This window comes from Bradyrhizobium sp. SZCCHNRI20481 (assembly GCF_032485055.1).
Classification (GTDB): domain Bacteria; phylum Pseudomonadota; class Alphaproteobacteria; order Rhizobiales; family Xanthobacteraceae; genus Bradyrhizobium.
In genome coordinates, this window is sequence record NZ_JAUEUE010000012.1 from 54,988 (window position 1) to 111,821 (window position 56,834).

General features: G+C 64.3%; 54 protein-coding genes and 1 riboswitch (2 of these 55 only partly in view). Of the genes, 34 read left to right on the forward strand and 20 right to left on the reverse strand.

What is annotated here, in order from left to right; all coding sequences use genetic code 11:
* From QX132_RS20220 to QX132_RS20230, 3 genes are all read left to right on the forward strand, one after another.
* Positions 1–306: the 3' portion of a thiamine pyrophosphate-binding protein gene (locus QX132_RS20220; RefSeq protein WP_316162634.1), read on the forward strand. It extends 246 nt beyond the left edge of the window; the window shows 306 of its 552 coding nt (coding positions 247–552); its start codon lies beyond the left edge, outside the window; it ends in the stop codon at positions 304–306.
* Positions 303–902: a thiamine pyrophosphate-dependent enzyme gene (locus QX132_RS20225; RefSeq protein WP_316162636.1), complete on the forward strand. Its 600-nt coding sequence runs from the start codon at positions 303–305 to the stop codon at positions 900–902. Before QX132_RS20220 ends, QX132_RS20225 begins: the two co-directional genes overlap by 4 nt.
* 130 nt (positions 903–1,032) lie before the next feature.
* Positions 1,033–1,386 carry a VanZ family protein gene (locus tag QX132_RS20230; RefSeq protein WP_316162639.1) on the forward strand — a complete coding sequence of 118 codons (354 nt, stop codon included), beginning with the start codon at positions 1,033–1,035 and terminating at the stop codon, positions 1,384–1,386.
* A 52-nt stretch (positions 1,387–1,438) separates the two neighbouring features.
* On the opposite strand, the gene QX132_RS20235 is transcribed toward QX132_RS20230, so the two are convergent.
* Positions 1,439–1,828, reverse strand: coding sequence for a DUF1236 domain-containing protein (locus QX132_RS20235; RefSeq protein ID WP_315718467.1), 390 nt, complete (start codon positions 1,826–1,828; stop codon positions 1,439–1,441).
* A gap of 919 nt (positions 1,829–2,747) precedes the next feature.
* On the opposite strand from QX132_RS20235, the gene QX132_RS20240 reads away from it, so the two are divergent.
* From QX132_RS20240 to QX132_RS20260, 5 genes are all read left to right on the forward strand, one after another.
* Complete coding sequence (locus QX132_RS20240; protein ID WP_316162641.1) at positions 2,748–3,254, forward strand: hypothetical protein; 507 nt, start codon at positions 2,748–2,750, stop codon at positions 3,252–3,254.
* Between the two features lie 369 nt (positions 3,255–3,623).
* The gene (locus QX132_RS20245) at positions 3,624–4,037 is read left to right on the forward strand and encodes a hypothetical protein (protein WP_316162642.1); all 414 of its coding nucleotides are present in this window, start codon (positions 3,624–3,626) and stop codon (positions 4,035–4,037) included.
* Between the two features lie 188 nt (positions 4,038–4,225).
* The gene (locus QX132_RS20250) at positions 4,226–4,726 is read left to right on the forward strand and encodes a hypothetical protein (RefSeq protein ID WP_315798391.1); all 501 of its coding nucleotides are present in this window, start codon (positions 4,226–4,228) and stop codon (positions 4,724–4,726) included.
* Between the two features lie 91 nt (positions 4,727–4,817).
* Positions 4,818–5,333 (forward strand): hypothetical protein, encoded by a 516-nt coding sequence (locus QX132_RS20255; RefSeq protein ID WP_315798390.1) that lies wholly within the window; start codon positions 4,818–4,820, stop codon positions 5,331–5,333.
* Between the two features lie 211 nt (positions 5,334–5,544).
* Entirely contained in the window at positions 5,545–6,948 is a 1,404-nt protein-coding gene (locus QX132_RS20260) for an ABC transporter substrate-binding protein (protein WP_316162645.1), read from the forward strand.
* A 171-nt stretch (positions 6,949–7,119) separates the two neighbouring features.
* On the opposite strand, the gene arr is transcribed toward QX132_RS20260, so the two are convergent.
* A complete protein-coding gene (gene arr / locus QX132_RS20265) occupies positions 7,120–7,533 on the reverse strand; it encodes an NAD(+)--rifampin ADP-ribosyltransferase (protein WP_316162646.1) in 414 nt (137 codons plus the stop codon).
* Between the two features lie 122 nt (positions 7,534–7,655).
* Positions 7,656–8,288: a glutathione S-transferase family protein gene (locus QX132_RS20270; protein WP_316162648.1), complete on the reverse strand. Its 633-nt coding sequence runs from the start codon at positions 8,286–8,288 to the stop codon at positions 7,656–7,658.
* Positions 8,289–8,585: 297 nt separating this feature from the next.
* Here QX132_RS20270 and QX132_RS20275 point away from each other — a divergent pair, with 297 nt between their 5' ends.
* Entirely contained in the window at positions 8,586–8,903 is a 318-nt protein-coding gene (locus tag QX132_RS20275; RefSeq protein WP_316162650.1) for a hypothetical protein, read from the forward strand.
* 226 nt (positions 8,904–9,129) lie between these two features.
* Here the strand turns inward: QX132_RS20275 and QX132_RS20280 are convergent, their stop codons facing one another.
* The gene (locus QX132_RS20280; RefSeq protein WP_315739799.1) at positions 9,130–9,600 is read right to left on the reverse strand and encodes a GNAT family N-acetyltransferase; all 471 of its coding nucleotides are present in this window, start codon (positions 9,598–9,600) and stop codon (positions 9,130–9,132) included.
* A gap of 45 nt (positions 9,601–9,645) precedes the next feature.
* A riboswitch (SAM-I-IV-variant riboswitch) is annotated at positions 9,646–9,755 on the reverse strand.
* A gap of 189 nt (positions 9,756–9,944) precedes the next feature.
* On the opposite strand from QX132_RS20280, the gene QX132_RS20285 reads away from it, so the two are divergent.
* A complete protein-coding gene (locus QX132_RS20285) occupies positions 9,945–10,424 on the forward strand; it encodes an energy transducer TonB (RefSeq protein ID WP_315739800.1) in 480 nt (159 codons plus the stop codon).
* A 143-nt stretch (positions 10,425–10,567) separates the two neighbouring features.
* Here the strand turns inward: QX132_RS20285 and hyi are convergent, their stop codons facing one another.
* The 5 genes from hyi to QX132_RS20310 all read right to left on the reverse strand — a co-directional run bounded on the left by hyi (position 10,568) and on the right by QX132_RS20310 (position 19,223).
* The gene (gene hyi / locus QX132_RS20290; RefSeq protein WP_316162652.1) at positions 10,568–11,359 is read right to left on the reverse strand and encodes a hydroxypyruvate isomerase; all 792 of its coding nucleotides are present in this window, start codon (positions 11,357–11,359) and stop codon (positions 10,568–10,570) included.
* A gap of 45 nt (positions 11,360–11,404) precedes the next feature.
* Positions 11,405–13,192: a glyoxylate carboligase gene (gcl, locus tag QX132_RS20295; RefSeq protein ID WP_316162654.1), complete on the reverse strand. Its 1,788-nt coding sequence runs from the start codon at positions 13,190–13,192 to the stop codon at positions 11,405–11,407.
* Positions 13,193–13,361: 169 nt separating this feature from the next.
* Entirely contained in the window at positions 13,362–15,164 is a 1,803-nt protein-coding gene (locus tag QX132_RS20300; protein WP_316162656.1) for an adenine deaminase, read from the reverse strand.
* A gap of 958 nt (positions 15,165–16,122) precedes the next feature.
* A complete protein-coding gene (locus QX132_RS20305) occupies positions 16,123–16,956 on the reverse strand; it encodes an IclR family transcriptional regulator (protein WP_315777591.1) in 834 nt (277 codons plus the stop codon).
* 125 nt (positions 16,957–17,081) lie between these two features.
* The gene (locus tag QX132_RS20310; RefSeq protein WP_315777590.1) at positions 17,082–19,223 is read right to left on the reverse strand and encodes an acetate--CoA ligase family protein; all 2,142 of its coding nucleotides are present in this window, start codon (positions 19,221–19,223) and stop codon (positions 17,082–17,084) included.
* A 226-nt stretch (positions 19,224–19,449) separates the two neighbouring features.
* Here QX132_RS20310 and QX132_RS20315 point away from each other — a divergent pair, with 226 nt between their 5' ends.
* From QX132_RS20315 to QX132_RS20335, 5 genes are all read left to right on the forward strand, one after another.
* Positions 19,450–20,145 (forward strand): GntR family transcriptional regulator, encoded by a 696-nt coding sequence (locus QX132_RS20315; RefSeq protein WP_409998125.1) that lies wholly within the window; start codon positions 19,450–19,452, stop codon positions 20,143–20,145.
* Between the two features lie 61 nt (positions 20,146–20,206).
* Entirely contained in the window at positions 20,207–21,940 is a 1,734-nt protein-coding gene (gene oxc / locus QX132_RS20320) for an oxalyl-CoA decarboxylase (RefSeq protein WP_315777589.1), read from the forward strand.
* A 65-nt stretch (positions 21,941–22,005) separates the two neighbouring features.
* A complete protein-coding gene (frc, locus tag QX132_RS20325; RefSeq protein ID WP_315739807.1) occupies positions 22,006–23,283 on the forward strand; it encodes a formyl-CoA transferase in 1,278 nt (425 codons plus the stop codon).
* Positions 23,284–23,489: 206 nt separating this feature from the next.
* Entirely contained in the window at positions 23,490–23,771 is a 282-nt protein-coding gene (locus tag QX132_RS20330) for a hypothetical protein (protein WP_316162659.1), read from the forward strand.
* 193 nt (positions 23,772–23,964) lie between these two features.
* A complete protein-coding gene (locus tag QX132_RS20335; protein WP_316162661.1) occupies positions 23,965–24,453 on the forward strand; it encodes a hypothetical protein in 489 nt (162 codons plus the stop codon).
* Positions 24,454–24,552: 99 nt separating this feature from the next.
* Here QX132_RS20335 and QX132_RS20340 read toward each other — a convergent pair whose 3' ends face one another.
* Positions 24,553–25,707, reverse strand: a complete 1,155-nt coding sequence (locus QX132_RS20340) for a tetratricopeptide repeat protein (protein ID WP_316162663.1) — start codon at positions 25,705–25,707, stop codon at positions 24,553–24,555.
* A gap of 378 nt (positions 25,708–26,085) precedes the next feature.
* Between QX132_RS20340 and QX132_RS20345 the strand changes: the two genes are divergently transcribed.
* On the forward strand, positions 26,086–26,643 hold the full coding sequence (locus QX132_RS20345) for a hypothetical protein (RefSeq protein ID WP_316162664.1): 558 nt from the start codon (positions 26,086–26,088) through the stop codon (positions 26,641–26,643).
* Between the two features lie 271 nt (positions 26,644–26,914).
* Here the strand turns inward: QX132_RS20345 and QX132_RS20350 are convergent, their stop codons facing one another.
* Together QX132_RS20350 and QX132_RS20355 are read right to left on the reverse strand one after the other, a co-directional pair.
* Positions 26,915–27,193 carry a hypothetical protein gene (locus tag QX132_RS20350; RefSeq protein ID WP_315812596.1) on the reverse strand — a complete coding sequence of 93 codons (279 nt, stop codon included), beginning with the start codon at positions 27,191–27,193 and terminating at the stop codon, positions 26,915–26,917.
* 103 nt (positions 27,194–27,296) lie between these two features.
* A complete protein-coding gene (locus tag QX132_RS20355) occupies positions 27,297–27,587 on the reverse strand; it encodes a hypothetical protein (protein WP_315756450.1) in 291 nt (96 codons plus the stop codon).
* An 82-nt stretch (positions 27,588–27,669) separates the two neighbouring features.
* Between QX132_RS20355 and QX132_RS20360 the strand changes: the two genes are divergently transcribed.
* On the forward strand, positions 27,670–28,305 hold the full coding sequence (locus QX132_RS20360) for a hypothetical protein (protein WP_316162666.1): 636 nt from the start codon (positions 27,670–27,672) through the stop codon (positions 28,303–28,305).
* A gap of 137 nt (positions 28,306–28,442) precedes the next feature.
* Here the strand turns inward: QX132_RS20360 and QX132_RS20365 are convergent, their stop codons facing one another.
* Positions 28,443–28,919 (reverse strand): peptidoglycan-binding domain-containing protein, encoded by a 477-nt coding sequence (locus QX132_RS20365; RefSeq protein ID WP_315756575.1) that lies wholly within the window; start codon positions 28,917–28,919, stop codon positions 28,443–28,445.
* Positions 28,920–29,369: 450 nt separating this feature from the next.
* Between QX132_RS20365 and QX132_RS20370 the strand changes: the two genes are divergently transcribed.
* The 8 genes from QX132_RS20370 to QX132_RS20405 all read left to right on the forward strand — a co-directional run bounded on the left by QX132_RS20370 (position 29,370) and on the right by QX132_RS20405 (position 37,738).
* Positions 29,370–29,507 carry a hypothetical protein gene (locus QX132_RS20370; RefSeq protein ID WP_315739810.1) on the forward strand — a complete coding sequence of 46 codons (138 nt, stop codon included), beginning with the start codon at positions 29,370–29,372 and terminating at the stop codon, positions 29,505–29,507.
* A gap of 400 nt (positions 29,508–29,907) precedes the next feature.
* Entirely contained in the window at positions 29,908–30,894 is a 987-nt protein-coding gene (locus QX132_RS20375; protein ID WP_409998124.1) for a Bug family tripartite tricarboxylate transporter substrate binding protein, read from the forward strand.
* Between the two features lie 9 nt (positions 30,895–30,903).
* Positions 30,904–31,398, forward strand: coding sequence for a tripartite tricarboxylate transporter TctB family protein (locus QX132_RS20380; protein ID WP_315739812.1), 495 nt, complete (start codon positions 30,904–30,906; stop codon positions 31,396–31,398).
* Between the two features lie 41 nt (positions 31,399–31,439).
* Positions 31,440–32,939 carry a tripartite tricarboxylate transporter permease gene (locus QX132_RS20385; protein WP_315798384.1) on the forward strand — a complete coding sequence of 500 codons (1,500 nt, stop codon included), beginning with the start codon at positions 31,440–31,442 and terminating at the stop codon, positions 32,937–32,939.
* Positions 32,940–33,148: 209 nt separating this feature from the next.
* Positions 33,149–34,435, forward strand: a complete 1,287-nt coding sequence (gene oxlT, locus QX132_RS20390; protein WP_315739814.1) for an oxalate/formate MFS antiporter — start codon at positions 33,149–33,151, stop codon at positions 34,433–34,435.
* Between the two features lie 242 nt (positions 34,436–34,677).
* Positions 34,678–35,991: an oxalate/formate MFS antiporter gene (gene oxlT / locus QX132_RS20395; RefSeq protein WP_315739815.1), complete on the forward strand. Its 1,314-nt coding sequence runs from the start codon at positions 34,678–34,680 to the stop codon at positions 35,989–35,991.
* Positions 35,992–36,212: 221 nt separating this feature from the next.
* Entirely contained in the window at positions 36,213–36,632 is a 420-nt protein-coding gene (locus QX132_RS20400) for a CBS domain-containing protein (protein WP_172114347.1), read from the forward strand.
* Positions 36,633–36,769: 137 nt separating this feature from the next.
* Positions 36,770–37,738: a zinc-binding dehydrogenase gene (locus QX132_RS20405; protein WP_316162669.1), complete on the forward strand. Its 969-nt coding sequence runs from the start codon at positions 36,770–36,772 to the stop codon at positions 37,736–37,738.
* Positions 37,739–37,812: 74 nt separating this feature from the next.
* On the opposite strand, the gene QX132_RS20410 is transcribed toward QX132_RS20405, so the two are convergent.
* Positions 37,813–37,941, reverse strand: coding sequence for a hypothetical protein (locus QX132_RS20410; RefSeq protein WP_315739817.1), 129 nt, complete (start codon positions 37,939–37,941; stop codon positions 37,813–37,815).
* On the opposite strand from QX132_RS20410, the gene QX132_RS20415 reads away from it, so the two are divergent.
* On the forward strand, positions 37,922–39,235 hold the full coding sequence (locus QX132_RS20415) for a cation diffusion facilitator family transporter (protein ID WP_315785200.1): 1,314 nt from the start codon (positions 37,922–37,924) through the stop codon (positions 39,233–39,235). The two genes, QX132_RS20410 and QX132_RS20415, sit on opposite strands and share 20 nt — an antisense overlap.
* A gap of 207 nt (positions 39,236–39,442) precedes the next feature.
* Positions 39,443–41,767 carry a PAS domain-containing sensor histidine kinase gene (locus tag QX132_RS20420; RefSeq protein ID WP_315777582.1) on the forward strand — a complete coding sequence of 775 codons (2,325 nt, stop codon included), beginning with the start codon at positions 39,443–39,445 and terminating at the stop codon, positions 41,765–41,767.
* Between the two features lie 242 nt (positions 41,768–42,009).
* Here QX132_RS20420 and QX132_RS20425 read toward each other — a convergent pair whose 3' ends face one another.
* A complete protein-coding gene (locus tag QX132_RS20425; RefSeq protein WP_315739820.1) occupies positions 42,010–42,156 on the reverse strand; it encodes a hypothetical protein in 147 nt (48 codons plus the stop codon).
* Here QX132_RS20425 and QX132_RS20430 point away from each other — a divergent pair.
* Together QX132_RS20430 and QX132_RS20435 are read left to right on the forward strand one after the other, a co-directional pair.
* Positions 42,140–42,652, forward strand: coding sequence for an isoprenylcysteine carboxyl methyltransferase family protein (locus QX132_RS20430; RefSeq protein WP_315777581.1), 513 nt, complete (start codon positions 42,140–42,142; stop codon positions 42,650–42,652). The genes QX132_RS20425 and QX132_RS20430 overlap by 17 nt on opposite strands.
* Positions 42,653–42,907: 255 nt before the next feature.
* Positions 42,908–43,249, forward strand: coding sequence for an antibiotic biosynthesis monooxygenase (locus QX132_RS20435; RefSeq protein WP_315777644.1), 342 nt, complete (start codon positions 42,908–42,910; stop codon positions 43,247–43,249).
* A 200-nt stretch (positions 43,250–43,449) separates the two neighbouring features.
* Here QX132_RS20435 and QX132_RS20440 read toward each other — a convergent pair whose 3' ends face one another.
* The gene (locus tag QX132_RS20440; protein WP_315739822.1) at positions 43,450–44,343 is read right to left on the reverse strand and encodes a LysR family transcriptional regulator; all 894 of its coding nucleotides are present in this window, start codon (positions 44,341–44,343) and stop codon (positions 43,450–43,452) included.
* A gap of 261 nt (positions 44,344–44,604) precedes the next feature.
* On the opposite strand from QX132_RS20440, the gene QX132_RS20445 reads away from it, so the two are divergent.
* Genes QX132_RS20445 through QX132_RS20465 form a run of 5 tightly spaced genes read left to right on the forward strand, consistent with a single transcriptional unit; the run spans position 44,605 to position 50,619 of the window.
* Positions 44,605–45,081 (forward strand): formate dehydrogenase subunit gamma, encoded by a 477-nt coding sequence (locus QX132_RS20445; protein ID WP_315739931.1) that lies wholly within the window; start codon positions 44,605–44,607, stop codon positions 45,079–45,081.
* Complete coding sequence (locus QX132_RS20450) at positions 45,078–46,634, forward strand: NADH-quinone oxidoreductase subunit NuoF (protein WP_315739823.1); 1,557 nt, start codon at positions 45,078–45,080, stop codon at positions 46,632–46,634. Before QX132_RS20445 ends, QX132_RS20450 begins: the two co-directional genes overlap by 4 nt.
* A 23-nt stretch (positions 46,635–46,657) precedes the next feature.
* Entirely contained in the window at positions 46,658–49,537 is a 2,880-nt protein-coding gene (gene fdhF / locus QX132_RS20455) for a formate dehydrogenase subunit alpha (protein WP_315798381.1), read from the forward strand.
* 1 nt (position 49,538) lies between these two features.
* Positions 49,539–50,387 carry a formate dehydrogenase accessory sulfurtransferase FdhD gene (gene fdhD, locus QX132_RS20460; protein WP_316162672.1) on the forward strand — a complete coding sequence of 283 codons (849 nt, stop codon included), beginning with the start codon at positions 49,539–49,541 and terminating at the stop codon, positions 50,385–50,387.
* Entirely contained in the window at positions 50,377–50,619 is a 243-nt protein-coding gene (locus tag QX132_RS20465; RefSeq protein ID WP_315777578.1) for a formate dehydrogenase subunit delta, read from the forward strand. Before fdhD ends, QX132_RS20465 begins: the two co-directional genes overlap by 11 nt.
* Positions 50,620–50,652: 33 nt before the next feature.
* On the opposite strand, the gene QX132_RS20470 is transcribed toward QX132_RS20465, so the two are convergent.
* The 4 genes from QX132_RS20470 to QX132_RS20485 all read right to left on the reverse strand — a co-directional run.
* Entirely contained in the window at positions 50,653–53,610 is a 2,958-nt protein-coding gene (locus QX132_RS20470; RefSeq protein ID WP_316162674.1) for a bifunctional [glutamine synthetase] adenylyltransferase/[glutamine synthetase]-adenylyl-L-tyrosine phosphorylase, read from the reverse strand.
* Positions 53,607–55,067 carry a sensor histidine kinase gene (locus QX132_RS20475; protein WP_316162676.1) on the reverse strand — a complete coding sequence of 487 codons (1,461 nt, stop codon included), beginning with the start codon at positions 55,065–55,067 and terminating at the stop codon, positions 53,607–53,609. The genes QX132_RS20470 and QX132_RS20475 overlap by 4 nt, the downstream gene beginning before the upstream one ends.
* Positions 55,051–55,731: a response regulator transcription factor gene (locus QX132_RS20480; RefSeq protein WP_315739932.1), complete on the reverse strand. Its 681-nt coding sequence runs from the start codon at positions 55,729–55,731 to the stop codon at positions 55,051–55,053. The genes QX132_RS20475 and QX132_RS20480 overlap by 17 nt, the downstream gene beginning before the upstream one ends.
* Before the next feature lie 259 nt (positions 55,732–55,990).
* Positions 55,991–56,834, reverse strand: partial view of a Do family serine endopeptidase gene (locus QX132_RS20485; RefSeq protein ID WP_315777576.1) — the 3' portion only. 740 nt of this gene lie beyond the right edge of the window; 844 of the gene's 1,584 nt are visible here — the last part of the coding sequence; its start codon lies off the right edge, out of view — the gene reads right to left on this strand; its stop codon occupies positions 55,991–55,993.

Here is a 56,834-nt window from a genome sequence, read left to right on the forward strand (position 1 = left end):
ATGCAGACCTCGGGCTTCGCCACGCTCGCCAACGTGCTGGCCTCGCTGATCGTGCCCTGCCAGATCCCGCTGATCATGATCGTGTCCGAGCGCGGCACGCTGGGCGAGTTCAATGTCGGCCAGTCGCTGGTGTGCCGAACCATGCGGCCGGTGCTCGATGCGCTGGCCATGGAGCACCACACCATGACGCGGCTCGACGAGCTCGAATTCGTCGTCGACCGCTCGATCAAGCAGGCGGTGGCGACCCAGGCGCCGGTGGCGCTCATCCTCTCGCCTTTGCTCACCGGCGGAAAGGTGTTCGCATGAGCGCCCCTCACAGCAACACCAAGATCATGAACCGCTACGACCTCACCTGCCGTCTGGTCGCGAAGCTCAAGCACGAGGAAGCCGTCATCGGCGGCATCGGCAACACCAATTTCGACCTGTGGGCCGCCGGCCAGCGGCCGCAGAATTTCTATATGCTCGGCAGCATGGGGCTGGCCTGCCCGATCGCGCTCGGCGTCGCGCTGGCGCAGCCGCAACGCCCTGTGTTCGCGCTCGAAGGCGACGGCTCGCTGCTGATGCAACTGGGCTGCCTGACCACGATTGCCACGCTGGCGCCGAAGAATTTGGCCATCATCGTCATGGACAACGGCATCTACCAGATCACCGGCAGCCAGCCGACCTCGGCCCGGCAGGCCGACATTGTCGCCATTGCCGCCGGCTGCGGCATCGGCGCCAGCCATTGGGCCGCAGACGAGGAAGATTTCGAACGCTTGATCGCTCTTGCGCTCGAGTCGCCCGGCCCGGTGCTGATTGCGGCGACGATCGACGACAAGCCCGGTGTGGGCGCCACCAGGCGCGATCCGGCACAGATCCGCGAGCGCTTCATGCAGGGTTTGGGAGTCCGGCAGCCGATCTGAGGCGCCGGACGAAAGCTGTTCGCGGTACGATGAGAAGGCCATGTTCCGGCTTCCGAGCCACGTTAACTAAACCGGTGCCTCAAGCGACCGTGACCCCGGTTCGTGGCCCGGAACGTGCTAAGCAGCGTCCATGATGATCGTCATTCGCCTCTCGGCCTGGCTGCTCGCCGCAGCCGTTGCCTTCGCAACGCTTGGCCCGCCCAACTATAGGCCACATTCGCACCTGGGACAGGACGGCGAACACGCCCTCGCCTTCATCCTGATCGGCCTTGCCTTCGGCCTCGCCTACCGCAGTCATCGGCTGCTGACCACCGGGATTGCGGTGATCCTGATCGGTGCACTCGAACTCTCGCAGTTCCTGGCGCCGGGACGCCACGCGCGGCTGGAAGACTTCATCGTCGACGCCGCCGCCGCCTGCATCGGATTTGGCCTGTCCGCGGCCATCGACTGGCTCATCCGACAGATCCGCACGCAGACCGCATGACGAGAGGCCCCGCCGCTGATGCGACGAGGCCCCTGTCCGTCAGAACGTCAGATCACTCGATGATCTTGATGACGCGGCGCGTGCGCGGATCGACGATCACGCGGCGATCGTTCACGACGGCGTAGCGATACTCGGTGTAGCGCGGCACCGGGCGCAGCTCGACGGTGGCGGGCAGCGGCTCGCCGACCACGACGCGCTCATGGACGACCACCGACGGCGCGCGCTCGGCCTCGATCGAGTTGATCACCGCGTTCGGAATTTCCAGGCCAGCACCGACGGCGGCGCCGACCGTGCCACCCACCATGGCGCCGACCGGACCGGCAACGGCGCCGCCGGCCGCAGCGCCATTGGCGGCACCTTCGACGGTCGTGGACTGTGCGAACGCAGCGGTCGACGCCAGCAGCGAGGTGGCGATCAGCGAAACGGCAAGACGGGTTCTCATCATTGTCTCTCCTCCAGTGCTTTCGAGATGCCGATCAACACCAAGGGATCGCCTGCAGTTCCGGTTCCAAATGGCCGAAACTTCATCATGCCACCGGGAACAAAACCTCGAACTCGTCGAGGACGACAGAAATTGCTCAGTTGCTATCCACGTTTCAAACAACCACGCGCAGGTTCGCACTCTCGCGGCGGATCACGCCCGAGTCCCACGATCGACGGCCCTTCGATGAATCGAGAGGGCGCAGGGAATGCCGGGTGAAGGCCTCACCCATGGCCCGCCTGCTGAAAAAAATGCAGGCGGCAGGTACCACAGGCAAAGCCGATCAACCGGCATTCCCTGCGCGGCGGTCTTAACGCTTCTTTCGCGCTCTCCTCGGGGACCGGCTGATTGACCCCGTCGCTCGCGCGAGGGCATGAGCCCTCGCCGCGCGCTTGACCTCGGCACCGGGAGGCCAGGACCACACGACTTCGCGTCCGTGATGTGTCGTTCGTCTGCATGCGCAAGCACATGCTGCGACATCTCACGGCCACCGCATCCCTGCCCCACGTGTCGTGACGATCGCGCGCAACGCCCCTCTCGTCGAGGCAGGATGCGCACATCATGCATGATTTCTGAAAAATGGAAAGCGATTTCTTGGCCTCGCAGCGATGTGCGCGAGATCAGCTTGATTTCATGGACGAATTCGATTCGTCCGATGCGGCGTGCCGTAGCCCTGGCGGCGCGCGTTTCAACCACGTGCGTACAAAGTGCCCAGACTGATTTGCCCGACGAGCGCGCAACCCTTGTTCTTCGGATCGCTTCTGGCCCGTCACGACCTTCCCGGTCGATGGCGGCGATGTCTGCGCCGGAGGCCACATCGAAGCTAATCGTGGAATGGTCGGCAGACAGCTCTTGACCAAAGCGGAACCGGCAGCCGTTATTGCGCAAGGCGATGGAGTTCGATCGATCGGATGATGGACAGATGAGGCTGGTGAGGGTGACCCTGGTCGCGGCGTTCATGCTTGGGAGCATGCAATCGGGTCATGCCGCCGTGCGCATCGTTTTTGATCAGGGCGGACGGATTGGAAACTATGTCGACAGGTTCAAACTTTTGCGCGACTTCGGCGCGTCCGTCATCATCGACGGAATCTGCGCCGGCGCCTGCACGCTCGTGCTGGCGTACATTCCCCACGACAGCATCTGCGTGACCCCGAGAGCCGTATTCGGCTTCAGGGTCGCGGACAATCCTGGGCCCGATGGGAAGGCTATTCCCAACCCTGAAGCCACGCAGATGCTCTATGATCGTTACCCCGCCGCGGTCAGGCAATGGATTACGCGGCACGGCGGCATGACCGCACGCACGATCTACCTTCGCGGCCGGCAACTCCAAGTGCTGTATCGGCCCTGCACCACCGATGTCGAAGGTGGACGCAGCCAGCCACGGTAGCCGGTGCCCACGGATGATGCTGCGCCGGGTCACCATGCGAGGAGACCACTCAAGTGTTGTTTGGTTCAAATACAGTCTCTGACGCCGAGCCGCTCCTGAGTTGCTAGAGCGCTGTAAACGCGCCGGTGATCTTGACGGCTTTACGCCTCAACGTCAGCTTGCGCTTTATCGGCGATATTTCGGGCTCACCTCGTGAAGCTGCCATATCTGCTTCGGACCATATCGGACCTTCCCGTCTGCGGGGCAGGTCCGTTCTTACGGTCGAATCGGAAGCAGGCGGTCGGGCGCGTGGACGGCGCGTTTTGACCCATTGCTGACCTTGAGAAGTCTTGGCATCGTGTCGCGATTACTAGCGATCAGGGTGCGAATATGCGTACATTGAAGATGACAGGGCTCGGCGCGCTTTACTTGATTGCTGCTTGTCTTTTATTCGACCGAGCAGAGGCATGCGCGGTGGCGAGCGCACAGACTGGCGTGCTCTTTGACCATATCCCTGCGGAGGTCGATGCGCCTGTCATCGTAGAGGTGACGATCGTCGGCAGAGAGGCCGATATCAGTTCTCAGAAATACGGCCGGTTGGCTGTGATGGATGCTCGGGTCGAAAGGGTTGTCAAGGGAACACCCGATCTTGACGCGTTGAAGATTGTTACGTCCATCAGCACCTGTACCCGAATTGGCGTCGGACATGGTTTTGTTGCCGGTGCGATTGATCACGATGCCCGGATCGGCCTCGAGCTGATTGCGATACAGCGACCCTATCAAACCCTAACGCAAAGACGATGAACTCGACCCGGCTTATCGAAATGTGCTTCGAGAGGCTTCCTTTCCCATTCACCGCGCCGACGTGAGCTTCGTTCAGCGACGTTGGCATTCATGCAATCTTTACTTGTATTCCGGACAACTCCGCTGAAATGCCCTCAGAGTCCTTGCGCCGAAGGCGCCGGAGTTTTGACTTACCCTATGAGCCTCGTATGACATCTATTGGCCCGAGAGCCCTTTTTGGGATTCTGCTGTCTTCGTTGATAGCTGGATGCGATCTCAATCCTCAACTCCGTCCAGTGCCCGTGCCAGCCGACCAGGCGGCGTTTCAGAGTGCGTGGAACGCTGGCCGCAGCTACAGTACTCTCACCAACTCGTCCAGCTACGATGGTCGTGTGGAAGAGCAAATGCCAAGAGATCTGCGTAATTGGACCGGGAAGGTGCTCATCAAGAAGACGGTGCGCGGCAAGGTCGAGTTATTTGTAGTACAGGTCGCCGATCAAGTTGCCGTCGTCGCCTACAACGTCGATCCGGCGCTTCGCGCTGATCTGGCAGATCGAGACAACTACGTTCAATTCAGCGGAGTTCGACCGGAACACCCGTCGCCAACATTTCATTCGGACGAGCTACAGATCTCCGGAATATGGGTACTTTTCGAAATGAGACTGGACAAGGTCTCAGTCCCTAATCACCGGCAGGGACAAGGCATATGAAAAATCCTTCAGAGCACGTTTCCAATGTTGGCGAAGGCGGATTTCACGCGTAGCTTTTGGCCCATGCCGGACCTTATACTCGTTGCCCGCGATGTCGGATCCCGAGGGGGAAACCGGACGTATTCCTTCGGATGAGCGAAAGGCCGCTGTTGACTCAGAGGGACATCGCGGCAAATTTCATCTGGGCCGTGGGCGGATGATGCGAATTTCTTATCGTGATATAGAAAGCAGGATAGCGGAGCCGCCGGCGTGGTTTCATGACGGGGTACCTCGCTATCTGCCGTTTGGGCCTCGTGAACTTTCGGTCTATAATTGTGTGTCTGTGCTGGCTCGCGTCGCCTGCCAAGTGTGCAACAGACCATTTCTTGTCGGCATCGTTCCCAAGTCTCAAGACGTCCAAGAACTGGCGAATGACCCGGGCGTGCTGAACAACCTCTCCGATGATCCGCCATTTCACGATCACGAAGCCGGGCAGTGCGACGGTTTGGCTATGACGTGGATCCTTCGAGAGTTGGTGGAAGTGTGGGCGCGCGGTCCTCAAGGAGGCGATTTCGTGCGTCGACACGAGTTCGAACGCACCCTGCCTCCAGACTTTTTCGATCATTGATTCTACCCTCACGCTTCGCTCCCCCGTTCTGCGAATTATGGGGACAGTGCACTTTCCTGAGGGACGGCGATCGTCCAGGGCCGAGGTCGAACCGGCCGACCCCAAGTTCCCTGAACTTGACCAGAAGCGGCGGAACATTCCGGGTTGACACCGGTTCGCCCAAGTTCCAGTGCGCTTGGAGCCGCCACGCGTTTTCTCAAGGGGTCCGCTGATGTCATCGTCCGATGTGGTCAGGAGTGCTCACGATCGCCGTCAACGACGGTTGCTGATCGTGCTAGCCCTGGGATTTGTCGCCTTTGGCGCCGCTGCGGCCGGCCTGGTCTACGTGTTGCAGCCCGAGACGCTCCGGATCGCCGTCGGACCGGCGGGGAGCGACGACCACAAGGTGGTCCAGGCGATGGCCGACGCCTTCGGTGAGGAAAGCAGGACCGTCCGGCTCTCCCCGATCACGACCGGCGGAGCGGCTGAATCCCTGGCCCTGCTGGCCGCCGACAAAACCGATCTGGCGGTCGGCCGCGGCGACCTCGGCATGCCGCCCGATGCGCAAACACTGGCGGTCCTGCGCAAGAACTATGTCGTGCTGTGGTCGCCCTCCGGGCGACGCGGCAACGAGCCCAAGCAGAAGGCCAGCGGCAAGATCGCAGATATCGCCCATCTGGCAGGTCACAAGGTCGGCATCATCGGGCGGACCGGAGCAAACGTCGCAGTGCTCCAGACCATTCTGGAGGGCTCCGGCGTGCAGCCCGATAAGGTTGCCACGGCTCAATTCGGGACAGACGAGATCGAGAAGCTTGCGCAAGACCCCACCCTCGATGCGTATCTCGCCGTCGGTCCGCTCGACAGCAAGATCACGGTGGACGCGATCACCGCGACCTCCCGGGCACGCGGAGCACCCACGTTTCTTCCGATCGAAGCATCGGAGGCCATTGCCCTGAAGCATCCGCGCTACGAGGCCGAGGAAATTCCAGCCAGCGTCTTCAACGCGAAACCGGCCTGGCCGGAGGACAAGGTCGACACGATCAGCGTCAATCACCTGATCCTCGCCAGGAAGGGGCTTTCCGAAGCCAAGGCGGCGGCCTTCTACCGGCAGCTTTTCGCGGTCCGCGACACGATCACGCAAGGCCTCGCCGGCGCTTCGCACATCATGAAGCCCGATACCGAGAAGGAAACCGAGCCTTCCGTACATCGAGGCGCCGCGGCGGTGATCAACGGCACGGAGCGAACCTTTCTGGACAAGTACAGCGACTATTTCTGGTTCGCCTTGCTCGTACTTTCCGGCATCGGTTCGGCCGCCGAATGGCTGCGCCGCTATCTGAACCGGGATGAACTGGAGGACGACACCAGCGGCCGCAACCGCATTCTTGCGGTGGTTTCGGAGGTGCGCAATGCCGGCTCGGAACACGATCTGCTGAGCTGGCAACGAGAGGTCGACGGGATCATCGCCGAGACACTCAAGGGCTATGACGATGGAGCCATCGAACCAGAGGACTTGGCGGCATTCGGCTTGGTCCTCGAACTCTTCAACCATGCCGTCGCCGAAAGGCGAGCGACGCTGCCGAGCGGCGCCCCCGATCAATCATGGACGCCAAGTCCAACCCTCGCCTCTCGGCGATAGGCTCGGCTCATGAGGAGGAGATTTCGTGCGTCGACACCAGTTCGAACGCACCTTGCCACCGGACTTTTTCGATGTTCTGGACGGAGGGCGCCGCGTGGCGAGCGCGTCGCAGCATCCGCAAACAGCCATCGGGCGCGACGGATCGACGGCAGTGCGATGCCGCCGCGCCGTTCAGTCGATGATGCCCGGCCCTTCGGTCATTGCGCGCGCAACGCCCTCCTTCATCTGCCTCACCACATCCGGCGCGTGCCCCTGCCAATGAACGACCTCGGCAATGACGCGCAGCGGCGCGCGGGATCGATGAGACCGCGTCGGATTCCCCGGGAACTTCTTGTCCGTCAGGTTCGGGTCGTCAACGAACGGACCTGTGGGCTCGACGACGTAGATCCGTCCCCGTCCGTCACCGGCAGCCAACTCGGCGCCCCAGATCGCCGCATCCAGCGTCGCCGTGAAGTAGACCCAGGACATCGGCTCCGCCTCGGTGAAGTTGGACGGATACCCGACAGCGATCAGGTCGCCCGGCCGCAGATCGGCGCGCGTGCCGTGGAAGAAGGATTGCGCAAACACGGTCGCAACAGATGGCATCGGTGACCTCGGATGGGTTTCCAGCACTCGTCATCTGCCGCGGAGCGACGGTCGAATGCAAATGATCGTTTCGTCTGTTGAAGACATTGTCGGCGACCTACTCGCCTCTCTCGTTCCGCAACCTAGCTGGTCCACCAGCGCCGCGTGGCCTGGCACGTCTCCAGCGCCCGCTGGTAGCCGGCGCGGACTCGCAGCCGGGTCATGTATGCTTGCTCCGCATCACCGAACACCACACCGACGTTCTTCCGCGCCATCTCGAGCGCGTAGCCCACCGAAATGTCCGCCGCGGTGAACGCATCGCCGGCCATGTATGGCCCGCGCTCCAGCCGTCGCGTCACCAGGCTCAATCGGGTCGTGAACACGTCCATCGCCTGCCGCGCGCTCCAGTTGTTGCGCTCGCTTTCAGGCGCAAGGTGCCGGGCTCCCGAAACGAAATAAAGCGAGGCTGCGAGGCCCGCCTCACCGAGGTGGAGAAACTGCTGATAGGCAGGAAAAGCAACATCATGTGCCGCGGGCGCCAGCGCTGTCGGCCCATACCGCCCCAAGATGTATTCCATGATCGCAACGGACTCGACCATCGTGACGTCGCCATCGCGGATCGCCGGAATGAATCCGGCGGGATTGATCGTCAGGAACTCGGCGTCGTTCTCGACCCCGGCCAGGAGATCCACGTCCCGAAGCCGGTACGGCAGCCCCATCTCTTCGAGCAACCAGACGACACGGAAGCCTCTGCCCTCTCCGAACACAGTGATCATCGCTCGCAACCTCCTCCGTTGTCCGCTCCCAGGACGGCCCTCCGTTCGTCAGCCCGACATGCGGCCGGAGATTTTCTCAGCGGCTCCTCGAACTCCGGCTTGGCGCAGCACATCATGATCAGACTCGAAGATGAAAAGACGCACTAAAGATGTCGGCGGCTAGCCCATCCCAAACCGTCCAAACAGGTGGGAGCACAGCCCGCTTTCAGGTCTGAAGCAGAAGCAGGCGACCAAGGCCCTCAATGGCTGCATTTGACCCATTGCGATCATCGCGGACTGCGGGCAAGGAAGGTTGCAGTGAACGAGGCGATGCTCGGACGCCTATCCGCGCGCGGTAGGGGAAATGAGATGGCGCAAGAAATTATTGCGGCAGCGGGCAATACGGAAGTCCCAGCGTATCTCACGCTTGTTGAACTCGGATATTCGGTCGACCGCCTCGATAAGGGCGGTGAAGAGCACTGGATCGCGAAGAAAGGGACGCTTGAGCTTGTTGCCGATGGCCCGCTAGAACTTCTCGGCCTCTGTCTCTTGAGAAGCGAACGTGGAGCACGCTGGCAGGCAGCCGATAGCGAGATCGACGGGTTCTTGAAACGATTTTACCCGTTGGATAGATGACCGGGATCGCCATCATGTCGTTTAGCGATGTCCGGTTATGTGAAGGGTTTCGGATGCCGGCCGCATGATTGACGGCGCGGCATATTCGGGCGGCCGGCGTCCGAAACCCTCCAAGGGAGGAAACCGCGCATGTTGAGCGGGGTGGCGCGGCAAGCGCTATGGGGATTTGAGCAATCTAAAAGCAGACTTGATCATCTATTCCTTGTCGGCACATCGCCCTCGACCATCATTTCGTCAGCCATCTCTCGAAGTACAAATTGATCGGGTTGGAAACGTAAGCGCCATACGCTGGGCACGGAACGAACCCCTTCGCCCGATAGAGCCTCTGGGCATCGGGAAGAAATTCCGTGGTTTCCAGCCGCAGAACCGGCAGCTTGGCGGTCAGGGCCGCTTCCACGACGCGCGTCAAGAGCCTGCTGCCTATTCCAGTTGCACGAACCTCGGTGACGACATACATGCGCTTCACCTCCCCGGTACCATCAGCGAACACCTGCAGCCCCGCACAGCCAACGGCTTGTCCGGCAATCCGCGCGATAAACATTTGCGTGTCGTCGTGCGCTAGCCGATCAATTGGAGAGCCGTGATTCCTTTCCACCCCGCAGACCTTGTTTAAGAAATCGTCCAGCGCGGTTACGAGGTTAATCAGGTCCTGGGACCTTGCATCGGCCGGCTCAATTTCGATTCTATCGACAGTCATTCTCGTCCCCTTCTTCGAAGAGAGGAGCGCATGACGCCGTGGTGGCTTGTCCCGTTTAGTTGCCGGACCGGCCACATCTTCTTCCGAAGGAAGAAAGCCACCTTGCTCGGGGAGCAGGTTGGCGCTGGGCGTCGGCCCAACTCTTGATGTTGGAGTTGACGATAGCTGGCACGATCGAGCTTGGCAAGCACGCCCCAGTTTGAGGAACAACGCGCGGCCGCTCCTGGCCCAACGCGGACCTTTTCAGCCGACGCTGGCGACGTACGGGACGGGCGCTTCGCGCAACTGCGCCATACCGGCAATTTTTGGTTGTGAATTATCTTCGCGTGTGATGGAATCCGCTTATGAACGCGAGAATTCCTTCGCTGGCCGGTCTGTTCGTACTGCTACTGGCTTCGGCGTCTTTCTCATATGCGCAAACGGAAAGTGTCGGCGCTCAGGCAAGCGCTCGCGAAGCGTGGAAAAAGAAGATTGTAATACTATTAGTGAGCAAGAGAACGTTTCCGCCAGGGGCGGCCGGTCAAAGTGGCACGGCCAAGGTCAAGTTTGTCATTGATCGGCAGGGGAAACTGATTTCCAGAGAACTGGTGGAAAGCGCCGGCTCCGAGTTACTCGATACGGCGGCCCTAAGTATGATTGAGCGAGCGGAACCATTTCCGGAGCCGCCCGCAGAGATGAGCGACGATAGCTTCACCTTTACGGTACCCATCAACTTTGCCAACAGGAAGCAGTTGCCTTGGGCAGGCGGACAATGGCCTGCTGAGTGGGTCGACGAGCAGAAGAAGATTGACACAAAAATTCACGGCATCTGTCGTGGCTGCTAAGGCGTGAGTGAAACTCACGCGCAACAACATTGAAGCTGCGCCATCCTGTAGCGCTCGATGCAATCCATAAGCCTCGCGTGAAGAGACAGGAGCGGCGGCATCTTCCTCGGCAGCAAACCCGGGCTGAATGGCACGTAGTAAACTCAGCTCGCGGGAACGATCGCGCGATCGGTCAGCCAGCCCAGCCCGTCCACCGTCGTCGTCTGCGGCTTGTACTCACAACCGATCCAGCCGCGATAGCCGATCGCATCCAGATGCCGGAACAGGAACGCATAGTTGATCTCGCCGGTGCCGGGCTCGTGGCGGCCCGGATTGTCGGCGAGCTGGATGTGCGCGATGCGGGCGAGATGCTTCTGCATGGTGCGGGCGAGATCGCCCTCCATGATCTGCATGTGGTAAATGTCGTACTGGAGGAACAGATTGTCGGACTCGACCTCCGAGATCAGCTGAAGCGCTTGTGCCGTGCGGTTGAGGACAAAGCCGGGAATGTCGAGCGTGTTGATCGGCTCGATCAAGAGCTTGATCCCCTGCGCTTTCAGCGCGGTTGCGGCAAAGCGCAGGTTGCGGACCAGCACCTGGTTGAGCTCGCGCGGGTCGGCATCATCAGGCGCTATCCCGACGAGGCAGTTGACCTGGCGGCAGTCGAGCGCCCGCGCGTATTCGATGGCGCGACGAACGCCGTCGCGGAATTCGTCGACGCGATCCGGCAGGATCGCGATGCCGCGCTCGCCCGCGGCCCAGTTGCCGGCGGGCAGATTGTGCAGCACCTGCGTCAGCCCGTGACGCGTCAGCTGCTCGCTCAGCTCCGCCTTGTCGAAGTCGTACGGGAAGAGATACTCGACACCGCTGAAGCCGGCCGCCTTGGCAGCCGCGAAGCGCTCGATGAACGGGAGCTCGTTGAAGAGCATGGTGAGATTGGCAGCAAAGCGCGGCATGTCATGGTCCTCGAATTGGTCCTCGAATGAGAGCGGTTGCTGCGATCAGGCCGGCAGCAAGGTGCGCGGCGGCTCGGCCGGGGTGTCGTCCACCGGCAGGTCGAGCACCTCCTCGAACTCCACGACGTTGTCGATCTCGGTACCCATCGCGATGTTGGTGACGCGTTCGAGCACGAACTCGACCACGACAGGCACCTGGTATTCCGCCATCCATTCGCGCGCGGTCGCGAACGCAGCCTGCGCCTGGCGAGGGTCGGTGACGCGGATCGCCTTGCAGCCGAGGCCCTGCGCGACCGCGACGTGGTCGACGCCATAGCCGCCGACCTCCGGCGCATTGATGTTCTCGAACGACAGCTGGACCTGATAGTCCATCGAGAAGCCGCGCTGCGCCTGCCGTATGAGGCCGAGATAGGCGTTGTTCACGACGACATGGATGTAAGGCAGGTTGAACTGGGCGCCGACCGCGAGCTCCTCGATCAGGAACTGGAAATCATAGTCGCCCGAGAGCGCGACGATCTCACGCTTCGGATCCGCGACGCGCACGCCGAGCGCGGCCGGCAAGGTCCAGCCGAGCGGCCCCGCCTGCCCCGCATTGATCCAGTTGCGCGGGCGGTGGACGCTGAGGAACTGGGCGCCGCCGATCTGCGACAGGCCGATGACGCTGATGTAGCAGGTGTCGCGACCGAACGCCTTGTTCATCTCGTGATAGACGCGTTGCGGCTTGATCGGCACCTGGTCGAAATCGCTGCGCCGGAGCATGGTCCGCTTGCGGTCCTGGCACGCCGCGGGCCAGGCCTGCCGCTCGCGCAGTTTGCCCGCCTTGCGCCATTCGCGCGCGACGCTGAGGAACATCTCCAGCGCCGCCTTTGCATCCGAGACGATGCCGAGCTCGGGATTGAACACGCGGCCGATCTGGGTCGGCTCGATGTCGACATGCACGAAGGTGCGCCCTTTCGTGTAGGTCTCGATCGATCCGGTGTGGCGGTTGGCCCAGCGGTTGCCGATGCCGAGGACGAAATCGGACTCGAGGAAGTTGGCATTGCCGTAGCGATGGCTGGTCTGCAGGCCGACCATGCCGGCCATCAGCAAATGATCGTCGGGAATGGCGCCCCAACCCATCAGGGTCGGCACGACAGGCACGTTGACGGTCTCGGCGAAGGCGACCAGCAGGTCGCTGGCATCGGCATTGATGACGCCGCCGCCGGCGACGATCAGCGGGCGCTCGGCGGCGTTGAGCATCTCAAGCGCCTTCTCGATCTGCTTGCGGGTTGCGGCGGGCTTGTAGACCGGCAGCGGCGCATAGGTCTCGTCGTCGAACTCGATCTCGGCGAGCTGCACGTCGAGCGGCAGGTCGATCAGCACCGGTCCCGGGCGGCCCGAGCGCATGATGTGGAAGGCCTGGCTGAACACGCGCGGTACCAGCCCCGGCTCGCGCACCGTCACTGCCCATTTGGTGACGGGCTTGGCGATCTGCTCGATGTCGACGGCCTGGAAATCCTCCTTGTAGAGCCGCGCGCGTGGCGCCTGGCCGGTGATGCAGAGGATCGGAATCGAATCCGCGATGGCCGCGTAGAGCCCGGTGATCATGTCGGTGCCGGCGGGGCCTGAGGTTCCAATGCACACGCCGATATTGCCGGCCTTGGCGCGGGTGTAGCCCTCGGCCATGTGCGAGGCGCCCTCGACGTGGCGGGCGAGAATGTGGCGGATCGAGCCGCGCCGCTGCAGCGCGGAATAGAGCGGGTTGATTGCAGCTCCGGGAACGCCGAAGGCGCAGGTGACGCCTTCCTTCTCCAAGATACGCACCGCAGCATCGATCGCCCGCATCTTCGCCATCTCGCGCCTCCCTCTGGTTGATGCGCGAGCTTCGCTGCTGGCAGCTACGATCTCAATTCACTCGTCGATTTTTCCCACGATGCGGCACGCTCGGCAAAACACCGGCGGCCTCAGTTAGTTAGGACAGAAGTCAGCTGACATGTCCTAACAGGATGAGGCCTCGCGCACGCTATTCGAACAGCGGCGCAAGCTCCATCTGCGGCACCAGCACGAGGCCCTTGTCGGTGATACGAATTTCCGGAATGACCGATAGCGGAATCAAATTGAAGCCCATGTAGGGAATGGTGCAGCCGGCCTCGGCCCACTCGGTCTTGAGCAGCTTCACCTCCTCGGCGACCTCGGTGACACGCTTGTCCGACAACAGGCCGGCGATCGGCAACGGAACCATCGCCCGCACCTTGCCGTCGGCCACGACGCAGACGCCGCCCTGCTGCGCGCCGATCGCGGCGACGGCGGCCTGCATGTCGGCCTCGTTGGTGCCGGCGACGATGATGTTGTGGCTGTCATGGCCGACGCTGGAGGCGACGGCGCCGCGCTTGAGGCCAAAATCCTTGAGGAGGCCATGCGCGACATTGCCGGCCGATTTGCCGTGGCGCTCGATCACGGCGACGAAGCAGAGACCATAGCGCGCAAACAGCGTCTCCCAATCGTTGGCCGGCTCGATCGCGACCTTGTCGTGGATCAGCGTGATGCCGGGCAGCGCCGTCTTGATCGCATTCACGGTGCACGCCTTGGTCGGCAGCTCCGGCGTCAGCGTCATCTTTGCTGGCAGCTTCACCGTGGCATAGGCGGCCTTCGGATACTGATAGCGCTGCGACAGCGCCTGATCGAGACGCGGCGTGATCCTGCCCTTGTCGACGACGAGCTCGCCGCCATACCAGGTCGATTGCGGCTTGAGGCCGTCGTCGAGCAAAACCAGATCGGCGCGGCGGCCGCCGCCGAGGCCGCCGATCTCGCCATCCATCGCAAAGCGCGTCGCGCCGTGCAGCGAGCCCATCGACCACGCCTGCTCCGGCGACATCCCCGCCTTCACCGCCTCGCGCACCACCCAGTCGAGTCCAAACAGCATGAGATCGTCGGCATCGCGATCGTCGGTGCACACCGCCGTGCGCTTATGCGAGGCGCCGAGCTCGGTGATGGTGCGGATCGCCTGCGGCAGGCTGTGCCACGGGGTCGTGGGCGGACCACCGCGCAGGAAGATCCAGACGCCGGCATCCAGGAGATCATCGGCGATGTCGCGGTCGATCGCCTCATGCGTGTCGGTGACACCGCTCGCGGCGTAGGCGGCGACGAATTCGCGGCCATAGACATGCCCGGACACCGGCCGTCCGCGCTGCAAAGCCGCCGCAAGGATGGCGTGGCTGCGCTCGTCGCCCATGCAGACCGGCACGAAATCCATCTTCTCGCCAAGCGCGACCGCCTCGGGCCAGCGGTCGAACAGGCCGGCGATCTTGTCCGGCGTGAGGTCGCCGCCCGCGGTTTCCAGCGCCGCCGAGGTCGCCGGCACGGTCGAGGGCACGGTGAGGAAGATCGACAGCGGCGCCTGCCGCGCATCCTCCAGCATCGCCTCGACGCCGGCGACGTCCATGACGTTGCCGATCTCGTGGCTGTCGCAGAAGATCGTCGTGGTGCCGTTGAGCAGCGCGGCCTCCGCATAGGCGCAGGCCGTCACCATCGAGGATTCGATGTGGATGTGCGGATCGACCAGCCCCGGCGCGATGATGCCGCCGGCCGCGTCATGGAGCGCGAAACCGCTGCCGAGCGCCTTGTGGGCACCGGCCGGCTTCACCGCCGCGACCCGCCCGCCGGTGATCCACAGTTCGCGCGAGGGGTGGATGCGCTCCGAATAGGTCGAAAGCACGCGCGCGCCGGTGATCACGAGATCGGGCGCAACGCGGCCCGAAGCGACATCGGCGAGGCGCCGCGTCATCGTGTGCAGAGGGGCGACCGAGAAGCGGGTGAGTTTGGTCATGGCACGAACTCGCTGGACGTGTTGGGCGATGCACCGCGATGGTTGCGCGATGCACGCGTCCCGGCAAGCCCAAATAGATCGGCAGCCCTGACCACGGCTTGAGCAGCGGGTGAATAGCCCCCTCCTCCCTCCCCTCGAAATGCCCATTGTCGTCGGAGACGGACCGCAACATCGGATTGCCCAACGCTCGAGCCGACGACCAAGGGAGCTAGACAGCAACTCAGGCGGCGCCGAAGCGTCCTTACGGACGCTCCTTCACAACGCGGGAATGCTCACTGCTGCTACGGCGCGCAGTCGCAGGTGCAGCCGTTTGCCGTGAGCCTCATGTGCGGCTTGTTGGGTTTGATGCAATGGTTTTGCGTGAGGACGCAATGAGGTCCCTTCGGGTGCGCACGCTTGACGGCTGTGCAAGTCCCTGGGGCTTGGGCAAATGCCGATTCGGAGACAAATAACAGGCCGAGGGCCAAGGCACCGATGATCGGAATGCTCCCGCCCCTCCTTCGCCGATGCCACGCAGTCAAGTGGTCGCCGTGGTTGGCTGACCGCGATTTCGTCCGCACATGAGTGGCCATATCAAGCTCCCTTCGTTTGCAAGGCCTTCATAATCAGGCCGCGGCTTCAGAACGTTGGCCGGCTTCAGGGCGAACAACATTTGTCATCGCCCGACACTCCAGCTTTGCGGGACGGTCGCACCGACGCCGCTTAGCCTAGTAAGTGCAACGGCAACTTTAAATTACATTTATTAGCGTAATATCATAGAGATTGCATATCGGCAACGAGCAGAAGCGCGAAATCGCTCAACGGCACGCGAGGAAAGGGTTGAGCTGAATTTGGGACAGAAGCCGCCCCAAGCGACGAACGAGGGAAGCATTCCGGTGATGGTGCACTCACCCCTCCGCCCGTGCGTTGGAGTCAGTTGCGCTGTCATCGAAACGTTGCACCCTGCCGAAACGTCCTGTTACGGAAACGTTCCGGCCGGCGGCGTCACGCCGCCGAGCGCCGCCGTGAGCTCGGCCGCGACATCCCGCACCATTGCTCCGATCACAGCCACCCGCTCATCGGTCAGCCGGCTCGCCAAGCCCGAGACCGAGATCGCCGCCAACGGCTCGCGGCAGGAATCGTGGACGACGGCGGCGATGCAGCGCAGGCCGATGCGCGCCTCCTCGTCGTCGACGGCATAGCCCTGACGCCTGACGGTCTCCAGCTCGCGGAACAGGTCGCTGGCGCGGATGATCGACTTCTCGGTCAGGCGTGGCATGCCCTGGCGGTGAATGATGCCGTTGACGTCGTCGTCGGAATAGGTCGCGAGCACCGCCTTGCCCATGCCGGAGGCGACCATTGCCAAGCGGCCGCCGACCTTGGTCAGCGAGCGCATGATTTCGCGGCTGTCGAGCCGCATCAGCACCATCAGCGATTCGTCGTCGACGACGGCGAGATTGGCGGTCTCGCGCGACTGGTCGCGCAGCCTTCGCAGATAGGGAATCGCCAGCGCGACGAAATTGCGCCGGCGGGTGAAGGTCGCGCCGACGGCGAAGCTCTGCGCGCCGACATGCCATTTCGACTCCATGCGGTCGAACTGCACGAAGCGGCGCTTTTCCAGCGTCGTCAGCAATCGATGGACGGTGGAGGTCGACAAGCCCGCACGCACGGCGAGATCGCTGAGGCGATAGCCTTCATCGTCCTCGGCGAGAATCTCAAGGATCTGCAGGGCGCGTCCGACGGATTGCACGCCGCCGTCGCGGGGCTCGGCCGCGGCATCTGCGCGGGACTCAATCGTCTTGCGACGGATCACGTGGCGCCTCTTTGCACCGTCATCGAAGGCGGCGCCGTTGCAGGACGGACGGATCTTGCTTGGGTATGCCTACAAAGAAAGTGCCGCTCCGGCGAGGGGCCGGAGCGGCATTCGCGTCAGATCAATCAGAGCAGGCCGGCGCCGCGCGCCCACTTGTACTTGGCGCCGAGCACCTCGACCGGCAGCTCGGTCGAATAGGCATAGGCCGGGATGCCGTTCTGGTAGAGATATTCGGCGGCTTCCTCGACCTCGACGTCGCCGGCGAGCGAGGCGACGATCGGCTTGACGAAGCCCTTCGCCTCCATCTCCTTCTTCACCTCGACCATGTTGCGCGCGAACACCATCGGCGGGGTCACGATCGTGTGCCAGTAGCCGAGGATCAGCGCGTGGATGCGGTCGTCCGACAGGCCGAGCTTGACCGTGTTCACATAGGTGATCGGCGGCTCGCCACCGGTGATGTCGACCGGGTTGCCGGCGGCACCGAACGGCGGGATGAACTTGCGGAACGCGGCATCGAGATCCGCGGGCATCGCCATCAGCGACATGCCGTTGTCGACGACGGCGTCGGAGAGCAGCACGCCCGATCCGCCGGCGCCGGTGATGATGACGACGTTCTCACCCTTCGGCGTCGGCAGCACCGGCACGCCGCGGGCGAATTCGAGCAACTGGCGCAGCGAGCGGGCGCGGATGACGCCCGACTGCTTGAGCACGTCCTCGTAGATCTTGTCGTTGCCGGCAAGCGCGCCGGTGTGCGACGAGGCCGCCTTGGCGCCGGCCGAGGTGCGGCCGGCCTTGAGCACGATGACCGGCTTCTTCTTTGAGACGCGCTTGGCGGCTTCGGCGAAGGCACGGCCGTCCTTGAGGTCCTCGCAGTGCTGCGCGATCAAGTTGGTGTTGGGGTCCTGCTCGAAGAAGGCAAGCAGATCGTCCTCGTCGATGTCGGACTTGTTGCCGAGGCCGACGATCGCCGAGACGCCCATCTTGGCCGAGCGCGAGAAGCCGATGATCGCCATGCCGATGCCGCCCGACTGCGACGACAGCGCCGCGTGGCCCTTGACGTCGTAGGCCGTGCAGAAGGTCGCGCAGAGATTGGCCGGCGTGTAGTAGAAGCCGTAGATGTTCGGCCCCATCAGGCGGACGTTGTACTTCTTGCCGATCTCGACGATCTCGGCCTGCAGCTCGGGCTCGTTGGCTTCGGCAAAGCCCGAGGGAATCAGCACCGCGCCGGGGATCTGCTTCTCGCCGCATTCGATCAACGCGCCGGCGACGAACTTGGCGGGAATCGCGAACACCGCCGTGTCGATCACGCCGGCGACGTCCTTGACGCTCTTATAGGCCTTGTAGCCGAGGATCTCGGACGCCTTGGGATGGATCGGATAGATCTCGCCCTTGTAGCCGCCGTTGATCAGGTTCTTCATCACGGAGTTGCCGATCTTGCCGTCCTCGGCGGAGGCGCCGATCACGGCGATGGCCTTCGGCATCATGATCCGCTTCATCGCGGTCACGATTTCCTCGTTCGAGCGCGGCGCCGGACGCGGCTTGTAGTCGAAATCGACGACGATGCGGACGTCGGCGGCGATCGCGCCGTTCTTGGTCGCGAACACGGGGTTGAGGTCGAGCTCGACGATCTCCGGGAAATCGCTGACCAGCTGCGACACCTTGACGATGACGTCGGACAGCGCCTCGCGGCTGACCGCGTCGCCACCGCGCACGCCCTTCAGCATCTCATGCGCCTGGATGCCGTCGAGCATCGACAGGGCGTCTTCCTTGGTGGCGGGGGCGAGGCGGAATGTCACATCCTTCAGCACCTCGACCAGCACGCCGCCGAGGCCGAAGGCCACCAGCTTGCCGAACGATCCGTCGGTGATCGAACCGACGATCACCTCGGTCCCGCCGGTCAGCATCTGCTGTACCTGGATGCCTTCGATCTTGGCGTCGGCCTTGTACTTCTTCGCATTCGCGAGAATGGTCTCATACGCCTTCTGCGCGTCGTCAACGGTCTTGACGCCGACGATGACGCCGCCGGCTTCAGTCTTATGCAGAATGTCGGGCGATACGATCTTCATGACGACCGGGAAACCCATGTCGCCGGCCAGCTTGGCCGCCTCGGCGGCGGATTTGGCCAATCCCTCCTTCGGCACCGGAATGCCATAGGCGTCGCAGACCACCTTGCCTTCGGGGGCGGTGAGGCTGGTGCGCTTGTCGGCCTTCACCCGATCGAGCACTTCGCGGATCGTGGCCTTGGCGTTCGGGATGGCGTCAGACATTGGGGGCTTCCTCCTGGGGATTGGTCGTCGTTTATGGCATTTGGTATGCCAGAAGCAAACTTTGTCAAGCGCATCGAAGATGTGGAAACGCGGAAAAATCGGTCGCCTTGACAGTCTGGCATCTGGCATGCCAAAAATATTGGACGCAAAATGCTGTACACAGGCATCTCCCAAGGAGAGGAGATCGGTCTTGTCTACAGAGAAAACAAACAAGGCATTGCCCATCATGGCCGAGGCCGACATCGCGATCACTCGCATCGCCCCGGAGACGAGCTTCAAGAATAAGGCCTACGAGGCCTTGAAAGAAGCCATTCTCAAGATGGACATCTACGCGTCGCCCGAGCCGGTGATGCTCGACGAGCGCGCTCTGTCCGAGCGCCTCGGTGTCAGCCGCACGCCCATCCGCGAAGCGATCGCGATGCTGGAGCAGGACGGCTTCGTGAAGACCGTGCCGCGTCGTGGCATCGTCGTAGTGCGCCGGACCAAGACCGAAATCGTCGACATGATCCGCGCCTGGGCGGCGCTGGAGAGCATGGCGGCCCGCCTGATCACGACGATCGCGCGCAAGAAGGACATCAGCGCGCTGCGCGACTACTTCAAGGATTTCGGCAAGGACCGCCCGCCGCAGGAGCACATCGAGGAATATTCGAAGGCGAACATCGCGTTTCATCAGGCGCTGATCTCGCTGTCGGAATCGCCCGTGCTCGTCGACATGACCAACGACATCCTCCTTCACGTGCGCGGCTATCGCCAGCTCACGATCGGGCGCACCGATCGAATCGCAGCGTCCCTGCCCGAGCATCTGGCGATCATCGAGGCGCTGGAGGAACGCAACACCGAGCTCGCCGAGAAGCGCGCCCGTGATCATACGCTGGGCCTCGCGACCTATGTCGAGACGCACGGCCAGGAACTATTCAGCTGACAGGTTCAAACAGAAGAAGACGCCGCAAAGCGCCTTCACAGACGACCAGGGAGAGAGGCGCATGGCGCAGACTGCTGTTAAGACCGAGGCACCGGACACGCACGAGGAGCTCACGGACGGCTTTCATCTCGTCATCGACGCGATGAAGCTGAACGGGATCGACACGATCTACAACGTGCCGGGCATTCCGATCACCGACCTCGGTCGTATGGCGCAGGCTGAAGGCATTCGCGTGCTCTCCTTCCGTCACGAACAGAACGCCGGCTATGCCGCCGCGATCGCCGGCTTCCTCACCAAGAAGCCGGGCGTGTGCCTCACGGTCTCGGCTCCCGGCTTTCTCAACGGCCTCACGGCGCTGGCGCACGCCACCACCAACTGCTTCCCGATGATCCTGGTCTCCGGCTCGTCGGAGCGCGAGATCGTCGACCTGCAGCAGGGCGACTACGAAGAGATGGATCAGCTCGCGATCGCCAAGCCGCTGTGCAAGGCGGCGTTCCGCGTGCTGCACGCGCAGGACATCGGCATCGGCTTCGCCCGCGCGATCCGTGCCGCCGTCTCGGGCCGCCCCGGCGGCGTCTATCTCGACCTGCCGGCAAAACTGTTCGGCCAGGTGATGAATGCGCAGGCCGGCACAGCCTCGCTGGTCAAGGTGATCGATCCGGCCCCGGCGCAGATCCCCTCCCCCGACTCGGTGAAGCGCGCGCTCGATCTGTTGAAGAACGCGAAGCGCCCGCTGATCATCCTCGGCAAGGGCGCTGCCTATGCCCAGGCCGACGAGGCGATCAAGACCTTCGTCGAGAAGAGCGGCGCGCCGTTCCTGCCGATGAGCATGGCCAAGGGCCTGCTGCCCGACCTGCATCCGCAATGCGCCGGCGCCGCACGTTCCACCGTGCTGAAGGACGCCGACGTCGTCATGCTGATCGGCGCCCGCCTCAACTGGCTCTTGTCGCACGGCAAGGGCAAGAGCTGGGGCGAGCTACCTAAGAAGTTCATCCAGGTCGACATCGAGCCGAAGGAGATGGACTCCAACGTCGAGATCGCCGCCCCCGTGGTCGGCGACATCGGCTCGGTCGTCACGGCCTTCTCCGAGGCGATGGGCAGCAACTGGGCCAAGGCACCGGTCGAGTGGACCTCTTCGGTGCAGAAGAAGCGCGAGGACAACGTCGCCAAGATGGCGCCGCGGCTGATGAACAACAACTCGCCGATGGACTATCACGGCGCGCTCGGCGTGCTCCGCACCATCATCAAGGAGCGTCCGGACGCGATCCTGGTCAACGAGGGCGCCAACACGCTCGACCTCGCCCGCGGCGTGATCGACATGTACCAGCCGCGCAAGCGCCTGGACGTCGGCACCTGGGGCGTCATGGGCATCGGCATGGGCTCGGCCATCGCCGCCGCGGTCGAGACCGGTAAGCCGGTGCTGGCGATCGAGGGCGACAGCGCCTTCGGCTTCTCCGGCATGGAGGTCGAGACGATCTGCCGCTACAATCTTCCGATCTGCGTCGTCATCTTCAACAATGACGGCATCTATCGCGGCACCGACCAGAACTCGGCGGGCGACGATCCGGCGACCACCGTATTCGTCAAGGGCGCACGCTACGACAAGATGATGGAAGCCTTCGGCGGCGTCGGCGTCAACGCCACGTCTCCGGACGAGCTGAAGCGCGCCGTCAACGAAGCGATGGATTCCGGCAAGCCGACCCTGATCAATGCCGTGATCGATCCTGCTGCAGGATCCGAGAGCGGCCGCATCGGCAACCTCAATCCGCAGAGCGTGCTGACGAAGAAGAAGTAAGGCCACCCGCAAGACATCACCTGCCCGCGAGTTGCGGGATGACCATTCGTTACGGAGAGCAACACATGACCAAGGCGCTCGAGGGCGTTCGCATTCTCGACTTCACCCACGTCCAGTCCGGACCGACCTGCACCCAGCTGCTGGCCTGGTTCGGCGCCGACGTGATCAAGGTCGAGCGGCCGGGCGTGGGTGACATCACCCGCGGCCAGCTCCAGGACATCCCCAACGTGGACAGCCTCTATTTCACGATGCTGAACCACAACAAGCGGTCGATTACGCTCGACACCAAGAACCCCAAGGGCAAGGAGGTTCTGACCGAGCTGATCAAGAAGTGCGACGTGCTGGTCGAGAATTTCGGCCCCGGCGTGCTCGATCGCATGGGCTTCCCCTGGGAGAAGATCCAGGCGATCAACCCGAAGATGATCGTGGCGTCGATCAAGGGTTTTGGCCCTGGCCCCTACGAGGACTGCAAAGTCTACGAGAACGTCGCGCAGTGCACCGGCGGCGCCGCCTCGACCACCGGCTTCCGTGACGGCCTGCCGCTGGTCACCGGCGCGCAGATCGGCGATTCCGGCACCGGCCTGCACCTCGCGCTCGGCATCGTCACCGCGCTCTATCAGCGCACCCACTCCGGCAAGGGCCAGCGCGTCACCGCCGCGATGCAGGACGGCGTGCTCAACCTCTGCCGCGTCAAGCTGCGCGACCAGCAGCGCCTCGACCACGGTCCGCTCAAGGAATACAGCCAGTTCGGCGAGGGCGTGCCGTTCGGCGATGCCGTGCCGCGCGCCGGCAATGATTCCGGCGGTGGCCAGCCGGGCCGCATCTTGAAGTGCAAGGGCTGGGAGACCGACCCGAACGCCTACATCTACTTCATCACCCAGGCCCCGGTCTGGGAGAAGATCTGCGACGTGATCGGCGAGCCGACCTGGAAGACCGATCCGAACTACGCCAAGCCCGCCGCCCGCCTGCCGCGCCTGAACGAGATCTTCGGGCGGATCGAGCAGTGGACCATGACCAAGACCAAGTTCGAGGCCATGGACATCTTGAACGAGTTCGACATCCCCTGCGGCCCGATCCTGTCGATGAAGGAAATCGCCGAGGACGAGTCGCTGCGCAAGACCGGCACCCTGGTCGAGGTCGACCATCCGACCCGCGGCAAGTATCTCTCGGTCGGCAACCCGATCAAGCTGTCGGACAGCCCGGCCGACGTCACCCGCTCGCCGCTGCTCGGCGAGCACACCGACGAGGTCCTGCGCCAGGTGCTGGGCTTCAGCGACCACCAGGTCGCCGAAATCCACGACTCCGGCGCGCTCGATCCGCCGCGCAAGGAAGCGGCGGAGTAAGGCGGCAGATCAACGCCTAAAGAAGCCAGGTGCGGCGAGATGGTCGCCCTTGGTCCTCCATCAAACATCAAGCCGCCGGCATCGTCCGGCGGCTTTTCATATTGAGCCAAGTCTCTTGCTGGCCAAGACTTACGTGCAAAAACAACGGGGCCGAACTCGAATGCGCGGGTGGTGATTTGTCGGGATCTAGCACAGACGAACAACTGATGATGAAATTGGAAGCGGTCACAGACGCCAGTTCACTCCTGGCGTTCGTTCACGCTCTGGTGGCCGACCGAGAGTCTGCGGTGCAGCGCGAGAAGGCGGAGCCGAGCTCGCCCTGGGGGCCCGATGCAGGTGGTTGGGAGAATATCCGAATCGAAACCTACCTCGAAGCGGCTGCCGCGTGGGCAGAATCTACCGACTTCGGAGTTAACCAGGGGCTCGCCGCAAACAATCTCTGGCGCCGCTTCGCTGAATTCCTGAGCGCCGGAAAAGACTACGAGTAGTCGTATCTCAGCATTTGACCCGAGCCAGCATCACCAGATCCGTGAGCTTCCGTCGGAGACGAATGCGACGGAGCGAAGCCCAACATGGCTGAACGAAATATTCGGCAGCATCGAGACCCGAAGCGATCCGTTGTCGTTTGCCTCTATCGATGGCAGTTTGGCGGTATTGCGCTAGACGCTCCGGGATAGTCGCATGGCAGATCACCTTCGTATCGAAATGTCGCCTCCCGTCGACGGAGGAATGATGCTGCGCTTCTCCTCGGGCCCGCAAGAATTTGCGGCGGACTTCACAACACAAGTCTGTCCCTTCTTCGAGGCTTTTTGCGATGCGATTCGCGTTTTGCATGACGGCTTCATCGATGATCGAATCCGACTCCTGATAGGTGCGCCAGAATGCGATCTCCTCCTGCAGGCTGCGGCGCACTCCTCGCAGGCTGTCCTGAAGATAAATCTTTGGCCCGACCACAAGCGCAGCACCTTGGTCCCGGAGCCGACTGTCTTCAGGTTCGAAGGTGCACGACAGGAGATCATATCACCGTTCGTCGCAGCCCTCACGAGCGTGCGAGCAGGCCTGAGCGATGCGGAATTTGCGCAGGCGTATCGAGCGCCGTTTCCAACTGCGGCGTACGCTGCGTTGATGCGGCGAGTGCAAATGACGGCTTCTGACTCGATCCGCACCTAGACATCATTGATTGTGACAGCCCTGCTGGGATCAGGGCTCCAGCGAAGCTTTGCGCATCCACTGGATCATCCCCTCCATTGAAAGGTGAAGAGCTACGTCCTATTGCATTGGCGCACGAAACGTGGCTTGGAAGCCGAGCCTCTCCTTCAAAACTAGGTCGAAGCTCGGGCGCGTCCGTCCGTCCTGGAACACAACGCCGTCCGGGCTGAAGGCGACCTTGCCGAAGCCGCCGTCAAGCGTCTGCCATTTGTATGACAGAGCGACGATGCCATAGGCCGAAACCGGCTCGACCTCGCCGGGGTCTGCGACACCATTGCCGTTGACGTCGCGCCACAGGGCGAGGCCGGCCAGTTCGTTGCCGGTCAAGACTCCGTCGCGGTCGTCGTCTAGTGCGGCCAGCGGCGCATATCCGTTGTTCCAGAACATCCAGAACGTCACGTTGCCGAACAACTGCCGTCCGCTGGTGATCTTGCCATCGCGCGTCGGGTCGCTCACCAGCCAGGCCGCTTTGGGGGTAATCCAGCTCCATTCGCGACCCAGCCCGCTGCCGTCCACGTCGAACGTCACCCGCGCGTCGGGGGCTTCGAGGTCGGCGGGAGTAAGCCCATCGGCCAGCGGCACGGCAACGGGAGTGACCGCGTACGGCAGCTTCCCCAGGGTGGCGACGCGATCCTTTAATGTCTCGATCTCGCGCTTGTCCCACACGGCGCTGAGAAGCGGGATGAGGTAGGAGGCGACTTCGCCGGTCAGCGTCTGCCCGCCGAGACCAAGCATCGTGAGGCTCTTTTCCTTCTCCCAGGCGGCGGTTGCGATCTTTCGATATAGCTTCACCGCATCGTCCTTGTTGCCGGCCTGCTCGGTCAGCCAAGCGAGGCCGAGCTGGATGACGAGGTCGTCCTTGTCCAGCTCCAGTGCCTGCTTGTAGGCTTTCAACGCGGCTTGGAAATGAGCCCAGGAGGCCGCGTTCAACGCGGGGTCAGCGGCAGACCTGACCACGCCAAAAGGAACGACCGGCGGCGCCATGCCATGGTAGGCCTTCGGCACCGCCAGCGGGTCGGCCTTCTGGGCATAGGCCATGCCATGCGCACGACCAAGGTTCGCCCATGCCTCGAGGCTGGCCGGATTGTCCCTGACGATCTTTTCCAGGTTTGCAATGAGCCGGGCGACCGGGACCTGCTCCACTTCCACGGCCACAAACCTGCCAAGCGCCGGCGACGTCGTGGCAAAAACAACCAAAAGAAGCAATATACGCACGCAACAACTCCATTCTGCAGGAACCCGTTCACCGACGGCGCGAGCGGCTGGATCACGCCTGTGCCGCACACATGCCCAGCGCCGATTGGTCGTCGGTTGCCGTGGTTCGGGTTCAGAAGGGAACGAGATCTTTTGCGAACCTCGCCACGAAGTACCGTGGCAGAAATACGGTGGAACACACGATGACAGTGTATAAAACTCCTTCGGGCCTCGAAGCACATGATCATTCGGCGCGTCGCGCCATCGCCGCCGGGCTGAGTTCAATGCACTGTCACCAAACCTTCGGCGATACTACGGGCTGTTCTCCTAAGCCTGCCCATGTGTGACGGAAAGCTGTCGTTGCTCAGCGAGGTTACAAGTCAAAAGGGATCGCGCCAAATGGCTGGAGCTTTCGGAGACAATGCTGACGAAGCGCGGATCGTGATCGCAAGGGTCGCCCGGCGCCTGATTTTACGCTTCGTCGTTGCCGCGATGACCCCGGCCGTGGGTCACGCCTTTGCGCAGGGCGCATTCCCAGCGCCGCTACCGGGGCAGGCCGCCGCCCCTCCACAGTTCGACAGCGCGCCGGCGACTGCTGGCGGCCCTTCGGACGTCTGCAACGGATTTTTTCCCTTGCGCGAGGAGGCACAGCGGCGCGGGCAGCTGATCAAGGCTGCCGCAGAGCGCCGCGCAACGCCGGAAGACGCCTGTGAACTAATTCGCAGTTTCTCTCAGGCCGAACTCAAGATGATCGAATATGTCGAAGCTCATTCGACCGATTGCAGAATTCGGCCTGACGTCGTGGATATGCTCAAGGCCGGCCACAAGAAAACCGAGACCTTGCAGACGAGAGTCTGCACGATCGCGCAGTCGGGCAGCCTAGGTCAAGGCGACGTCCTGGGGCCGCCCAAAAGAGAACCGGCTGGACCAGTTGGCGATTTCTGGATGTTTCGATAGGCAACCGCACTGCCCCATCAAAGCCTGGCGTGGCGCGAGGGCGGACGGACTCTTCCGTCCAAGTCCGATCACTTCGGACTCTGTGAACCGGGCGGATCAAATCCAGCACGCTTTCGAAACCGCTTCTCGATCATTCGGTGGCGCATCACGCGATGGATGGCTGGGCCGTATTGTTGAGCGCCAAGCGTGTCGCACGTGCTCAGCGCACATACTCCACCAGGGTGTGATCCTCCTCCTCGAGCTCGGCGTCGATGATCTCTGCGATCAGTGTTCAATCACCCTTGGCCAAACCGGCGCCGATCTTCGGATAACCGATTCGGTGCTCGGGATATCTGAGTTTCACTTCCTTCATGACCGCTCTGACGGCAGCGTAATCAACGAGAACGCCGGGCCCGCGCCAGTGGAACTGGGTGACGGTCGCCGCCGATATGGCTCCCACTTTTCGCGGCTGCCCTTCGTCGTCGACAGATCGGCCGCACAGGCCTCGGGAAAGGATTCCTTGATGCGCTTCGCAAGCCCTGCCCCATGGCGCACTGGCAATTGCAACCATGCACGATCACGTCGAAATGCCCGTCCAGCGCGAGTTTCATCAGATCCCCCTTGATGATCTTAATCGAACGCAACTCATACGGTTGCTGTGTTCCGTCGACGCGTCAGGAGCGCTTGAGCTCGGTGAAGTCGGACAGGTCGCTGCAGGACTCCGTTCCGAGAAGAATGCTGCGCATCTCCCCGTCCCGGTAGGCAAAGACGAGATTGTCCCTCACCACGATTCCGAACGCGTTCGCGCGATACAGCGCGACGCACACGGCCGGCATCGTGCCGCCGCGCAGCAGCCCGCCATAGCGCTGGTAGGGCGGCGTGATCTTGGCATCGCGCAGCACGTGGCGATAGCGGTAGAACGCCCGGATCTGCTCGGCCACCAGCGACCGGTAGTTCCTGGGCATCTCGGCCGCAACGGCGGCTGTCTCTCTCGGGTCGGGCCTCTCAGGCGGGAAAAACGCGCGCCGCTCGGCGCTACTACACGCCATGAGCGTCAACGCACAAACGACAATGCCGCTCAGGGACGCCAACCTCTTCCCCGGCCGCCACGTTCGCCCCATGAACGCCCCCTCGATCCCTGCCAGCCCGATAGCGGGCAACTATCACTACACCCCCTCCTTCACAGTCAACGGATTTCTGGAGCAGCAATGGTCGGCTTGGAGATTTGCCGGCATGTGTGTTGACCGCACCGCCGATCTGCTCGATTCTGCTCGCATGGACGAACACGAACGCCTCGCCCGCTTCGGTCTCACGCCGGTGGCGGAGGATCTTCCCGAAATCCGACGTCTCATCCAATCTGCGACGGCCGACACTGATCGAGCCAGCAATGAGCCGTTGCTGCTGTTGTGCATACAGCTGTTCTCGGCCGGCAACGCCAGTGATGCTCTTCTGATCTACGAGGCCAAGATGTCGTCGTTCGACGCAGGATGCTATATCGACATTCAGTTCGTGTGCGGGGCTGGTCTCGAGGCCACTGAAGAATTCCTGCGTTCGAGCAGCGCCCCCGAAGCGGAAAAGCTTCTTGCCAGACTGCATCAGGCCAAGCGCGCCGGTGCTTTTGATGGTTTCACGCCGCAGCAACACCTTGCTTTCTACCGGCGCTACTACGGGCTCGCTTCCTAAGCTGCCGTGCCTGCTTGATCCAAGCCGTGATCAACGAATGGAGGCTGACGCTCCTGCGCAGCCATGCGGCCCGACCGGCCGACCTCGAACAGACAAGCTTGCCTCAGACGCCTTCCGGCTCTTTCGAGGTTGAACGCTTACCTGCCGAATATTCCGCCCACCACGCGATGCATCGCGCCGCCGATCGCGCCGATCGGACCTCCCACATTCCGCTGATGTCGCGCGCGTCCCGTGCTGCGACGGGCCTGGCGGTCGGATTTGGCAGCCTCGGTGGCCGCGTCCATCAGCGCCTTGTGCTGGGCAGCATTGAGGAAGCCGGTCGCGGGGTAGCCGCGCTCCTCCTGCCAATGGGCAAGGGCGGCGCGGGTCGAATCGTCGAACGTCCCGTTGATCTTGGTGCCGAACCCGAGCCGGGTCAGCCCTCGTTGCACGGCGCGACGCTTCGCCTTGGTGAGGCCGATCTGATTCTCGGCCTGCTGATTGGCGTCCTGGGCAGCGATCACGGTATCGGCGGGTGCCGACGCTTCACGAGGTGTGCTACTCAGACCAGCGTGAGCGACCTGCGCGCTTCCGGCGATCGCCAGGATGGACAGTGCCAGGATCAAGGCGCGCATGGCCTTTCCTTCGCCCTCAGGTCTGCTGATGATACGTTTCGAGGAATACAGCGCGACGGACTGAACGATCAACATCCGGCGGCGCCACTCCGCTTCATTGCAGAGTAACTGCGGCCCGGGCAGCACAGTTCCCTCACCTCGGGCCGATTGTTCCGTCGCGTTGCACGCGGGGGGATAGACGCACGGGATGGCAGCTCTCAGCAGTCGCCGAGATACCCCGACTTTGCCGGCTCGGTCCGCCAAGCAGGATCGAGCCGATCCGGTGCCCAGGTTGGGCGGCTCTTTCCATATGAAAATGCCGCCTTCAATAAGGAATCCAAATTGTGGCATTCCTGCTGCAGCGCAAAATCCTCATACCGCTATGCAATATGATCCGTTGTATCTGGCATCTGGTATACGTAAATTCTCCTCAGTCAGAACGTCGTACCGCCCAACTGATGGAGACAAACCATGGCCAAGACCGCCGCCCTCCCCCTCGTTCAGCCCGTGTCCCTGTTCGGCCGCCTGCTGGCGACCCTCGATCGTGTTCTCATGACCAGCGCCCGCGCCGCCAACCGCAACGGCGACCTGCCGTATTTCGGCCTCTGAGGCCGGCGCGCTTCGCGCGCGCAAGCAGCAGCGAAGCCCAATCAAGAGCCCCGGACCTCCGGGGCTTTTGCTTTTGCGACACCCCCGCGGCCTGCGACAAATTGGCCCCGTGAGCATCCCAACCGATCTCCTCAATTGCGGTCGGTCACCTCTTCATACCAAAATCAAATCGGTCGATTTGCTGCGGATGCACGTCTTGCTGCATGACCCAGGCCGCTACTACAACTTTTGGCTGCATGGGCATTGCGAGAGAGTCCAAGGCCGACGACGACCTGAAGCGCGTCACGGTGGAGGATGACACCGGCCGGACTCGACGGGTCAGTGGTTCGATTGGGCATAGCGGCCGGAAGAAGCCGTGCGGTCCGGGAATGAAGGGGAGAAAGCGTCGATGAAGCGTTCCATGCGCGTGGCCGTTGTGGCCGGCGTCGCCCTGATGGTGGGGCATATCCCGGCTCTGGCGGGATGGGAGCCCGTCCGGCCCGTCGAGTTCATCGTTCCGGCCGGAACCGGCGGCGGTGCCGACCAGATGGCTCGGACGATTCAGGGCATCGTCACCAAGCACAATCTGATGAAGCAGCCGCTGGTCGTCATCAACAAGTCCGGCGGTGCCGGTGGCGAAGGCTTCCTCGACGTCAAGGCGTCAGCCGGCAACCCCCACAAGATCATCATCACCCTGTCGAACCTGTTCACGACGCCGCTCGCGACCGGCATTCCGTTCAGCTGGAAGGACCTCACACCGGTCGCCATGCTGGCGCTCGACGAATTCGTGCTCTGGGTCAACGCCGACAAGCCCTACACAACCGCCAAGGACTACATCGACGCGGTCAAGCAAGGCGCGGGCATCCTCAAGATGGGCGGCACCGGCTCGAAGCAGGAAGACCAGATCATCACGGTGGCCATGGAGAAGGCGACCGGCGCCAAGTTCACCTACATCCCCTACAAGGGCGGTGGCGAAGTGGCCGTGCAACTGGTCGGCAACCACATCGACTCCACCGTCAACAATCCCATCGAAGCGGTGGCGCAGTGGCGCGGCGGCAAGGTCAGGCCGCTCTGCGTGTTCGACGACAAGCCGATGGGCTACGGCGAGCAGATCACCGACGGCAAGGCCTGGAAGGACATTCCGACCTGCAAGTCGCAGGGCCTCGACATCGAATACCTGATGCTGCGCGGCATCTTCATGTCGCCGCGGGCCACCAAGGACCAGATCGAATACTACGTCGACCTGTTCAAGAAGGTGCGGGAAACCCCGGAATGGCAGGACTTCATGAAGACCGGCGCCTTCAACACCACCTTCATGACCGGTGCGGACTACGCGAAGTGGGTTGAGACCGAAGAGAAGCGTCACGAGCTCCTGATGAAGGAAGCCGGCTTCCTCGCCTCGAACTGAGCGGCTCGCATGAGAAGCCAGGGAGGATCCGCCGGGCCCAGCCACAAGGCGGTCGAACTCGGCGTCACGCTCGCGATCGCGCTGTTCGGGATCATCGTGATCCTCGGCAGCGTGAAGGCGGGGATCAATTGGGGCGCCGAGGGGCCGCGCGCGGGATTCTTCCCGTTCTACGTCGGCCTGTTCATCATCGCGGCGAGCGCGATGAATGTCCGCAACACGCTGCGCGAGGCTGACGGCAGCGTCTTCGCCGAATGGCGTCAGCTCCGCCAGGTCATGAGCGTGGTGGTGCCGACGGCGATCTATGTCGGCGCCCTGCCCTTCACCGGTCTGTACGTCGCCTCCATGATCTTCATCGCCTGGTTCATGCGTTGGCTTGGCAAATATGGCTGGCTCACGGTGGCGGCGGTCGCGATCGGAATGCCGGTGGTGACCTATCTGATCTTCGAGCGCTGGTTCATGGTCCCACTGCCCAAGGGGCCGGTCGAGGATTGGCTCGGACTCTGACACGAAAACTCATCCGCTGAGGGTTGCAGGACCAAGCTGGCATGGAAGAACTCGCCAATCTGTTTCACGGCTTCGCAGTCGCGCTCCAACCCTTCAACATCATGGTGATGATCCTCGGGATCGTGCTCGGGGTGATCATCGGCGTGCTGCCGGGATTGGGCGGCGCCAACGGCGTCGCGATCCTGCTGCCGCTGACCTTCAGCATGCCGCCGACCTCGGCCATCATCATGCTGTCCTGCATTTATTGGGGCGCCTTGTTCGGCGGCGCCATCACCTCGATCCTGTTCAACATACCCGGCGAACCATGGTCGGTCGCGACCACGTTCGACGGCTACCCGATGGCGCAGCAGGGCAAGGCCGGCGAGGCGCTCACGGCAGCGTTCACCTCGTCCTTCGTCGGCGCGCTGTTCGCGGTCATCATGATCACGCTGATTGCGCCGCTGGTGGCCGGCTTCGCGCTTCAGTTCGGCCCGGCCGAGAAATTCGCCGTCTACTTCCTCGCCTTCTGCAGCTTCGTCGGCCTGAGCAAGGAGCCGCCGTTCAAGACGATCGCGGCGATGATGATCGGCTTCGCGCTCGCGGCCGTCGGCCTGGATTCCATCACCGGCCAGCTCCGGCTCACCTTCGGCATCACCGAGCTGCTCAACGGTTTCGACTTCCTGATCGCCGTGATCGGCCTGTTCGGCATCGGCGAGATCCTGCTGACGATGGAGGAAGGCCTGAGCTTCCGCGGCGGCAATGCCAAGATCAATCTGCGGGTGGTGCTGCACACCTGGAAGGAGATGCCGGCGTATTGGCTGACGTCGCTGCGCTCCTGCGTGATCGGCTGCTGGATGGGCATCACCCCCGCCGGCGCGACACCGGCGTCGTTCATGAGCTACGGCATCGCCAAGCGCCTCTCCAAGCGCGGCAAGAATTTCGGCCATGGCGAGATCGAGGGCGTCGTCGCGCCGGAGACGGCGGCCCATGCGGCGGGCACGGCTGCGCTGCTGCCGATGCTGTCGCTCGGCGTGCCCGGCTCCCCCACGGCGGCGGTGCTGCTCGGCGGCCTCTTGATCTGGGGCCTCCAGCCCGGCCCGATGCTGTTCGTCGAGCAGAAGGAATTCGTCTGGGGTCTGATCGCCTCGATGTATCTCGGCAACCTCGCCGGCCTGCTCGTCGTGCTGACCTGCGTGCCGGTCTTCGCGGCGATCCTGCGCATTCCCTTCAGCATCATCGCCCCGCTCATCCTGGTGCTCTGTGCCATCGGCGCCTATTCGGTGCACAGCAGCACGTTCGACGTCGTGCTGATGCTGGTGTTCGGCGTGCTCGGCTATCTGTTCAAGAAGTGCGGCTATCCGCTCGCGCCGCTGGTGCTCGCCATCGTGCTCGGCGACAAGGCCGAGGAGGCCTTCCGGCAGTCGCTGCTGGGATCCCAGGGATCGCTCGCGATATTCTTCTCCAACGGACTGGTCGGCACCATCATGGCGCTCGGGTTGATCGCGCTGTTCTGGTCGGCGATCCAGCAGGGCTACAACCGGTTGCGGGCCGTCGCCGCATAAACTCGCCCCTACTCCGATAGTTGAGCTACAAATATCCTCTGCTGCGTCGTATTGTCGCTGCAGCGATTTGCCTTGCTTCTACAGGGTTTTTTCGTCGATCGCTGGGCTACCAGCGAGCACGGGGTCGATGAATCCGCTTGTCTATTGGCATATCATATACCAAACTCCGCATAGCTGTTAGGACAAAAATAGACAGCCCTGGAGGAAACATGACGGACTTGGCTCACGCGGGGGCGCCCGCATCTGCAAGAGTAAGCGACGCCTATCGCTGGACGCAGCTCGCGGTTGGCGTCCTGGCGATGGTGATGATCGCCAACTATCAATATGGCTGGACCTTCTTCGTCCCGGATATCGCCAAGACGTTCGGCTGGGATCGCGCCTCGATCCAGTGGGCCTTCACCCTGTTCGTGCTGTTCGAAACCTGGCTCGTGCCGGTCGAGGGCTGGTTCGTCGACAAATACGGCCCGCGCATCGTCGTGCTCGTCGGCGGCGTGCTCTGCGCGATCGGCTGGATGATCAACGCCTACGCCACTTCGCTCAACGGCTACTATCTCGGCATGATCATCGCGGGCATCGGCGCCGGCGGCGTCTACGGCACCTGCGTCGGCAACGCGCTGAAGTGGTTTCCCGATAAGCGCGGCCTCGCGGCAGGCATCACGGCAGCCGGCTTCGGCGCCGGCTCGGCGCTGACAGTCGCGCCGATCCAGGCCATGATCCGCGACTCCGGCTTTCAGACCACCTTCCTGTATTTCGGTCTCGGCCAGGGCATCATCATCGTCATCCTCGCCTTCTTCCTGTTCGCGCCCAAGGAAGGCCAGGTGCCGGCCGTTGCTCAGAACACCAACCTGGTGCAGAGCCGTCGCAACTACAACCCGACCGAAGTGATCCGTCAGCCGATCTTCTGGCTGATGTACTTCATGTTCGTGATCGTCGGCGCCGGCGGCCTGATGGTGACGGCCAACCTCAAGCCGATCGCCGGCGACTGGAAGGTCGACAACATTCCGGTGACGCTGATCGGCATGACCATGACGGCGGTGACTTTCGCAGCCACCATCGACCGCGTGCTGAACGGTCTGACGCGTCCGTTCTTCGGCTGGATCTCCGACAACATCGGCCGCGAGAACACGATGTTCATCGCGTTCGGCATGGAAGGCATCGGCATCTGGGCGCTGTACATGCTGGGCCATGATCCGGTGTGGTTCGTGATCCTCTCCGGCTTCGTGTTCTTCGCCTGGGGTGAGATCTATTCGCTCTTCCCCTCGACCTGCACCGACACGTTCGGCACCAAGTTCGCCACCACCAATGCCGGCCTGCTCTACACCGCCAAGGGCACGGCCGCGCTGCTGGTGCCGATCGCGAACTACATGCAGCAATCGAGCGGCAACTGGGATCGCGTCTTCATCATCGCGGCCGGCGCCAACATCCTGGCATCGATCCTCGCGATCGCGGTGCTCAAGCCCTGGCGGAGGGTCGTGGTGCAGAAATCGACGCTCTGACGCATCCCTTCGCGCTGCAACAAAAAAATAAAAAACGCGTCCAGATTGACGACGCTCGGCATTTTGCCGAGCGTTTTCTTTTGCTTGGCGGACGATTTCGGTCTCGCTGCAAAGCAACATGTCGCACCCTGTGTCGCAGGCCATATTGCGGACTGGAATATATTATACCAGAATGGTTCCGTGCGCAGATGAGGAGCGCGCTTGCAGCGGCATCCTCCAAGAGAGCGCGTTTGGGAGGACACATGGTTTCCAGCACAGAGGCAACACCGCCTGTCCAGGCACAGTCCAGCGGCTTCCGCTGGATCCAGCTCGCAATGGGCATCGTCTGCATGGCGATGATCGCCAACCTGCAATATGGCTGGACGCTGTTCGTCGATCCGATCGACGCGAAGTTTCACTGGGGTCGCACGGCGATCCAGCTCGCCTTCACGATCTTCGTCGTCACCGAAACCTGGCTCGTGCCGGTCGAGGCCTGGTTCGTCGACAAATACGGTCCGCGCGTCGTCATCATGTTCGGCGGCGTCATGATCTCGCTAGCCTGGATGCTGAACTCCTACGCCGACTCGCTCACCCTGCTCTACGCCGGCGCCGTCATCGGCGGCATCGGCGCCGGTGCGGTGTACGGCACCTGCGTCGGCAACGCGTTGAAATGGTTTCCCGACCGCCGCGGCCTCGCCGCTGGCGCCACCGCCGCGGGCTTCGGCGCCGGCGCCGCGCTGACCGTGGTGCCGATCGCCAGCATGATCGCCTCGAGCGGCTATCAGAGCGCCTTCTTCACCTTCGGCATCGGCCAGGGGCTGGTCGTGTTCGTGCTCGCGATCTTCCTGCGGCCGCCGACGGTTGCGGCGCCGACCCGCAAGAAGCAGCTCAATCTGCCGCAGAGCAAGATCGACTACACGCCGCCGCAGGTGCTGCGCACGCCGATCTTCTGGATCATGTATCTGGTGTTTGTCATGGTGGCCTCGGGCGGCCTGATGACGGCCGCCCAGATCGCCCCGATCGCCCACGACTTCAAGATCGCCAACGAGCCGGTGACGCTCGCCGGCTTCCAGATGGCGGCGCTGACGTTTGCGATCTCGCTCGATCGAATCTTCGACGGCTTCGGCCGCCCTGTGTTCGGCTGGATCTCCGACACGATCGGTCGCGAGCACACCATGTTCATTGCCTTCGGCACGGCCGCTTTGATGCTGCTGACGCTGTCGAGCTACGGGCACAACCCGATCGTGTTCGTGCTCGCGACCGCCGTCTATTTCGGCGTGTTCGGCGAAATCTACAGCCTGTTTCCGGCGACCTCGGGCGATACGTTCGGCAGCAAATACGCCGCGACCAACAACGGCATGCTCTACACCGCGAAGGGCACCGCCTCGCTGCTGGTCCCGCTCGCGAGCCTCGTCTCCGCAAAATATGGCTGGCAGGCCGTGTTCGTGATCGGCGTCGGGCTGAACGCGACGGCCGCATTGATGGCGCTGTTCGTGATCAAGCCGCTGCGCCGCGCCTTCATCCTCGGCAAGGAGCCGGTTACCGAGCCGGTGACGCAGGACGCCCGGATGGCGTGACGCCACTGTTTCTTCCCGCGACTTCAGGAGGCGCACCACGGTGCGCCTCCTTTTTTTGCGCCGGGGCAGGACGCTGGCGCGTCATATCCGGCAGCTCCGGCAGTGTCGCTGACGTGGTTTTTCGGTGGCCGAGCGCACGAAAAGCCGTCAAACCCGATTGACTTCTGGCATAACGTATACCAGACTTCCCTCCGTTCACTATCAACAAACGGGAGGGTGCCATGAAAGTCGGAGACATCCTGCGCAACAAGACGGCGCGCGTGATCACGGTGCGAATGAACGAGACCGTCGGCGTCGCGGCGCAGCTGATGCGCGCCAGCAATGTCAGCGCCCTCGTCGTCAAGGACGTAGTCCGCACCGAAGGCAACACCGCGGCCGGCATGTTCACCGAACGCGACGTCGTACGCGCCATCGCCGAGCATGGCGCCGCCGGCGTCAACCTGAAGGTCTCGCAGTTGATCTCGCCGCAGCGGCTGATCTCCTGCAGCACCGAGGATACGCTCGAGCACGTGCGGCACCTGATGAACGTGCACCACATCCGCCACCTCCCCGTCATCGTCGACTTCGCGCTCGCCGGCGTCATCAGCATGCGCGACGTCTCCAGCGCCTTCGACGAAGCGGAAGCTCCGGTCGCCGCCTGACGCGTCCAGCCCGGTCAGCGGAACCGGTTCATGACTGAGAGAGTCTTGTCGGAGCAGCGCGCCGCCTGTTAGGCGGTGCGCAGAGAGGAGCGGCACAGTAAGGTCGCCGCTCATGCCGACCCGACAGGATCCTCGCGATGAAAGCCTATGTGTATGGCGCCCAGGGCGCCGCGATCACCGATATCGCCAAGCCCGCACCGAAGGGCACGCAGGTCCTGGTGCGCGTGCGCGCCTGCGGCCTCAATCGCGCCGACCTCGGCATGACAAAGGGGCATGTGCATGGCGTCGCCGGCGGCGTCGGCACGGTGCTCGGCATGGAATGGGCCGGCGAGGTCGCCGAGCTCGGTCCCGACGCCAGGGGCGTCAAGATCGGTGACAAGGTGATGGGCTCGGGCAGCGCGGCGTTCGCCGAATACACCCTTGCCGACCATGGCCGCCTGTTCCACGCGCCGTCGAACATGAACTTCGACGAGGCCGCCACGCTCCCGATCGCGCTGACCACGATGCACAACGCCGTCGTCAGCAACGGCGCTTTGAAGCCGGGCCAGCGCGTGCTGGTGCAGGGCGCGAGCTCCGGCGTCGGCCTGATGGCGATGCAGATCGCAAAGCTCAAGGGCGCCTCGCTGGTGGTGGGCTCCTCGACCGATGCGATGCGCCGCCAACGGCTCAACGAGTTCGGCGCCGATCTCGCCATCGACTCCAGCGATCCCGCCTGGGTCGATCAGGTGCTACAGGCGACCAACGGCGAGGGCGTCGATCTGATCATCGACCAGGTGTCGGGCAAGGTCGCCAATCAGAACCTTGCCGCGACCAAGGTCCTCGGCCGCATCGTCAATGTCGGCCGGCTCGGCGGCACCCATGCCGACTTCAACTTCGACCTGCACGCGGCGCGCCGCATCACCTATGTCGGCGTCACCTTCCGCACCCGTTCGATCGAGGAGGTCCGTACGATCTTCGACGAAGTGAAAAAGGACATCTGGAGTGCGGTCGAGCAGCGCACGCTGCGGCTGCCGATCGACCGCGTCTTCGCCTTCGACGACATTGGCGCGGCGTTCGCGCACATGGAGGCGAACAAGCATCTCGGCAAGATCGTGGTGACCTTGTGAACGCAAGCTTCTGAGATTTAGAAGCACTCGAAACAGCGCGCGGTCCACGCCCATGGACCGCGCGATCCTGGCTTTCATGGTGCGGCCTCGGCTGCTACATCCGCCGCCATGAGAGACGCCGCCTCCCATATCGATTCCGGGAAAACCCGTGTCGCCGCGATCTCGATCGCGGCGAGCGCCAGCATGGCCGCGGCGAAGTTCATCGTCGGCATCCTGATCGGCAGTCTCGCGCTCGTCTCCGAGGCACTGCACAGCGCCGTCGACGTCGTCGCCACCGTGATCACCTGGATGGTGGTTCGGGTATCGGACCGTCCGGCCGACGACGAGCATCACTACGGCCACGGCAAGCTGGAGAGCCTGTCGGCGCTGGGCGTCATCGCCCTGCTCTACGTGCTGGCCGGCGGCGTGCTGGTGGAATCCGTCAGCCGGCTGCGCGAGGCGGCGGCGCCGCCGTCGCTGTCGGCGATTCCGTTCGTGGTGCTGCTGGTCGACATCGCCGTCAACTTCTGGCGCGCCCGCGCGCTGCACCGGGCCGCGCACGAGACCCACAGCCAGGCGCTCGCCGCCGACGCGCTGCATTTCGCCTCCGACGTGCTCGGCTCGATCGCCGTCATCGCCGGCCTCGTCCTCACCGCGCTCGGCTTCTGGTGGGGCGATTCCGCCGCCGCGGTCGCGGTCGCCCTGATGATCTCCGTGCTCGGCCTGCGGCTGGCGCGCTCCACCGTAGAAACACTGCTCGACCGCGCGCCAGAGGGTGCGGCCGAGAAGGCGCGCGCCGCGATCCGTTCGATCAATGGCGTCGTCGATGTCGAGCGGCTACGGGTCCGGCTCGTCGGCGCGACGCATTTCGTCGACGCCACGGTGCAGGTGCCGCGCACCTACCCGATCGACCGCGTGCACGAGATCAAGCGCGATGCGCAGGCCGCAGTCGATGCCAGCCTTTCCGGCGCCGACGTCACCTTCACGACGGTGCCGGTCGCGCTCAGCAACGAGAGCGTCCGCGAGCGCATCATGGTGATCGCGCGCAATTCCGGCCTCGCGATCCATCACGTCACCGTCCATGACGTCGGTGGCCGCCTGATCGTCGCGATCGACCTCGAGGTCGACGGCGACATGAGCCTGTTCGGAGCGCATGCCATCGCGCACGAGCTGGAGCGCAGCATCCGCGCCGAATTCGGCGCCGACGTCGAGGTCGACACCCATATCGAGCCGCTCGAGCCCGAGCTGCCATTCGGCGTCGATGCGCCGGCGCAGCGGATCGGCGAGATCGCCGAGGCCCTGCAGCGCCTCGCCGCCGAGACCGACATGTACGACGTGCACAATGTCCGCGTCCGCAACACCGAGGCCGGCGAGATCGTCAACTTCCACTGCCGCGCCGCACCGTCGATGAGCGTGCTGAAGGTGCACGACAATGTCGACCACATCGAGCGCGGGGTGCGTCGCGCCTTCCCGAGCGTCAAGCGCGTCATCAGTCACGCCGAGCCGCCGCACGGCTGAAGCATGAACGTCATGCTGCGTTCCCGCTTCGGACTCACTCTGCCGGCTTTTCGCCATGGCAATTCCGCATTGGATAAGATTTATTAGCTTTTGCCAAATCGTTGACTCTCGACAGCCCGACAAATCTGGATTCAAATCAACTTGATTCGGAAGCGGCTGGGGCTCTTTCGAAATTCGGGTATCCAAGAAGTTTCGGGGGTCTTCAGCATGGCGCGTGCGCATGCCGCGAACGCGTGCGTCCAATCTTCTGATTCCATCAAAGGGTTGGCGCAATCGATCGCGAAACCGGCCTATCAAAGGCTGCTGACTGCTGAGCCGGTATTGCGTCGTGCTGTCCCTACTTTGATCATCGCCTTTCTCGTCACCATCTGTCTCGGCGCCTTCGTCCAGGTGCTCGACCAGAGCCGTCAGAAGCGCGGCGCGACCAAGCGCGACCTGGCCGCGATCTCCGACCTGCTCGCCGACCGCATCGGTCATCTGGCGACGCGCCCGGATCGCATCGCCCACATCGAGCATCTGCAGAGCCTGCTGCCCGACCTGATCCCCGCCTGGGGAGCGGCGGCCGGACGCCACGTGATCGTCACCGGCGCCGACCACCGCATCCTGGCCCGGGTTCCGGTCGACGCAGCGCTCGGCGAGAACGACCGCATCCTCGATCTGATCTCGACCGCGCAGCTCTTGGCCACGCCCGGCCTGCAGGGCGCGGTCACCGAGATCACCTTGCCGAACGGCCGTCCGGCCTTCGCGGTGTCACAGTTGATCAAGGCGCTGCCCGGCCGCGTCGTCGTGATCCAGGAGAAGCTCGAGCCGATCTGGGGCTCGGACGCCGCGCTCTCGGTGACCTTGTCGGCGACGACGGGCTTTGTCGTTCTGATCCTGGGCTTCGCCTTCCACTGGCAGTCGACCCGCGCCCGCGAAGGCGACCTGATCAACGACGCGGTGCGTGGCCGCATCGACACCGCGCTCAACCGCGGCCGCTGCGGGCTGTGGGACTGGGACCTGTCGCGCGGGCGCATCTTCTGGTCGAACTCGATGTTCGCGATGCTCGGCCTCGAAAATCGCACCGACCTCCTCACCTTCGGCGAGGTCAACGCGCTGGTGAACTCGGACGACATCGACCTGTTCGCGATCGCCGACCAGCTCGTCGCCGGCGGCATCCACCAGATCGACCAGAGCTTCCGGATGCGCCACACCGAGGGCCACTGGATCTGGCTCCGGGTCCGTTGCGAGCTCAGCCAGGGCACCTCCGACTCCGGCCTGCACCTGATCGGCATCGCGGTCGACGTCACCGAACAGAAGAGCCTGGTCGAGAAGACCGTCGAGGCCGACCTCCGCCTGCGGGACGCGATCGAGACGATCTCGGAAGCCTTCGTGCTGTGGGACGCCAACAACCGGCTCGTGCTGTGCAACTCGCATTTCCAGAAGCTGCACAAGCTGCCGGACTCCGCCGTGATCCCCGGCACCTCCTACGAGACCGTCATCGAGGTCGGCAAGATGCCGGAGATCCGCACCCGGCTGCACGACCACAGCCAGCAGGCGCCGGGCGGGCGCACCTTCGAGGCCCAGCTCGACGACGGCAGTTGGCTGCACATCTCCGAGCGCCGCACCAAGGACGGCGGCTACGTCTCGGTCGGCACCGACATCACCCGCATCAAGGAGCACGAGCAGAAGCTCGTCGACAACGACCTGCGGCTGCGCGCCACCGTGATCGACCTGCAGCGCTCGCAGAGCGCGCTGGAGCGCCAGGCGATCGAGCTCGCCGACCTCGCCGAGAAGTACTCGCAGGAAAAGACCCGCGCCGAGGAAGCCAACCAGACCAAGTCGAAATTCCTCGCCAACATGAGCCACGAGCTGCGCACGCCGCTCAACGCCATCATCGGCTTCTCCGAGATCATGGGCAGCGGCATGTTCGGCTCGCTCGGCTCAGAGAAGTATCAGGAGTACTGCCACGACATCCTGACCTCTGGTCAGTATCTGCTCGAAGTGATCAACGACATCCTCGACATGTCGAAGATCGAGGCCGGCCGCATGAAGCTCGACATGGAGCCGCTGGACCTCGCCAAGACGCTGGCCGAATCCCTGCGCGTCGTCTCCGGCCGCGCCCAGGACAAGAGCCTCGTGCTCGACGCCGACATCGGAGGCAGCATCCCCGTCGTCGCCGACCGCCGCGCCACCAAGCAGATCATGGTCAACCTGCTGTCCAACGCGGTGAAGTTCACCCCCGAAGGCGGCCGGGTCACGATGCGCAGCCGCGTGTTCGAGGACAAGGTCGTGCTCATCATCGCCGACACCGGCATCGGCATCCCCGCCCAGTCGCTGGCGCGGCTTGGCCGACCGTTCGAGCAGGTCGAGAGCCAGATGACCAAGACCTATCACGGCTCCGGCCTGGGGCTCGCGATCGCCCGCTCGCTGGCCCAGCTGCACGGCGGCTCGATGCGGCTGCGCTCGCGGCTGGAGTTCGGCACCGTGGTCCGCGTCACCCTGCCCCGCGACGCCCATAAGGCAACAGCGAGCATCTCCGTCGCGGCATGAGTTGCGTGCGTGGTGCCGTAGGGTGGGCAAAGGCGCGCCCGCGAGACGCGCGTTGAGCTGTGCTCTCTCGCGCGCCGTGCCCACCGATGTTCGCGACGCAGACGGTGGGCACGCGCCGCCCTGCGGGCGGCTCTTTGCCCACCCTACGCCAGCTACAAAAACGTCGTCGTGCACGGCTGCATCGACAAAGACCGCTGTCGTCCCAGCAACCTCTCGCGGTACATGACGCCCAAGGTCTGCAATCAGCTGCCCTTTTCGCCGCGTGCGCTGACATCGGCCTCGCACTTAGTAAGCAACATTAGCAGAATGTGGTATTGACGCACCTGCGCATCGGCAACTAAGGCAATCGCTCCGAAATCTGGAGTGCCGAGCGTGATCATCGCCTTCATTGTCGCCGCCTTTGCCTATCGTTTCGCCATGCTCGCCGTCTCGATCCGCAACGAGAAGCGGCTGCGCGCCAACGGCGCGACCGAATACGGAGAATCGGTTTCGCGCTGGCTTGCGATCGCCCATGTCGCCTTCTACCTCGCCGCGACGACCGAGGGCCTTGTCCGCGACGCCCCGGTCGACGCCGTCAGCATCACGGGGTTCGTGATCTATCTGTTCGGTGCGGTGATGCTGTTCGTGGTGTCACGGCTGCTCGGCCGGTTTTGGACCGTCAAGCTGATGATCGCGCGGGATCATGCGCTGGTGACGCATCCGCTGTTCCGGATGGTCCGCCATCCCAACTACTTCCTCAACATCCTGCCCGAGCTGATCGGCTACGCCCTGACGCTGCACGCCTATGTCACGCTCGTGGTCGGCATGACCATCTATGCCGTGCCGCTCGTCTTGCGCATCCGGCAGGAGGAGAAAGTGATGCGGGAGAGGTTTGCGGGCTATTAGTCCTGCCACGCCACGATCACCCTCAATTCGGGGGGCGTCAATGGGAGGGCGCGAAGCGGCCTCGCCGACGATGGAAGCTGGAATCTCCATATGGTTCGGGACGGCGGATTTCGGGTTCAAGGCCTATAGGTCTTGCCCCGGAATGATGGTGGCTGTCTGACACATCGGTCGCAGAAAGCGCAATTTTGACCAAGTGCACTGCCACCGGCCTGTGCGAGTTCTCGGGTGAACATCGTCACGACGGAGGACGATCAGATGCTGAAGCGTATATGGCGCGGCTGGACCAGGGCGGCGGATGCCGACGCCTATGAGGAGCTGCTGAGGTCGACAATCTTTCCGGCCATTGTGGATCAGGCAATCGAAGGATTTCTAGGCATCGAGCTGCTGCGCAGACCGCTGGAGGCCGAGGTCGAATTCGTGACGATCATGACCTTCGTCGATCAGGCGGCGGTGGTTCGATTTGCGGGTCCAGCGCATGACACGGCGGTGGTGCCGCCCGCGGCGCGGAAGCTGCTCAGCCGCTATGACAGCCATGCCGCGCATTATGAGCTGAAGACCACGCGCCACGCGCAAGGTCAGGGTTCCCCAACCGCATGAGAGCCCGAAGTCTGCCGATGACGCCAGCGAGGTCGGTGACGACGCCGACCGTCGCCACGGCAGCAACCTGATTGCCTCGTTGCGCTCGCAATGACGAGAGGAGACAATTTGCGCCGTCATGGCGAGCGCAATCCAGGCCATTGTTCACCGCCGGTGGTGAGACACGGCGTCAGCGGCAACTCAGCTGCCGGACATGCGCCTCACGCCTGCAGGCTCGGTGCGACCTCGCGCGCGACCTGCACCAGGGCTGCGATCAGCGGCGTCATCGGGTCACGCTGCGGGATGACGAGACCGATCTGGTAGTTGATTACGGGATCGATGATCGGGATCGAGCGCACCTTGTCGGCGAGGCCGAGCGTCTCGGCAAGCTTGGCCGGCATGACACTGGCCCAGCGGCCGGTCTTCACATGGGTGTAGAGCACGAGCAGCGAGTTCGAGGTGAGCGTTGGCGTGACGTCGTTACCGGCGGCGCGCAGCGCGCGGTCGATGATGCGGCGGTTCTGCATGTCCGGCGTCAGCAGGCACAGCGGCACCTGCCCGACCTCCTGCCAAGTCACCTGCTCGCGATCGCCGAACATCGCGTCGGGCGCGGTCAGCAGGCGGTAGCTTTCGTTGTAGAGCGGGATGGTGCGGACACGGCCGATCGGCTCGTTCTCGATGTAGGTCAGGCCGGCATCGACCTCGAGATTCTCCAAGAGGCCGAGCACGTCGGCCGACGTGCACGACATGATGCGGAACCGGACCTCCGGATGCTTGGCGCGGAACGGCGTCGTCAGCGAGGCCACCATGCCGAGCACGGTCGGCACCGCCGCGATGCGGATCTCGCCCGACAGCTTGTCCTTGAGGCCGTTGATCTCCTGGCGCATCGCCCGGAAGTCGCCGACGATCCGGCGCGCCCAATCCAGCGTTCGCTCGCCTTCGGGCGTGAACCCCTGGAACCGCGATCCCCGCTGCACCAGCATGACGCCGAGGATCTCCTCCAGCTGCTTGATGCTGGTCGACATGGTCGGCTGGGTGACACCGCACGCCTCCGCCGCCCGGCCAAAATGACGCTCCTTGGCCAACGCCAGCAGCAGTTCGAGCTTGTCGATCAAGAGGTCGGCCTTCCAGCGGTTGAACGGCCCGGTTCCGCACGTTTTCGGCGTTGCCAGCCATGGTGAAACCCTATCACGACGAGGGGGGCGCCGACATGGTAAAACACGCCGCAGCCCTGTCGCGCGAACGCCTGTTTTTCGTCAACTTCTAGCTATCTCTCGATTGCGTTTCGCTATCGCAGCACGGGACTGCTTTATTGATATCTCGAGCAATTCCAATTTGGATGTGCGAAACGCTTGCAACGCAGAATCGGGATCAGGATGACGCCGGTGTACGAAAGTTGGGACGCGGCGCGCGGCGCCGAGATCATCGCCGAACATAGCAGCATGGAGGGCGCAACCTTGCCCATCCTCCATGCGTTGCAGGAGACGTTCGGCTACGTGCCGGAGGATGCCATTCCGATGATCGCGTCCGCCCTGAACCTGTCGCGCGCCGAGGTTTACGGCGTGTTCACGTTCTACCATGATTTCCGCGCCAAGAAGGCCGGTCGTCACGTGCTGAAGCTGTGCCGCGCCGAAGCCTGCCAGGCCGCCGGCGGTGATGCGCTCGCGGCGCGCGCCGAGGCCAAGCTCGGCGTCGCCCTCGGCAACACCACGGCTGACGAGCGCGTCACGCTCGAGCCGATCTACTGTCTCGGCCTGTGCGCAACCGCGCCGTCGGCCATGCTCGATGGACGCCTGGTCGGCCGGCTCGACGAAGCCCGGATCGATGCTCTCGTCTCGGAGGCCCAGCGATGAGCGTGCGTCTTTTTGTCCCGTGTGATGCCGGCGCGCTCGCTGTCGGCGCCGATGAGGTCGCGCAGGCGCTGCACAAGGCGGCGCTGGAGCGCAATGTCGACATCGAAATCGTCCGCAACGGCTCGCGTGGGTTGTACTGGCTGGAGCCGCTGGTCGAACTGGAGACGGCGCAGGGCCGCTTCGGCTTCGGTCCGGTGACAGCCGACGACGTGCCGTCGCTGCTCGACGCCATCATCGCCGACAAGTCGCACAAGCTCTCGCTCGGCCTGACCGAGGAGATCCCGTGGCTGAAGCGGCAGACCCGCCTCACCTTCGCCCGCTGCGGCATCGTCGATCCGCTGTCACTCGAGGACTATCGCGCCCATGGCGGCTACAAGGGCCTGACGCGCGCGCTGACGCTGTCGCCGGATGCGGTCATTGCCGAGGTCACGACGTCGGGCCTGCGCGGCCGCGGCGGCGCCGGCTTCCCGACCGGCATCAAGTGGAAGACGGTGGCGCAGACGGCGGCCGACCGCAAATACGTCATCTGCAATGCCGACGAGGGCGACAGCGGCACCTTCGCCGACCGTATGCTGATGGAAGGCGATCCCTTCGTGCTGATCGAAGGCATGACCATCTGCGGCATCGCGGTGGGCGCCACCAAGGGCTACATCTACACGCGCTCCGAATATCCGCACGCGATCGCCACCATGACCAAGGCGATCGACATCGCCCGGAAGGCCGGCCTGCTCGGCGACAAGATCGCCGGCTCCAACCACACCTTTGATCTCGAGGTGCGCACCGGCGCCGGCGCCTATGTTTGCGGCGAAGAGACCGCGCTGATGGAAAGCCTCGAAGGCAAGCGCGGACTGGTTCGCGCCAAGCCGCCGCTGCCCGCCCATCATGGGCTGTTCGGCAAGCCGACCGTGGTCAACAACCTGCTATCGTTCGCCGCGATCCCCTTCATCCTCAATGAAGGCGCCAAGGCCTATGCCGATTTCGGCATGGGGCGCTCGCGCGGCACGATGCCGATCCAGATCGCCGGCAACGTCAAGTTCGGCGGGCTGTTCGAGACCGCGTTCGGCATCACGCTGGGCGAACTCGTCGACGACGTCGGCGGCGGCACCCTCACTGGCCGCCCTGTCCGCGCGGTGCAGGTCGGCGGGCCGCTCGGCGCCTACTTCCCGCGTGCGCTGTTCGACACGCCGTTCGACTACGAGGCGTTCGCGGCCAAGGACGGCCTGATCGGCCATGGCGGCATCGTCGTGTTCGACGACACCGTCGACATGTCGAAGCAGGCACGCTTCGCGATGGAGTTCTGCGCCATCGAATCCTGCGGCAAGTGCACGCCGTGCCGCATCGGCTCGACCCGCGGCGCCGAGACCATCGACAAGATCCGCCGCGGCGAGCGCGTCGCCGAGAATATCGCTCTGGTCGAGGACCTCTGCGGCACTATGAAGCTCGGCTCGCTGTGCGCACTTGGCGGCTTCACGCCCTACCCTGTGCTATCAGCGCTCAGGCACTTCCGCGAAGATTTCGGACCCCAGCAGCCGCGCCTGCAGGCCGCGGAATAGGCTATCGGGAAAGGACACCGACCATGTCGCTCATCCACGAAACCGATTACGGCACGCCCCGCTCCAAGTCCGAGACGATGGTCACGCTCACCATCGACGGTCAGAGCATCACCGTTCCCGAAGGCACCTCGATCATGCGCGCGGCCATGGAGGCCGGCACGCAGATCCCGAAGCTGTGTGCGACCGACATGGTCGATGCGTTCGGCTCCTGCCGCCTCTGCCTCGTCGAGGTCGAGGGCCGTGCCGGCACGCCGGCCTCCTGCACCACACCGGTGGCCGCGGGCCTCGTCGTCCACACCCAGACCGAGCGGCTGAAGAAGCTGCGCAAGGGCGTGATGGAGCTCTACATCTCCGACCATCCGCTCGACTGTCTGACCTGCGCCGCCAATGGCGATTGCGAGCTGCAGGACATGGCCGGCGCGGTCGGCCTGCGCGACGTCCGCTACGGCAACCAGGGTGAGAACCATGTGTTCGCCGACGCCTGCGGCGAGGCTAATCCTGCCTGGCTGCCGAAGGACGAATCGAACCCCTATTTCACCTACGATCCCTCCAAGTGCATCGTCTGCTCGCGCTGCGTCCGCGCCTGCGAGGAGGTGCAAGGCACGTTCGCGCTGACCATCTCCGGCCGCGGCTTCGACAGCCGGGTGTCGCCGGGCATGAGCGAGAGCTTCCTCGGCTCGGAATGCGTGTCCTGCGGCGCCTGCGTGCAGGCCTGCCCGACCGCGACCCTGACCGAGAAGAGCGTGATCGAGATCGGCCAGCCCGAGCATTCCGCCGTCACCACCTGCGCCTATTGCGGCGTCGGCTGCACCTTCAAGGCCGAGATGCGCGGCGAAGAAGTCGTGCGCATGATGCCCTACAAGGACGGCAAGGCCAATCGCGGCCATTCCTGCGTCAAGGGCCGCTTCGCCTATGGCTACGCGACCCACAAGGAGCGCATCCTCAAGCCGATGATCCGCGAGACCATCGACCAGCCCTGGCGCGAGGTCTCCTACGACGAGGCCTTCAAGTTCGCAGCCGACAAGCTGCGCGGCATCCAGGCGAAGCATGGCCGCGACTCGATCGGCGGCATCACCTCGTCCCGCTGCACCAACGAAGAGACCTATCTGGTGCAAAAGCTGATCCGCGCGGGCTTCGGCAACAACAATGTCGACACCTGCGCCCGCGTCTGCCACTCGCCGACCGGCTACGGCCTTGCCACCACCTTCGGCACCTCCGCCGGCACGCAGGACTTCGACTCGGTCGAGGACAGCGACGTGATCATGGTGATCGGCGCCAACCCGACCGATGCGCATCCGGTGTTCGGCTCGCGCATGAAGAAGCGGCTGCGCCAGGGCGCCAAGCTGATCGTCGTCGATCCGCGCAAGATCGACCTCGTGAAGTCAGCGCACATCAAGGCGGACTATCATCTGCCACTGCTGCCCGGCACCAACGTCGCCATCCTGACCGCGCTGGCGCATGTCATCGTCACCGAAGGCCTCGTCAACGAGACCTTCGTGCGCGAGCGCTGCGACTGGAGCGAATTCCAGGACTGGGCCGAGTTCGTCGCGCTGGAGAAGAACAGCCCGGAGGCGGTCGCCGGGATCACCGGCGTCGATGCCGAGACCATCCGCGGCGCGGCCCGGCTCTACGCCAAGGGCGGCAACGGCGCGATCTATTACGGCCTCGGCGTGACCGAGCACAGCCAGGGCTCGACCACGGTGATCGCGATCGCCAACCTCGCGATGGCGACCGGCAATATCGGCCGCCGCGGCGTCGGTGTGAACCCGCTGCGTGGCCAGAACAACGTGCAGGGCTCGTGCGACATGGGCTCGTTCCCGCACGAGCTGCCGGGCTACCGGCACATCTCGGGCGACGCCGTGCGCGACCAGTTCGAGGCGATGTGGAACGTCAAGCTCAACCCTGAGCCGGGCCTGCGCATCCCGAACATGTTCGACTCCGCGATCGAAGGCACCTTCATGGGCCTCTACGTGCAGGGCGAGGACATCCTGCAGTCGGATCCCAACACCACGCATGTGGTGCAGGCGCTGTCGTCGATGGAATGCGTCATCGTCCAGGACCTGTTCCTGAACGAGACCGCCAACTACGCCCACGTGTTCCTGCCCGGCTCGACCTTCCTGGAGAAGGACGGCACCTTCACCAACGCCGAGCGCCGCATCCAGCGCGTGCGCAAGGTGATGAGCCCGCGCAACGGCCTCGCCGATTGGGAGGTCACGATCGGTCTCGCCAAGGCGATGGGCTTCGAGATGAAGTACAACCATCCGTCCGAGATCATGGACGAGATCGCGGCGCTGACGCCGACCTTTGCCGGCGTTTCCTACCAGAAGCTCGAGGAAATGGGCTCGGTGCAGTGGCCCTGCAACGAGAAGTTCCCCGAGGGCTCGCCGATCATGCATGTCGACGGCTTCGTCCGCGGCAAGGGCAAGTTCGTGGTCACCGAGTATGTCGCGACCGACGAGCGCACCGGCCCGCGCTTCCCGCTGCTGCTGACCACCGGCCGCATTCTGTCGCAGTACAATGTCGGCGCTCAGACAAGGCGCACCGACAACGTGGTGTGGCATGGCGAGGACGTGCTGGAGATCCATCCGCACGACGCCGAGCAGCGCGGCATCCGCGACGGCGACTGGGTGCGGCTGACCAGCCGCGCCGGCGAGACCACGCTGCATGCGCTGATCTCCAAGCGCGTGGCGCCGGGGGTGGTCTACACCACCTTCCACCACCCGCTGACCCAGGCCAACGTCATCACGACAGACTATTCGGACTGGGCGACCAACTGTCCGGAGTACAAGGTCACGGCGGTGCAGGTGTCGCAGTCCAACGGCCCGTCGGACTGGCAGAAGGCCTATGACGAGCAGGCCCGCAACTCGCGTCGCATCGCCCCGATCGTGGAGGCGGCGGAGTAGCATGACCGATGCAGTGCGCATCGCGGATCGTCTGGTCTGGCGCGACGGAGCCCTCACCGAGGGCCACCGCCGCGTGCCGGAGGAGACCGCGGTCGCGCTGACCTATAATGGCGGCACCCAGGCCGTCATGATGGCGACCCCGCAGGATCTCACCGACTTCGCCATCGGCTTCAGCCTCAACGAGGGCATCATCGCCAGCCGCGACGACATCATCTCGCTCGATGTCGTCGAGCTTACCGACGGCATCGAGCTCAGGATGTGGCTGCCGCCGGAGCTTGCTGCGCGCATGGCAGAGCGCCGGCGCAGCCTCGCCGGTCCCACCGGCTGCGGACTATGCGGCATCGACTCCATCGCGGAAGCGGTGCGGCCGGTGGCGCGCGTGCCCGCGGGCCGGCGCTTCGCGCCGCGCGACGTCATGACCGCGCTCGCCGCGATCGAGCCGCTGCAGAAGCTCAATCGCGAGACCCGCGCCGTGCACGCCGCGGCGTTCTGGACGCCGGCGCGCGGCATCGTTGCGCTCCGCGAGGATGTCGGCCGCCACAATGCGCTCGACAAGCTCGCCGGCCACCTCGCGCAGGCGCGAAGCGTTGCGACCCAAGGCATCGTGCTCATGACGAGCCGCGTCTCCGTCGAGCTGGTGCAGAAGGCCGCGGCTATGGGCGCCCCCGTTCTGGTCGCAGTGTCAGCACCGACCGCGCTCGCCATCCGCATGGCCGAGTCCGCGGGGATCACACTGATTGCGGTGGCCCGCAACGACGGCTTCGAAATCTTCACCCATCCCGACCGGATCGTCGCGAGCGCCGAGACCGGCGCGCGATCAACACAGACGGACAACACCCATGTCGCATAACCCCTCCGAGCGCCTCGTCTACATGGCCAACCAGATCGGCAAGTTCTTCCAGAGCCAGGGGCAGGAGAAGGAGGTCGCCGGCGTCGCCGAGCACATCAAGAAGTTCTGGGATCCGCGGATGCTCAAGACGATCTATGCGCATCACGACGCCGGCGGCGCCGGCCTCGACCCGGCGGTCAAGGAAGCGATCGGCCGGCTGAAGCAGGCGGCGGTCGCCAAGGAAAAGGCATAGGCGGCCGGCTGTCCTACCGCGCGCCTGGTCCGGTCATCCCTCCACGAGTGCGGTGAACACGCGCCGCACCTCGGTCTGCGTCTCGCGCAGGCGCGCCTCCAGCGCCGAGAAATCCGGCGCATCCCCCGCCCGCGCCATCACGCGCAGCAGGTCCTCTCCAGCCTGATCCGGCTTGAACTTGTCGCTGACGCACAGCCGCACGATCTGCGTCAGATCGTGATAGAGCCGTGCGGCCTGACGCAGGATCACGGCTTCAGCACGCGGCAGCACGCCGAGCCGCTCGGCATTGTCCAGCACCGCAAGCGTGCTGACATCGAGAATCTCCGGCGTCGTCGCGGCATGGACGAGCTGCAGATATTGCGCGACGAAGTCGATGTCGACCATGCCGCCGGCGGCGTGCTTGAGATCCCACAGATCGGCCTCGCCCTTCTCGGCGGCGATCGCGCGGCGCATGTCGGCGACGTCGCGCGCGATCGCGCTCCTGTCGCGCGGCCGGCGCAGCGCCGCCTGGATGATCTCCTCGATGCGCGCCCGAAACGCCGGCGACGCCGAGATCACCCGCGCGCGTGTCAGCGCCATGTGCTCCCAGGTCCACGCCTCCTGCTCCTGATAATGCGCAAAGGAGTCGATGTGCGAGGCCAGCGGACCGGCGCGGCCCGACGGCCGCAGCCGCATGTCGATGTCGTAGAGCACGCCGTAATTGGTGCGCGACGTGAAGGCCGAAATCAGCCGCTGGGTGAAGCGCGCAAAATAATGCGCGCCCTGCAGCGAGCGCTCGCCGTCGGAATCCGGCGCGTCGGCATCGAAATCATACAGCAAAATCAGGTCGAGATCGGACGAGGCCGTCATCTCGCGCGCGCCGAGCCGCCCCATCGCGACGATCGCGGTCTCCTGGCCCTTGATGCGGCCATGCTGGGCGGCAAAGCGGTCGGTCACGAGATCATGCACGGTGTGCACGATGCCCTCGGCGACGTCGGCGAACGCGGTGCCGGCCTGCTGCGCTGACACCGTCCCGGAGAGGATGCGCGTGCCGATCAGGAACAGGCTCTCCTGGCCGAACAGCCTGAGACGATCGAGAAACTCCTCATAGGTCCCGGCATCCTGCAGCGTCGACGCCAGCCGCTCCGACAATTCACGCCGATCCGGGATGGCGCCGAAGAAGCGCGGATCGATCAGGCCGTCCATCAGCCGCGGCTGCCGCGCCAGCATGTCGCCGAGCCGAGGCGCCGCCCCGAGCACGAGCGCGACGAGCGCGACGAGGTCGCGGTTCTGCCCGAGCAGGGTGATCAGGCGGCCGCCGAGCTGCAGTGCCTGCAGGAAACGGTCGAACGCGACGACCGCGCGATCCGGCTCGTCGGCATGGGCGAGCCCATCGATCAGCGCAGGCAGGAAATCGGTGAACGCGGTGCGCGTCGCATCGGTGCGGAACACGCGGTACTCGCCCGCGAGCCATTGCTGCAGGGTCTTGGCGACCATCACGGGATCGCGGAAGCCCAATGCGGCAAGATGCTCCATCAGGCGCGGTTCGTCGGGACCGGCGCCGTAGTTCACCGCCGGCAGGCTGACGGTGCCGGTGGGATCGCCCTCGAACAGCCGGGCGTAGTGTCCCTGCACGACGTCGAGATGGAACAGCAGATCGGTCGCGAACCGCTCGCGGCTGTCGTAGCCGAAGAAGCATGCGAAGCGGCTCACGCCCTCGATATCGTCGGGCAGGCTGTGGATCTGCTCGTCCGCCATCATCTGCAGCCGGTGCTCGACCCGGCGCAGGAACTCATAGGCCGTGGTGAGCTCGTCACGCGCCTGCTCCGTGATCCACTTGCTGGCGGTGAGCACGTCGAGCGCCTGCAGGGTCGGACGCACCCGCAGCTCGGGGTGGCGGCCGCCGGCGATCAGTTGCTGGGTCTGGGCGAAGAACTCGATCTCGCGAATGCCGCCGCGCCCGACCTTGACGTTGTGGCCCTCGACCGCGATCTCGCTGTGGCCGCGATAGACCTGCATCTGCCGCTTCATGTCGTGGACGTCGGTCAGCGCCTGGAAGTCGAGATGCTTGCGCCACACGAAGGGCGACAACTCGGCCAGCATCGCCTCGCCCGCGACGACGTCGCCGGCGCAGACCCGCGCCTTGATCATCGCGGCGCGCTCCCAGGTGCGGCCCTCGCGCTCGTAGTAGTGCAGCGCCGCCTCGGTCGACATCGCCACCTGCGTCGAGGCCGGATCCGGCCGCAGCCGGAGATCGACGCGGAACACATAGCCGTCCGCGGTGCGGCTCTGCAGCAGCCGCGCCATCGCTTGCGTCACGCGGACGAAGAACGGCTGCGGCTCGATGTCGCGCGCCAGCGAATTGACCTCGGGGTCGAAGAACACGATCAGGTCGATGTCGCTCGAATAGTTGAGCTCGCCCGCGCCCATCTTGCCCATCGCGAGCACGAACAGGCCGCTGCCCTGCTCCGGATCGTCGGCATCAACGGGCGCAAGCCGGCCGCGCACCGTCTCCAGGCGCAGCAGATACCGCAGCGCCATCTGCACCGAGGACACCGCGACGTCGGTCAGCCCCGCCGTCACCTGCATCACCGGCCACACGCCGCCGATGTCGCACAGCGCGATCAGCAGCGCCGCCTCGGATTTCAGCCGCCGCAGCAGGCTCATCACCTCGGTTTCGCTGGAGGCGGCGAACACCTCGCGGCCGGTGCGGGCGATCAGCTCGGAAAGGTGCGCCTGCGGGTCGCAGCGCAAGAGACGGTCCAGGCGATGGCCGTCGGCGCGCACGAGATCGAACAGATAGGGCGAGCACTCGGCAATCCCGAGCAGGATGGTTCGCGGCCAGCCGTCGGCGAGCAGCGCGCGGAGCGAGACGGCCAAGGACGGCTCGAGCTCGGCGAGCCACTCATGGAGGCGGCGTTCGGCTTTGTCGGGCGCACGGACATGCGGGCCGGCAACGAAACGTTCGGCCAGCGTCTGCCCGTCCGCGTTTCCCGGCGCGGATGAGGTCATGCGGCCTTCTGTGGCACATCCTGCGCCGGCGCCGCAAGCTTCGCGGGCACGCCGGCACCGGCCGGCAGCACCAGCGTCGCGATCAGCCCCGGCCTGGCATCGGCGAGCTGGAGCTCGCCGCCATGCAGGGTCGCGACGGCGGACGCCAAGCTGAGACCGAGGCCGGAACCGGGCAAAGTGCGGCTCGCCTCCAGCCGCACGAAACGCTCGACGGCGCGCTTGCGCTCGGCCTCGGGAATGCCCTCGCCATGATCGGTGACGCTGAGCAGCACCTGTCCGCCCTCGCGCCGCGCCTCGATCAGGATCTCGCGGCTATCAGCGGCGGCGGCGGCATCGAGCGGCAGCGCCGCCGGCTTGCCGTATTTGATCGCGTTCTCGACGAGATTGGCGAGCGCCTGGCTGATCAGCTCGCGATTGCCATGCACCGGCGCGGCCGCGGCCTTCACCCGCAACGTCATCTCATTGTCCTCGGCCAGCGGCTCGTACAATTCGTGGATGCCGCCGGCAACCTCGGCCGCGTCGAACTCGACCATGTCGCCGCGCGCCTGCCCGGACTCCGCCCGCGCGATCATCAAGAGCGCGTTGAAGGTCCGGATCAGGCCGTCGGATTCCTCGATCGTGCGCTCCAGCGCGGCGCGATATTCGTCCTCGGAGCGCGACTTCGCCAGCGCCTCCTCGGCGCGGTTGCGCAGCCGCGTCAGCGGCGTCTTCAGGTCATGCGCGATGTTGTCGGAGACCTCCTTGAGGCCGGTCATCAGCGCCTCGATGCGCTCCAGCATCGCGTTGAGATTTTCCGCCAGGCGATCGAGCTCGTCGCCGCTGCGCCCGACCGGCAGACGGCCGGAGAGATCGCCATCCATGATCCGCCGCGTCGTGCCGGTCATGGCATCAATCCGGTGCAGCACGCGCCGCGCGACGAAGATGCCGCCGCCGATGCCGAGCACGACCACCACCAGCACCGACCATTGCGCCGCCTTGGCGACGATGCCGAACAGGCGGCGGCGCTCCTCGAGATCGCGGCCGATCAAAAGCCGAAAACCGCTGGAGAGCTGCGTGACATAGACCAGCGCGCGGTGGCTATGCTCGGTGCTGTCGTCGAGCCGCCGGTAGAACGTCTCCGACCAGCCGGATGAGCCCATCACGCCTGGCGCCAGCGAGCCGACATTGCCGGCGATCGCCTGCCCGGTCGGCGTGGTGATGAGATAGAGATTGGCGCCGGGCCGCAGCGCGCGGCTCTCGATCGCGCCGACGATTCCGCGCAGGCCCCAGCGGGCGAAGATGTCGGTCATCTCGCTGATTTCGGAGGTGACCGTGGTCGAGATCTGCTCGGTGATGAGCCGGCGGGTGTTCCAGGCGAAATAGCCGAGCAGCGAGGCTGCGAACAACGCAAACAACAGCAGATAGACCAGCGTCAGCCGGAACGCCGTGGTGCGGATCAGCTTACCGAAGGCCGTCACGGATCATATACCCCGCGCCGCGGATGGTGTGGAGCAGCGGACGGTCAAAACCCTTGTCGATCTTGGAGCGCAGCCGCGAGATGTGGACGTCGATCACGTTGGTCTGCGGATCGAAGTGATAATCCCAGACGTTCTCGAGCAGCATCGTGCGCGTCACCACCTGCCCCGCATGCTTCATCAGATATTCGAGCAGGCGGAACTCGCGCGGCTGCAGGGTCAGCTCGTCCTTGCCGCGCGCGACCCTGTGAGAAAGACGGTCGAGCTCGAGATCGCCGACCTTGTAGGTCGTCTCCTCCGCCGGTCCGCCATGGCGGCGCGACAGCACCTCGACGCGGGCGAGCAGCTCGGCAAAGGCGTAGGGCTTCGGCAGATAGTCGTCGCCGCCGGCGCGCAGGCCCTTGATGCGGTCATCGACCTGGCCGAGCGCCGAGAGGATGAGCACCGGCGTCCGGTTGCCCTCGTCGCGCAGCGCGCCGATCAGCGACAGGCCGTCGCGCTTGGGCAGCATGCGGTCGACCACCAGCACGTCGTAATCCCCGCTTTCGGCCATGGCGAGCCCCTCCTCGCCGTCGCTGGCGAGGTCTGCGACATGTCCGACCTCGCGGAACGCCTTGACCAGATAGTCGGCGGACTCGCGGTCGTCTTCGATGATCAGGAGGCGCATTGCGGAAACGGGGGCGGTGGTCACGGTTGGTGTCCATCTACATGGACCGGCCGCGGTTTCCGTGCAAGGCGGCGTGGGCCCGGGGTTGATCGGCAGCAAAGTGGGCGGTGAGGTTGGGGGACCTCACCGCCCGAGTTCCTTCCGACGGAGGGGGGCGTTGTCCAACGGAAGGTCTGTGGGAGCGGAACTTTAAGCCCGCCCCAGGAAGAGCCGCCGACGCGGGGGCACTTGCCGGCGGCCTCCCATCTCGTAAGGGCTCTTAGCCCTTGGCCAGCGGCACCGCGACGAAACGCGACTGGCCGCCGCTCTTCACACGCATCAGCACGCTGTTCTTGTTGTCGGCCTTGGCGGCGTTGATGGCCTCGCGGACGTCACCGGCCGAGGTCACCGACTTGCCCGCGACCTCCAGGATGACGTCGCCTTCCTTGAAGCCGCGATCGGCGGCCGCGCTCTTCGGATCGACCTCGGTGACGACGACGCCGTCCTTGCCGGCGCCGGCAACGCTCGAAGCGGGCGCGACGGTCATGCCGAGCTTCGGCACGTCGGCGCCGCGGGTCGGGCTCGCATTGTCGCCGCCGGTGTCGGCCTTGGCCTCGATCGTGTTCGGCAGCTTGCCGAGCGTCAGGTTGATGGTCTTCTCCTGGCCCTTCTGCAGGACGTTGAGCTTGACCGAGGCGCCCGGCGCAATGCCGCCGATGGTGCGGGCGAGCTCACGCGCGTCCTTCACCGGCTCGCCATTGACCGCGGTGATGACGTCGCCGGACTGGATGCCGGCCTTCGCCGCCGGACCATTGGCCTGGGGCTCGGCGACCAGCGCGCCCTCGGCCTTCTTCATGCCGAGGCTGTCGGCGATATCCTGCGTCACCGGCTGGATCTGCACGCCGATCCAGCCGCGGCTGACCGAGCCGCTGTCCTTGAGCTGCGCGATCACACTCTTCACCGTCGAGGCGGGGATCGAGAACGCGATGCCGACGCTGCCGCCGGACGGCGAATAGATCGCGGTGTTGACGCCGACGACATTGCCGTCGACATCGAACGCCGGACCGCCGGAGTTGCCCTTGTTCACGGGGGCGTCGATCTGGATGAAATCGTCATAGGGGCCG

Excerpts from the sequence above, each read along its gene's own strand:
- QX132_RS20375 (WP_409998124.1), top strand. The coding sequence starts at position 29,908 with ATGCGCGTGGCCGTTGTGGCCGGCGTCGCCCTGATGGTGGGGCATATC.
- QX132_RS20465 (WP_315777578.1), top strand. The coding sequence starts at position 50,377 with ATGTCGCATAACCCCTCCGAGCGCCTCGTCTACATGGCCAACCAGATC.
- QX132_RS20225 (WP_316162636.1), top strand. The coding sequence starts at position 303 with ATGAGCGCCCCTCACAGCAACACCAAGATCATGAACCGCTACGACCTC.
- QX132_RS20315 (WP_409998125.1), top strand. The coding sequence starts at position 19,450 with ATGGCCGAGGCCGACATCGCGATCACTCGCATCGCCCCGGAGACGAGC.
- gcl (WP_316162654.1), bottom strand. The coding sequence starts at position 13,192 with ATGGCGAAGATGCGGGCGATCGATGCTGCGGTGCGTATCTTGGAGAAG.
- QX132_RS20345 (WP_316162664.1), top strand. The coding sequence starts at position 26,086 with ATGGCTGGAGCTTTCGGAGACAATGCTGACGAAGCGCGGATCGTGATC.
- QX132_RS20385 (WP_315798384.1), top strand. The coding sequence starts at position 31,440 with ATGGAAGAACTCGCCAATCTGTTTCACGGCTTCGCAGTCGCGCTCCAA.
- QX132_RS20435 (WP_315777644.1), top strand. The coding sequence starts at position 42,908 with ATGCTGAAGCGTATATGGCGCGGCTGGACCAGGGCGGCGGATGCCGAC.
- arr (WP_316162646.1), bottom strand. The coding sequence starts at position 7,533 with ATGCCATCTGTTGCGACCGTGTTTGCGCAATCCTTCTTCCACGGCACG.
- oxlT (WP_315739814.1), top strand. The coding sequence starts at position 33,149 with ATGACGGACTTGGCTCACGCGGGGGCGCCCGCATCTGCAAGAGTAAGC.
- fdhD (WP_316162672.1), top strand. The coding sequence starts at position 49,539 with ATGACCGATGCAGTGCGCATCGCGGATCGTCTGGTCTGGCGCGACGGA.
- QX132_RS20270 (WP_316162648.1), bottom strand. The coding sequence starts at position 8,288 with ATGATCACTGTGTTCGGAGAGGGCAGAGGCTTCCGTGTCGTCTGGTTG.
- oxlT (WP_315739815.1), top strand. The coding sequence starts at position 34,678 with ATGGTTTCCAGCACAGAGGCAACACCGCCTGTCCAGGCACAGTCCAGC.
- QX132_RS20300 (WP_316162656.1), bottom strand. The coding sequence starts at position 15,164 with ATGACCAAACTCACCCGCTTCTCGGTCGCCCCTCTGCACACGATGACG.
- QX132_RS20330 (WP_316162659.1), top strand. The coding sequence starts at position 23,490 with ATGATGAAATTGGAAGCGGTCACAGACGCCAGTTCACTCCTGGCGTTC.
- QX132_RS20355 (WP_315756450.1), bottom strand. The coding sequence starts at position 27,587 with ATGCCCAGGAACTACCGGTCGCTGGTGGCCGAGCAGATCCGGGCGTTC.
- QX132_RS20410 (WP_315739817.1), bottom strand. The coding sequence starts at position 37,941 with ATGAACTTCGCCGCGGCCATGCTGGCGCTCGCCGCGATCGAGATCGCG.
- QX132_RS20230 (WP_316162639.1), top strand. The coding sequence starts at position 1,033 with ATGATGATCGTCATTCGCCTCTCGGCCTGGCTGCTCGCCGCAGCCGTT.
- QX132_RS20405 (WP_316162669.1), top strand. The coding sequence starts at position 36,770 with ATGAAAGCCTATGTGTATGGCGCCCAGGGCGCCGCGATCACCGATATC.
- QX132_RS20255 (WP_315798390.1), top strand. The coding sequence starts at position 4,818 with ATGTCGGATCCCGAGGGGGAAACCGGACGTATTCCTTCGGATGAGCGA.
- QX132_RS20235 (WP_315718467.1), bottom strand. The coding sequence starts at position 1,828 with ATGAGAACCCGTCTTGCCGTTTCGCTGATCGCCACCTCGCTGCTGGCG.
- QX132_RS20280 (WP_315739799.1), bottom strand. The coding sequence starts at position 9,600 with ATGACTGTCGATAGAATCGAAATTGAGCCGGCCGATGCAAGGTCCCAG.
- QX132_RS20470 (WP_316162674.1), bottom strand. The coding sequence starts at position 53,610 with ATGACCTCATCCGCGCCGGGAAACGCGGACGGGCAGACGCTGGCCGAA.
- QX132_RS20420 (WP_315777582.1), top strand. The coding sequence starts at position 39,443 with ATGGCGCGTGCGCATGCCGCGAACGCGTGCGTCCAATCTTCTGATTCC.
- QX132_RS20370 (WP_315739810.1), top strand. The coding sequence starts at position 29,370 with ATGGCCAAGACCGCCGCCCTCCCCCTCGTTCAGCCCGTGTCCCTGTTC.
- oxc (WP_315777589.1), top strand. The coding sequence starts at position 20,207 with ATGGCGCAGACTGCTGTTAAGACCGAGGCACCGGACACGCACGAGGAG.
- QX132_RS20445 (WP_315739931.1), top strand. The coding sequence starts at position 44,605 with ATGACGCCGGTGTACGAAAGTTGGGACGCGGCGCGCGGCGCCGAGATC.
- QX132_RS20350 (WP_315812596.1), bottom strand. The coding sequence starts at position 27,193 with ATGGTTGCAATTGCCAGTGCGCCATGGGGCAGGGCTTGCGAAGCGCAT.
- QX132_RS20365 (WP_315756575.1), bottom strand. The coding sequence starts at position 28,919 with ATGCGCGCCTTGATCCTGGCACTGTCCATCCTGGCGATCGCCGGAAGC.
- QX132_RS20250 (WP_315798391.1), top strand. The coding sequence starts at position 4,226 with ATGACATCTATTGGCCCGAGAGCCCTTTTTGGGATTCTGCTGTCTTCG.
- QX132_RS20400 (WP_172114347.1), top strand. The coding sequence starts at position 36,213 with ATGAAAGTCGGAGACATCCTGCGCAACAAGACGGCGCGCGTGATCACG.
- QX132_RS20480 (WP_315739932.1), bottom strand. The coding sequence starts at position 55,731 with ATGCGCCTCCTGATCATCGAAGACGACCGCGAGTCCGCCGACTATCTG.
- QX132_RS20380 (WP_315739812.1), top strand. The coding sequence starts at position 30,904 with ATGAGAAGCCAGGGAGGATCCGCCGGGCCCAGCCACAAGGCGGTCGAA.
- hyi (WP_316162652.1), bottom strand. The coding sequence starts at position 11,359 with ATGCCGCGCTTTGCTGCCAATCTCACCATGCTCTTCAACGAGCTCCCG.
- QX132_RS20285 (WP_315739800.1), top strand. The coding sequence starts at position 9,945 with ATGAACGCGAGAATTCCTTCGCTGGCCGGTCTGTTCGTACTGCTACTG.
- QX132_RS20415 (WP_315785200.1), top strand. The coding sequence starts at position 37,922 with ATGGCCGCGGCGAAGTTCATCGTCGGCATCCTGATCGGCAGTCTCGCG.
- QX132_RS20310 (WP_315777590.1), bottom strand. The coding sequence starts at position 19,223 with ATGTCTGACGCCATCCCGAACGCCAAGGCCACGATCCGCGAAGTGCTC.
- QX132_RS20425 (WP_315739820.1), bottom strand. The coding sequence starts at position 42,156 with ATGAAGGCGATGATCACGCTCGGCACTCCAGATTTCGGAGCGATTGCC.
- QX132_RS20245 (WP_316162642.1), top strand. The coding sequence starts at position 3,624 with ATGCGTACATTGAAGATGACAGGGCTCGGCGCGCTTTACTTGATTGCT.
- QX132_RS20335 (WP_316162661.1), top strand. The coding sequence starts at position 23,965 with ATGGCAGATCACCTTCGTATCGAAATGTCGCCTCCCGTCGACGGAGGA.
- QX132_RS20360 (WP_316162666.1), top strand. The coding sequence starts at position 27,670 with ATGAGCGTCAACGCACAAACGACAATGCCGCTCAGGGACGCCAACCTC.
- fdhF (WP_315798381.1), top strand. The coding sequence starts at position 46,658 with ATGTCGCTCATCCACGAAACCGATTACGGCACGCCCCGCTCCAAGTCC.
- QX132_RS20450 (WP_315739823.1), top strand. The coding sequence starts at position 45,078 with ATGAGCGTGCGTCTTTTTGTCCCGTGTGATGCCGGCGCGCTCGCTGTC.
- frc (WP_315739807.1), top strand. The coding sequence starts at position 22,006 with ATGACCAAGGCGCTCGAGGGCGTTCGCATTCTCGACTTCACCCACGTC.
- QX132_RS20260 (WP_316162645.1), top strand. The coding sequence starts at position 5,545 with ATGTCATCGTCCGATGTGGTCAGGAGTGCTCACGATCGCCGTCAACGA.